This window comes from Halarchaeum acidiphilum MH1-52-1 (genome assembly GCF_000474235.1).
GTDB lineage: Archaea > Halobacteriota > Halobacteria > Halobacteriales > Halobacteriaceae > Halarchaeum > Halarchaeum acidiphilum.
In genome coordinates this window covers 1-52,808 of the sequence record NZ_BATA01000008.1, presented here as the reverse complement: position 1 = coordinate 52,808, position 52,808 = coordinate 1, and the positions used below count along the sequence as shown (strand labels likewise).

Genomic DNA, 52,808 nt, shown 5'->3' with positions numbered 1-52,808 from the left:
AACCGCTTCGACATGCTCGATCGCGCCATCCTGCGCCCGGGCCGCTTCGATCGCCTCATCGAGGTGCCCAAGCCCGACGAGGTGGGTCGCGCGAAGATCTTCCGGATCCACACCCGCGACATGAACGTCGCGGACGGCGTCGACTTCGAGGTCCTCGCCCGCGAGAGCGAGGAACTCTCCGGCGCGGACGTGAAGGCCGTCACCACCGAGGCCGGCATGTACGCCATCCGCGACGACCGCACGGAAGTGACGATGAGCGACTTCCGCAACGCCCTCGAAAAGCTCGACCACGACGACGAACCCGACGTCTCGCAGACGTTCGCCTAGGTCTCCCGGTCTCTCTCCCTCTTCGCGATTACTCCCGCGAGTCGTCGAGTCGCTCGCGACGCTCCTCGTACTCTTCCGTCGTGAGATCGCCGCGCGCGTACGCCTCGCGGAGTTCGCGGAGCGCGGCGTCCTCGCCGTCGCCCGCGCGAAGGAGCCGATAGCCGCCGTAGCAGAGCGCGAGGAGCACGACGAGCGGGACGGCGAGTCGGAGGAGGACGCTCCCGCCGTACGCGCCACCCATCGGACCGTACATTCCGCCGCCGTGCATCCCGCCCGTCGAACCGTACATTCCGCCGCCGTGCATCCCGCCCGTCGAACCGTACGTTCCGCCCAGCATCGGCGTGAGGAACAGCATCGCGAGGATCGGCGCCGCGACGAAGAGCACGCCGAGCGCGAGTACGGCCTTGAGCCAGTCGTCCATATCCTGACGATGGAGTGCCGCGGAGAAGAAAGGAACGGGCCTACTGCGCGTCCACGATGTCGCCGATCTGTCGGGCTTCCCCGGAGAGGGTCGGGTCCTCCTCGACCATCCGGAGGACCTCGTGATCGGTGACGTCGAAGTAGTCCTTCTGCGTGGCCTGCTCGACGAGGTCGCGTTCGAGGCGGAACTCCGTCCCCTCGTAGACGACGTCGACGCCGTCCTCGTCGAAGGAGAGCGTTGTCATACCGACGACTCGGTGCCGAGGGGATAAAAGGGGCGCGTCGGCGAGGCGTCCGACGAGTCCTTTATGGCGGTGGGGTGGCTCCGTACGGCCGTGTTCGGTTCGGACCCACTCGATCGGTTGCGGCTCCCCGACGGCACGACCGTCGAGGAGCACGACCTCGTGAACGACGGGGACGTCCTCGTGGGCGGGCAGAGCACCGTCGAGTTCGGTGTCCGCGGGCAGAACGTCGTCGCCGGCGAGCGCGCGCGCTTCGGCGGCGACATCGAGGCCGAGGCGGACGTCCGCCTCGACATGTGGAGCGACGTGGACGGTAACGTCCTCGCGAGCGGCGACGCCTACCTCGGCGAGCGCGCGCACATCGCGGGCCGTCTCGTCGTCGGCGGGGACCTCGACATCGGCGACGACGTCGACATCGAGGAGGGCTTCGAGGCGAACGGGTGGATCGTCATCCGCAATCCGATGCCGACGGTCGTCTTCTTCATGACCTACCTCGCCCAGCTGTTGCGCCTCGGCGAGGAGGCGGAAGCGCAGGAACTCATCGACGAACTCAGCGCGGAGACGGATGCCCCGCCCATCACGATCCCGCGCGGCGCGCACGTCAGCGACGACGCGTGGCGCGCCTCCGCGCCCGCGGAAATCGGCGACGCGTGTCGCCTCCACGGGAACGTCCGCGCGACGGAGATCGAGGTCGGTGCCGACTCCAATCTCTTCGGGAGCTGCGCGCGCAGGCCGACGTCGTCGTCGGCGTCGGCACGAAGGTCCACGGCGACGTGACGACGCGCGGCGGCGACGTCTACGTCCGCGAGGGCGCGCTGATCCTCGGCGACGTCTCCGGAGAGAACGTCGTCGTCCACCCGGACGCGGACATCGACGGCGGCATCCGGGCGCGCGGCGAGATGACGCTCGATCGGGAGCCACGCCGGGATCCGGAGTAGTCCACGCTACGCGCGGACGGACACGCGAACGGTGAGCGGAGCGCTCCGTGAGCAGACCGCAGGTGCGGATGAACGAACGAGCGGCGTGAGCGGACTGCACGGTGGGATATCGGTACCGCGACGCGAGTGAGACAGCTATTTGCGAGCGGCGACGCGAGAGGGCGATATGAGCGACGACGCGACACCAAGCGCGCACCACTTCGGTATCACCGTCTCCGATCTCGACGAGGCGCTCGCGTTCTACCGCGACGTCCTCGGTCTCGACGTCCTCGCGGAGTTCGAGGTGTCCGGCGAGGCGTTCGCGGAGGGCGTCGCCGTCGAGGGCGCGAGCGCGGACTTCGCGCACCTCGATGCGGACGGCGCGCGCGTCGAACTCGTCAGTTACGATCCCGCGGGCGACGACGTTCGCGGCGGAGCGGTGAACGACACGGGCGCGACGCATCTCGGTCTCTCCGTGCCGGATCTCGACGCCTTCCACGAGTCGCTGCCCGACGACGTGGAGACGCTGGCGGACGGCCCGCGGACGACGGCGAGCGGAACGACCATCCTCTTCGTGCGCGACCCGGACGGCAACCTGATCGAGGTCCTCGAAGGCTGAAGCGAAACGGCCTTTCGCGTCCTCCTGCTATCCCTTCCCATGCTCTCCCTCGCGCTGGCCGGCAAGCCGAACGCCGGCAAGTCCACCTTCTACACGGCGGCGACGATGGCCGAGGTCCAGATGGCGAACTACCCCTTCACGACGATCGACGCGAACCGCGGCGTCACGCACGTCCGGACGACCTGTCCCTGCACGGACCGCGAGGAGCGCTGCGATAGCGAGCATTGCCGCGACGGGACGCGCTACGTGCCCGTCGAGTTGCTCGACGTCGCGGGTCTCGTCCCGGGCGCGCACGAGGGACGCGGTCTCGGCAATCAGTTCCTCGACGAACTGACGAACGCGGACGCGATCCTGAACGTCGTGGACGCCTCCGGTGGGACGGGTCCCGAGGGCGAACCCGTGGAGGTGGGGACGCACGATCCCGTGGAGGACATCGACTTCGTGGAGGAGGAGATGGACCTCTGGCTGACCGGGATCGTGAACCGGAACTGGGAGTCCGTCGAGCGCCAGTCGCGCAGCCCCGGATTCGACATCGAGGAGGCCGTCACGGACCTCCTGACGGGCTTCGGCGCGACGGAATACGACGTGATGGCGACGCTCCGCACGCTCGACTACCCCGACGACCCGATCCAGTGGACCGACGACGATCGGGAGGCGCTCGCGCGCGACATCCGCGCGCGGACGAAACCGATCGTCGTCGTCGCGAACAAGATCGACGTCGCGCCCGACGAGTACGTCGAGCGCCTCCGCGATCTCGACAAGCCCGTGATTCCCGCGACCGCGCAGGGCGAACTCGCGCTCCGCCGCGGGGCGGACGCGGGCGTCCTCACCTACGATCCCGGCGACGAGACCTTCGAGGTGACGGGCGACCTCCCGGAGGAGCAGGCGTCTCTCCTCTCCGAGTTGCGCGAGACGATGGCCGCGTACGGCGGCACCGGAGTCCAGACGGCGCTGAACGACGCGGTGTACGACCTGCTCGATCACCTCACGGCCTACCCCGTGCAGGACGCCGCGAAGTGGACGGACGGGACGGGAACGATGCTCCCCGACGCCTTCCTCCTCCCGCGCGGGTCGACGCCGAAAGACCTCGCGTACGCCGTCCACTCCGACATCGGCGACGGGTATCTCCACGCCGTGAACGCCCGCACCTCGCGGGAGGTCGCGGAGGACTACGAACTCGAGGAGGGCGACGTCATCAAGATCGTCAGCACGGCGACGTGACGACTGGCGAAAAAACGACCCGGCGCTCACGTCCGACGGTGGGCCGTCCCGCTACGGCCCGCACGTCGGTGCGGGCGCACGTTCGCGCTCGTCGTTCCCGCGGATGATGCGCCCGACGAGGTCGTCGAGGTCGGGGGCACCACCGCGACGGTCCGGTTCGTCGCTCGGATACGTTGGAACTGGCATGGTGCGATCCCCAATGATATACTTTCTGGTAGCGGCTGTTAAATCTATCCCCGACGCGATCGGTCGCGTGCGGGACCGTCCGCCCCGATCACTCGGCCGGTGACTCGACGCGCTCCTCGAGGTCGGCGAGCGCCGCGGCGACCTCCTCGGGGTCCTCGCCGGTGACCTTCAGGCGATTCGGACCCTCGCCGGAGGGGTAGCTGCCGACGGCGACGTCGTAGGCGTCGCGGACGGCTTCGAGGTCGGGACCGATGGCCCCCTCGGGGGCGCTCGTGTAGGTGATCTCGGAGACGACGTCGCCGCCGAAGTCCCCGGCGACGAGGTCGAACATCGCGTGGACCTCGTCGGGGACGCCCGGGAAGACGTAGATCGCGCCGCCGTCGTCGATGGCGCCGACCTTCGCACCGGGGGAGAGACCGGGTTCGTTCGGGATGACGCGCGCGTCCTCGGGGACGGTGGCCCACGACTCGACGTCGAGGTCGAGTTCGAAGCGCTCGGCCTCCGCGGGGTTCGCGTCGCGATAGGCGCGCGCGGCGCGCTCGACGGCCTCCCGGGCCTCGTCGGGCACGTGGAGGTCGACGTCGGCGGCGTCCGCGACGGCGTCCATCGTCACGTCGTCGTGCGTCCCGCCGAGCCCACCGGTGACGATGACGGCGTCGTAGGCGTCGCGCCACTCGCGGACGTACTCGGCGATGGTCGCGCGCTCGTCCGGGACGACGAGGACGCGCTCGACTGACGCACCGCGCGCGGAGAGCTGTCGGCCGAGCCACGACGCGTTCGTGTTTTCGGTGTCGCCGGCGAGTAGCTCGTCACCGACGGTGAGGATCGCGACTTCCATGCGGGAGTGGAGGACGGCGCGACGATTAAAGCGTGTGGCAGCGGCGGGTGACGGGCCGAACGGTGAGCGGGGGGAGCCGTCGCGCGGCGACCGATCGCGGCCCGAAAGCACGACCCGCCGGCGCTCGTTCACACGGGCATGACGGCATTCGGCTACGCGCTGTCGAGCGAGGAGCACGACGGGAGCGAACTGGCGTCGCTGGCCGCCGAGGCGGAGGCGCGCGGCTTCGACTTCGCGCCGATCTCCGACCACTACCACCCGTGGATCCGCCAGCAGGGCGAGGCGCCCTACGTGTGGAGCACGCTCGGCGCCGTCTCCGAGACGACGGACGACATCGAGGTCGGGACGGGCGTCACCGCACCGATCATCCGCGAGCACCCCGCGAACCTCGCGCAGGCGACGGCGACGACCGCGTCGATGCTCGACGGGCGGTTCTTCTTCGGCGTCGGCACCGGCGAGCGCCTGAACGAGCACGTCACCGGCGCGAAGTGGCCGCCGCATCACGTCCGTCTGGAGATGCTGGAGGAGGCCATCGACGTAGTACGAGCGCTCTGGAGCGGCGAGATGGTGAGCCACGACGGGGAACACTACACCGTCGAGAACGCCCAGCTCTTCACGCTCCCCGAGGAGACGCCGCCGATCTACGTCTCGGCGTACGGCGAGCACAGCGCGCGGACGGCCGCGGCCGTCGGCGACGGAATCGTCTGCGTCGGCCCGAACGAGGGCGTCGTCGAGACGTACCGCGACGCGGGCGGCGACGGCCCGACGTACGGCCAGCTCGCGGTCTGCTACGCCGAGACCGAGGAGGAAGCCGTCGAGACGGTGTCCGACTGGTGGCCGACGGGCGAACTCGCGGGACCGCTGAGTTCGGAACTCCCGACGCCCGCCCACTTCGAGCACGCCTGCGAGGACGTGACCCGCGAGGACGTCCGCGAGGGCCACACGCTCACGGATCCCGATCCCGACGCACACATCGCCGCCCTGCAGGAGTTCGTGGACGCGGGCTACGACCACGTCTACGTCCACAACGTCGGGCCGAATCAGGAGGCCTTCTTCGACTTCTACGAGGAGGACGTCCTGTCGGCGTTCTGAGTGACGCCGTCGCTCGCGTCCCCGCAGTCGGCGTCGTCGAGCGCGTCGAGGTACGCCCCCTGCTCACGGACGAGTCGCTCGGCGGCCGTCGCGAGATCCACCCAATAGCAGGCGTAGACGAGGCCGTCGTCCTCGCCGCCGCCGGTGACCTCGTGGGACCACCGGTCCGGTACCGCGTCGACGCGAACGTGGTAGAAGTATCTGCGATAGGCCTTCGGCTTCGTGAGGTGGGACCACTCGTCCGTGGCGACGTGCGCGCACAGCGTCGCGTCTCCGAGTCCGGTCTCCTCGCGGAGTTCGCGCAATACGGCGTCAGCGGGATCTTCGTCCGGTTCGACGCCGCCCTTCGGGACCTGTGGTCCCTCGCCGTCCGGCGGCTCGAAGACGAGGAGGTCCGACCCGTCGCGCGTCACGTACGCGTAGGCCTTCTCCTCGATGCGACGGGGTTCGCTCGACATGCGCGAACGTTCGAGCGACGGTCGCTAAAACCCCGCGGACGGGTCAGCGGACCGCGGCGGTCGCCTCGCGCATCGCGTCGAGCGCGTCCTCGATGTTCGCCATGCTCGTCGCGTAGGAGATCCGGGCGGACCCCGCGCCGCGATCGCCGAACGCGCCGCCGGGGACGACGACGACGCCGCGATCGAGCACCGCGTCGACCCACCCGTCAGGCACCTCGGGCATCGCGTAGAACGCGCCCTTCGGCGTCGGCACGTCGAGTCCCATGTCTTCGAGACCGTCTAAGAGGACGTCCCGGCGCTCCTCGAACGCGGACACCATCTCCGCAACGGACTCCTGCGGTCCGGTGAGCGCCGCCTCCGCAGCGTACTGCGCGGGCGCGGACGCACAGGCCTGTGCGTACTGGTGGACGCGGAGCATCCGCTCGACGCGCTCCGTGGTGCCGGTCACCCAGCCGAGGCGCCAGCCAGTCATCGAGTAGGTCTTCGAGCAGGCGTTCACGACGACGACGTTCCCCGACTCGTCGTAGGCCATCGGCGAACGGTGTTCGCCCTCGAAGACGATGTGCTCGTAGACTTCGTCGCTGATGCAGAGCACGTCGTGCTCCTCGGCGATGCGCGCGAACTCGCGCATGTCCTCGGGGGGCGACACCGCACCCGTCGGATTCGCCGGGGAGTTCACGACGAACGCCGCGGTGTCCTCCGTGATGTGCTCCTCGACCGTCGCGGGATCGAGCGTCAGGTCATCGCGCAGCGGGAGACCGACGGGCGTGCCGCCCGCGAGCTTCGTCAGCGCGTCGTAGGAGACGAAGCCCGGATCGGGGAAGAGCACTTCCTCGCCGTCGTCGACGTGCGCTTCGATGGCGAGGTGGAGCGCCTCGCTCCCGCCCGACGTCGCGATGACGTCCTCCGGCGACACCGTGAACGCGTTGTCGCGGGCGTGCTTCTCCGCGATCGCCGCGCGGAGGCTCGCCGTCCCCTTGTTCGACGTGTAGCCGTCCGCCTTCCCGGCTTCGATGGCGTCGATGGCGCCCTGCCGGGCGTGCTCGGGCGTCGGGAAGTCGGGCTGGCCCAACCCGAGGTTGATCGCGTCCTCGCTCGCCGCCTCGAACACCTTCCGGATGCCGCTGATGTCGATGGCTTCCACGCGCTCGGAGAACTCGCTCATGTGTGCGAGGGCGGCGCGCACCCGATTAAATCCCGCGGGTTCGCGAGTCGGGCACTCGAAAGAACTTGTCGTGACTGTGACTGGTTGGCGTATGGACACCCGGACGCCCGCCTCGTCGTCGCCCCCCTCGCCGGCCTCGTGGCGCTCACGCTCGTCGGCGCTCCGTTCACGATGAACGACTGGGGCGAGCAGGCGACGCTCTCCGTCGAGAAAATCGACCAGTCGCAGGTGCGAAACGCGACGCCCGTGCTCCACGCCGACGACCTCTCCGCGGGCGGGCGCGCCGCCGTCGAGCGCGCCATCGAGTCGCCCGATGGTTACGACACCGTCTACGGCCGCGAGGACTGGCCCGCGGACTTCACGTACAGCGACAACATCGCCCCCGGCCGCGGCATCTGCGCCGTCGTCAACGAGGGCGACACCTACCGCCTCACCACGGACGCGGCCGGCGGCTTCCCGTTCGTCTACTGGCTCCGCGAACTGCCGTTCGTCGTCTACGGGCTCTCGCTCGCCGCCCTCGCCGTCGGGACGTACAGGGACACGCGCCCCCCGTATCTCCGGCGCCGCCGCGCTCGTCTGGCGGGCCGTGCGGGCGCGGCGAAGCCCCACAGAATAACGGCTACAGGCTGTTCTTGATCTTCTCGAAGAAGCCCTGCTCGACGTCGACCTCCTCGCCGCCCGCTTCCGCGAAGGCTTCGAGAGCCTCGCGTTGCTCCTCGTTGAGCGACTCGGGCGTGACGACCTGCACGGTGACGTAGAGGTCGCCCTGCCCGCGGCCGCGGAGGCGGGGCATGCCCTTCCGGCGGAGGCGGAAGCGCTCGCCGCTCTGTGTACCCGTTGGCACCTCGAACTCGACCTCGCCGTCGAGCGTCGGCACTTGGATCGTCGCGCCGAAGACGGCCTGCGGGAACGAGATGGGATGGCGGTGTTCGAGGTCGTCGCCGTCGCGTTCGAATTCGGGATGGCTCTCGACGGAGATCTCGATGAGGAGGTCGCCGTTCGGCCCCCGGTTCTCGCCGGGCGCGCCCTCGCGCTCCATGCGGAGGGTCTGCCCGTCGGCGATCCCCGCGGGGATCTCGACGGTGAGCGTCGCCTCGCGGCGGACGGTGCCCTGCCCGTTGCACTCGTCGCAGTTCTCGCTGTAGATCTGCCCCTCGCCGCCGCAGCGCCGACACGTCTGGCGCTGCTGGACGCGGCCGAGCGGCGTCTGTTGGACGGTCGTCGTCTGCCCCTGCCCGTCGCACTCGGGACAGGTGCGGACGTCCGCATCGGCGGGATGGCCGCTGCCGTCGCACTCCGGACAGGACTCGGGGCGCGTGACGGTGAGCTGCTTCGTCGCGCCGTCGTGGGCCTCCTGCAGGTCGATGTCCATTCGCGTCCGGAGGTCCTGCCCCTGCTGGGGTCGGTTCGGGTCCTGCGAGCGTCCGCCCCCGCCGAAGAACTGCTCGAAGATGTCGTTCATGCCGCCGGCACCGCCCATCCCGCCGGCGCCGCCCATACCGCCGGCACCGCCCATGCCTCCCATGCCGCCCATCCCGCCGGCGCCGCCCGCTCCGCCGGATCCGGGGTCCGCGCCGTGCTTCTCGGCCTCCTCGTAGCGCTCGTGGCCGAGGCGGTCGTAGGCCTCGCGCTTGTCCTCGTCGGTGAGCACGTCCTTCGCCTTCTGAATCGTCTTGAACTTCTCCTCGGCGTCGGGCTCGTCGCTCACGTCCGGGTGGTACTGCTTGACCTTCTTGCGGTACGCCTTCTTGATCTCGCTCTCGTCGGCGTCGCGATCGACCCCGAGCGCGTCGTAGAAGTCCTGACTCATCGGGTAGGTGGAGGGGGTAGTGGGTGCGTGCGGTTAGGCGTTGGCTTCAGTTCGCGTCCGTGTCGTCTGCGTCGTCTGCGTCGTCTGCGTCGTTGCCATCAACATCTTCGAAGTCGGCGTCGACGAAGTCCTCGGCATCGACGTCTTCGGGGTCCATGTCGCCCATGTCACCCATACTGCCCATGCCGCCCATGCCGGCACCGGCGCCCGCGCCGCCGGCCCCTGCCTGCTGGGCGCCCTCGTAGGCCTGTTTGCCGATCTCTTGGAGGTCCTCGCTGAGCGCCTCGGTGGCGTCCCGAATCGCCTCGGTCTCGGCGTCCTCGTCCTCGAGGAGCGCCTCGATGTCCTCGACGTCGCTCTCGATCGTCTCGCGCGTCTCCTCGTCGACCATCTCCTCGTTCTCCTCGAGGAGGGTCTCGGCGCGCTGAACGGCCGTCTCGGCCTCGTTGCGGGCCTCGATGCGCTCGCGGCGCTCCTCGTCCTCGGCGGCGTGTTCTTCCGCCTCCTCCTGCATGCGCTCGATCTCCTCATCGGAGAGGCCGGCGCCGCCCTCGATGGTGATGTCCTCGGAGTTGCCCGACCCCTGATCCTCCGCGGAGACGTGGACGATGCCGTCCGCGTCGATCTCGAACGACACCTCGATCTGCGGGGTGCCGGCGGGTGCCGGCGGAATGCCGGTCAGCTGGAACGCGCCCAGCAGCTCGTTCTCCTCGGCGATCTCGCGCTCGCCTTGGAAGACGCGGATCTGAACGGACTGCTGATTGTCCACGGCGGTCGTGAACACCTTCGAGGCCTCCGTCGGGATGGTGGTGTTCTTCTCGACGAGGCGCTCGAAGAGCCCGCCCTTCACCTCGATCCCGAGGCTGAGCGGGGTGACGTCGAGGAGGACGACGTCCTCGACGTCGCCGGAGAGCACGCCGCCCTGCACGGCCGCGCCGAGCGCGACGGCCTCGTCCGGATTGACGGACTTCCGGGGCGCCTGTCCGATGACCTCCTCGACCTTCTCCTGCACCTGCGGCATCCGCGTCGAGCCGCCCACGAGGACGACGTCATCGATGTCGCTCGTGTCGAAGCCGGCGTCCTCGAGGGCCTGTTTCGTCGGCCCGACCGTCCGTTCGAGGAGGTCGGACGTGATCTTCTCGAACGTCGCGCGCGTCACGTCCTGTTCGAGGTGGACGGGACCGTCGTCCGTCGCCGTGATGAACGGGAGGTTGACGGTCGTCTCCTTGCGCGAGGAGAGTTCGATCTTCGCCTCCTCCGCGGCGTCCTTCAGGCGCTGGAGGGCCTGTCGGTCCTCGCGGAGGTCGATGCCGTGCTCGTCCTCGAACTCGTCGGCGAGGTGGTCGATGAGGGCGTCGTCCCAGTCGTCCCCCCCGAGGTCGTTGTCCCCGTTCGTCGCGATGACGTCGTAGGCGCCCTCGGCGATTTCGAGGACGGAGACGTCGAACGTCCCGCCGCCGAGGTCGTAGACGAGCACCGTGTTCTCGCCCTCCTCGTCGAGACCGTACGCCATCGACGCGGCCGTCGGCTCGTTGACGATGCGCTCGACGTCGAAGCCCGCGATCTGGCCGGCGTTCTTCGTCGCCTGTCGCTGCTTGTCGTTGAAGTACGCGGGGACCGTGATGACGGCCTTCTCGACGTCGTCACCGAGGTAGTCCTCCGCGTCGCGCTTGATCTTCTGGAGGATGCGCGCGCTGATCTCCTCGGGCGTGTACTCCTCGTCACCGAGTTCGACCGCGTAGTCCTCCTCGCCCATGTGGCGCTTGATGGAGGCGACGGTCTGGTCGGGGTTCTGCACCGCTTGATTCTTCGCGGGCTTCCCGACGAGGAGTTCCCCGTCGTCGTACGAGACGACCGAGGGCGTCGTCCGCTCGCCCTCGCTGTTCGCGATGATCTCGGGCTCGCCGCCCTCCATCACCGCGAACGCGCTGTTCGTGGTACCGAGGTCGATACCGAGAATCTTCTGGCTGGCCATCTTGGGAGGGAATAAGCCGCTGTTTCGGTTTAAAGCTTGCTAGTGGGGACGACTAACACGACCGCCAGCGAACGCGAAAACGGGCGCCTCGGGCCGTGTCAGCGTCGCGGAGCGCTGGGTTTATGATGAACCGGTAATCGGGCGCTCGGCATGCCATCGTCGTCGCGATCGCCCCGTCACCGCCGACCGGCGTCGTCCCTCACTCGTCGTCCGCACCGGATCCGTCGCTGACCGTCACCTGCGCGGCGCGGAGGACCTTCCCGCCCATCTCGTAGCCCGGCCGGTACACCTCGGCGACCGTGCCCTCCGGCTCGTCGCTCGACACTTCCAGCATGACCTCGTGGCGGTGCGGGTCGGTTTCGGTGCCCGGTTCGGGCGCGATCTCCTCGACCCCCTCGTCCTCGAAGACCCGATCGAGTTCGCGCTTCGTCATCTCGACCCCCTCGCGCAGCGAGTCGGCATCGTTCGACTCCTCTGCGAGCGCGCGCGTCAAATTGTCCCGAACGTCGAGCAGGCGCGTCACGAGGTCCTCCGTCGCGCGCTCCTCCGTCTCCTCCTGCTTGCGCTTCGCGCGCTTCTTGTAGTTCTGGAAGTCCGCCTGCACGCGCTGGAGGCGCTCTTCGAGATCCTCGACCTCGGCTTCGAGGTCCTCGACGTCCTCCGCGAGCTCGTTGCGATCGCTCACGACGTCGGCAACTTCCTCCGCGAGGTCCTCGTCGTACTCCGCGACGCGCTCGGCGAGCGACTCGCCGACTGCGTCGGGTTCGGCCGCCTCGTCCGCGCCCGCCTCGGCGTCGCTCGCCGCAGGCTCCTCCACGTCGACCTCCACACCGTCGGCGTCGTCAGTCATGGACGGAGGAAGCGCCCGACGCGGGATAAGGGTTTCAGAACGGCGTTCGAGGGACCTAAACGGACACCCGCCCAACGGTGAAGCGATGCCGGTCACGCTCGACTACGCGGACGGTACGGTTCGGGTCGGCGGCGACGCCGACGCCTACGGGCGCCTCCCGTACGTCGAGCGCGACGACCGCACCGACACCGGGCGCGTGCCGGGGTATCGCTACGGTCCCCTCCGCGACCACCTGCGGACGCTCGGTACGACCGTCGAGGACTCGGTGCCGCGCTGGGAGGACCTCGACGTCGCCTCGACGTACGACCTGCGCGACTACCAGCGCGACGCGCTCGACGCGTGGGAGGGGAACGACGAGCGCGGCGTCGTCGAACTCCCGACGGGCGCGGGCAAGACCGTCCTCGCGCTGAAGGCCATCGAGGCGGTCGGCACGAGTGCGCTCGTCGTCGTCCCCACCATCGACCTCCTCAATCAGTGGCGCGAGGAACTCGAAACCGAATTCGACTGCGACGTCGGCCAGCTCGGCGGCGGCGAACAGGTGCTCGGCGACGTGACGGTCGCCACCTATGATTCCGCGTACCTCCGCGCGGACGAACTCGGCGATCGCTTCGGTCTCGTCGTCTTCGAGAGGTGCACCACCTCGGCGGCGAGGGGTACCGCGACATCGCGCGCCTGCTCGTCGCGCCCGCGCGCCTCGGTCTCACCGCGACGTTCGAGCGCCCGGACGGCGCTCACGAGATCCTCACCGATCTCGTCGGCGACGTCGTCTACCGACTCGACGTGGACGATCTCGCCGGGGAGCACCTCGCGCCCTACGACGTCCGGCGCGTCGAGGTGCCGCTCACCCCCGCGGAACGCGAGCGCTACGAGGACGCGCAGGGCACCTTCACGGACTACGTCCGGCAGGCGAACATCACGTTCACCTCCGGGAGCGATTATCAGGAGCTCGTCAAGCGCTCCGGGAACGACCCGCGGGCGCGCGAGGCGCTGCTCGCCAAACAGCGCGCGCGCACCATCGTGCAGGAGTCCGAGGCGAAGGTCGCCGAACTCGCGTCGATCCTCGACCGCCACCGCGGGGATCGCGTGATCGTCTTCACGGCCTCGACGGACCTCGTCTACCGGCTCTCCGAGCGCTTCCTCCTCCCGCCGATCACGCACGAGACCGGGGCGAGCGAGCGCCGCGAGATACTGCGAAAGTTCCGCGAGGGCACCTACTCGCGCGTCGTGACGGCGAACGTCCTCGACGAGGGCGTTGACGTCCCCGACGCGAACGTCGCCGTCGTCTTCGCGGGATCGGGCAGCGAGCGCGAGTTCACCCAACGCCTCGGACGCGTCCTCCGACCGAAGGAGGACGGCTCGCGCGCGACGCTCTACGAACTCGTGAGCGCGGACACGGCGGAGGAGCGCGTCGCGGATCGGCGGCGGTAGCCGCTCGGGACTCCATCGGTGCCGTCAGACGACGCGACGGGGAACGCTACGCGCGACGAACGTCGCGCAGCGAGACGTGCGGCGTGACGTCGGGCGCGCCGGCGCGTTTCACGCCGTCGTACGTTACGGTCACGACCCGCGTACTGTTCGCGTCGAGCGTCACGTCGACGGTGCGTTCGCGCGTCCGGCCGTCGATCTCGGGGCCGAAGACGACCGTCGCGGCGTACCGGCCGGTCTCGACGTTCGAGACGATTGCCTCGATGACGAGCGAGCCGTCGTCGGCGAAGTCGACATCCGTGCTCGCGACGAGGAGCGCCGCCGGGTCGGCCGACGCCCCGAGACAGCCGGCGAGGCCGAGGAGGCCGGCGGCGCCCGCGCCGCGCGCGAGGAACGTCCGGCGATCCATACTGTCCCCGTCGGTCCCGCGTGTCTTTTATCCGCCGGTCGCCAACGCCGGAACGTGCTCACGAAGGACCTCCTGCGGGTCTCGCGCGCCGGCGGCGGCTACCGGCCGCGCTTCGCCGACGACGGCGACGCGGCGATCGCCGGGCGCGTCCTCGACGCCCATCGCGACGCCGTCGGCGACGACCGGCGGACGCTGACGGCGGCGCTCACCGCGCTCGAACGCGAGGCCCCGGACTTCAAGCTCGTTCGCGGGTTCGCGAAGCTCGCCGAGCGCGACGGGACCTTCGCGGTCCGCGCGCCCCTCGACCCGCAGACGGCCCGCCGCGTCGCGTTCGCCGCCGCGGATGACGTCGGCGTCGTCACCGAGACCGAACGCGACGACGCGCTCGCCGACGCCGCCGCGCGCCTCGACGCGACGCCGGACGACGTGGCGACGAGCCTCCACGCGGATCGCGAGTCGCGCGAGGTCCTGACGAAGTTCGATCCGCGCTGGTCCCCCGAGGCGCTCGTCGCCCAGTACAACCTCTCGTTGGCGCAGACCGCGCTCTTCGACGCCACGGAGGTCCGCGTCCGCACGGACGATCCGCGCTCGCTCGTCCTCGCGATCAAGCGGCTCGGCCTCCTCTACGAGGTGCGCGAGATCGAGGGCGAACTCGGCCGCGAGGTCGTCCTCACCGGCCCGGACGCGCTCTTCCGCCGGACGCGACGGTACGGCACGCGCTTCGCGCGCGTCCTCCGCGCCGTCGTCGAGCGCGAGGACTGGCGCCTCGAAGCCACGATCGACGATCGGGGCACCGAGCGGACGCTGACCCTCAGCGACGCCGATCCGCTGCGCGTCCCCGACGCCGAACCCGTGACCGACGTCTCCTACGACAGCGGCGTCGAGCGCGAGTTCGCGACGCGCTTCGCCGCGCTCGATCTCGACTGGGACCTCGTCCGCGAACCCGACCTCCTCGCCGCCGGCGAGCACCTGATGGTCCCCGACTTCGCCTTCGATTACCGGTACGCCGACTTTCGGGTGTACTTCGAGATCATGGGCTTCTGGACGCCCGAGTACGTCGAGAAGAAGCTCGCACAGCTGGCGGAAACGGACGTCGAACTCCTCGTCGCGGTCGACGAGTCGCTCGGCGTCGGCGAGGAGATCGAGACGCGCGACCACCGCGCGATCCCCTACGCGGGCTCCGTGCGCGTGAAGGACGTCGTGGACGTCCTCCGCGAGTTCGAGGCGGACTTGGAGGCGGACGCGAGCGAGGGACTCCCCGCCGAACTCGTCCCCGACGCGGACGTCGTGGCGCTGGACGACCTCGCCGTGACGCACGGCGTATCGGTCGACGTCGTCGAGGAGCGCGCGTTCCCCGAGCACCGACTGGTGGGACGAACGCTCGTCCGACCCGCGGTGCTCGACGCCCTCCGAGACGAGATCGAGGCGGGGATGGCGCTCGACGACGCCGAGGCGAGAGTTGAAGAGCGCGGGCTGACGGAGACGAGCGCGGTGCTCGCCGAACTCGGATACCGCGTCGAGTGGGAGGGTCTCGGTGGCGGCGTGCTGCGGGAGAAAGCTTAAAACTCGCGGCGGCGGCCTTCGGGATCATCGAGCGGAGTTCGCCGTGGAGGTAGAGACCGACGCCGAGGGGTTCGCGCCGGTCTTCGAGTTCGTGCGCGGCGATCAGGTAGCCCCAGTCGCCGTCCCACTCGATCTCCCGATCCTCGCCGGCGACGAACGCCGCGGCCTCCTCGCGCGAGAGGTCGATCACGTTCTTCGTGGCGTGTCGGCCGAAGCGCTGGGCGGCGTTCGTCGTCGGCTTCCAGTGCTCCTGTCGCGTGCGGAGGAAGGTCATTCCGAGCGACTCGACTTCGAGACCGTCCGGGACGTCGCTCGCCGCGATCCAGAGCTTCCCCGCGCCCTTCTCCCAGAAGGTGTAGGGTTCGAGCACCGCGCGGGGGACGCCGAAACGCTCCTCCCAGTAGTCGAGGACGGCCTCGCGGGACGGACGGCCCTCGACGTCGCGTTCGGTCTCGGTCGCGGGCAGGCGCTCGAAGCGGTGGCTGACGTTCCCGCTCATCGCGCCACCTCCAGTTTCGCGCAGAAGAACCCCCCCGTGTCGTTCTGGTGGGGGTAGAAGCGCTTGGTCTTCGCGAGCGCGTCGTCGTACGTCTCGCCGTCCCACGCCGTGAGACCGGGCGAGGAGTCGAGGGCGACCTCGAACTCGCGGAGTTCGACGGGTTCGTCGTCGAGGACGCGATCGACGACGCCCTCGTTCTCCTCGGGGGCGAACGTGCACGTCGAGTAGACGACCGTCCCGCCGTCGCGAGTGAGGCTGATCGCGCGCCGGAGGATGTCCGCCTGCAGCGCCGCGATGTTCAGGCTGGCCTCGCGGCCGACGGTGTCGAGGGCGTCCGCGTTCTTCCGGATCGTCCCCTCGCAGGTGCAGGGGACGTCCGCGAGCACGGCGTCGAAGGCGTCGATACCGAATCCCTCCGTGGTGAAACGGCGGGCGTCGTCGTTCGTCACGGCGACGCACGTCGCGCCGAGGCGTTCGGCGTTCGAGCGCAGCGCCGAGAGGCGCCCGAGGTTGTCGTCGTTCGCCACGAGCAGGCCCGTATCGTCGAGGAGATCGGCGAGCTGCGTCGTCTTCGAGCCGGGCGCGGCGCAGGTGTCCCACACCGCGTCGCCCGGCTCCGGATCGAGGACGGCCGCCGGGATCGCCGAGACCTCCTCCTGTCCGTGGATCCAGCCGTGAAAGTACGGCCACGTGTTGCCCGGCTTGGCCGCGTCGACCTCGAGGACCGAGTCGTTCCACTCGCGGCGCGTCACGGCCACGCCCTCGGTCTCCAGCGCCGCGACCGCGCGCTCCGGTTCCGTCTTGATCCCGTTGACTCGGACGACGGAGGGGAGCGGGCGCGCGACGGCCTCGCGGAACGCGTCGTAGTCGTCGATGATCGGCTCGTAGCGTTCGAGCGCGTCCATTCGTGTCCGTCCACTCGCGTCCGCGGGGCTTGGGGGTTGCGTTCTCGGGGCCGCGGCGATCCCGCCCCCGCACTTATCCCCCTCGCGCGAGTCATCGGACCCATGGCATGCGTCAGAGAACGAGTCGAGTTCGACCTCGACGATCCCGTGCTCGTCGAGGGGCTGCCGGGCGTCGGTCTCGTCGGGAAGATCGCCACCGACCACCTCGTCGACCAGTTCGACATGACGTACGTCGGCAGCGTCGACTGCGAGGGGCTGCCCGAGGTCGCCGTCTACGACGAGGACGACTACACCGCGCGGCCGCCCGTCCGCATCTACGCCGACGAGGAGCGCGACCTGCTCGCCCTACAGGCCGACATCCCCGTCAACCGCGTCGCCGCCGCCGAGTTCGCCGAGTGCGTCACCGACTGGGTGACCGACGTCGGGGCGACGCCCCTCTACCTCAGCGGCTTCCCCACGCAGGAGGACGACCCGAGCCACGTCCCCGAGGTGTTCGGCGTCGCGACCGGGAGCGGCGCCGAGATCCTCACCGAACACGGGATCGACACGCCGCCCGAGCAGGGCGTCGTCGGCGGTCCCACCGGCGCGCTCGTCAATCGCGCCGACACCGGCGACCTCGACGGCGTCTGCGTCGTCGTCGAGTCCGACCCGCAGTTCCCCGATCCCGCCGCCTCGAAGCAGCTCCTCGATAAGGGCATCGGACCCATCGCCGACATCACCATCGACACCGACACCCTCGTCGAACAGGCCGAGGAGATCCGCGAGCAGAAAGAGCAGCTCGCAGAGCGGATGCAGCAGGCCAGCGAGGAGGAGTCGAGTCAGGCCCAGCCGATGCGGATGTTCGAGTGAACACGCCGTCGTAGGGGGCGGCGACTCGTCGGGGGCGCTCGCGATCGCCGCCCGCGCCCCGCGACGTCGCATCGGTCTCACCCGACCGCATTCCACGGCACCTCACCGGTCTCGTCCGGTCGCGTCCGCGCGGGCGAGCGCGTGGGAGAACTGGGTCGCGAAGCGCTCGCCCGCGCCGACGTCGAACGTGAGCGAGACGTCGAGCGCGTCGAAGTCGAGCCGCAGGACGACGTATTCGGCGCCGCCGATCTCGCGGACGTCGAAGTGCCACGTCACCGCATCGAGCCGGTGGCCGCCACGTATCTCACCCGTGCAGGCATCGACAGTCATCTCGCTGGATCGAGGGGGACGGGGATGTCATCGCACACTCCGCGGAGGCGTCGTTCGAGCACGGGCGAGCGTTGCGCCCCGATGGCACTTGTACCCGCGCGCCGGCGCGGGGCGGGCGTTCCTCGCCGCGATGACTCACCACTGCAACCCCCGCGACCTTTTGCAGCGCTCGGCGCGCTCCGCGCGCCGTCGCTTGCAAAAGCTCGACCAAAAGCCGTCGTCGGGGGCTTTGCCCCCTCCTCGGCCTCGCGCCCTCGGCGCGAGTGAACCGCGCGACCACCGGGCTCTTCGAGCCGCTCGTCGCGCGGACGGTAGCCGCGTCGTTTGGTTCGACAGCTATCGGCGTGGAACAGATGTTCAAAAGTCCTACCTATTTCGAGAAGTTCCGGTAGAGGGCGAGAACAACGGCGATCACAGCGATGAGCAGGCCAATTCCTGACGATATTCCTCCGTTACCCGAACTGAACCGCCAGCCAAACACGAAATAACCGAGAAAACCGATGATGGCAGCGGCGACGCCTATCGCCCAGCCGATTTTCGTCCCTGACCGGGGTCCCCTGACCATACGGAGCACGTTACCTTCTCATCGTTAAACCCCTTGTCTGACGCACACGATTCGGTCACTGACTGTACTGAACAATTCATGCGGGATCATTCGCGCGACGAGCGGTCCGTTAGGACCCGGTAGTCGCGCGGTTCACTCGCGCGAAGCGCGAGGCGCGAAGACCCCCGAAGGGGGTCTGATGCGCTTTTGGTCGAGCTTTTGCCAGCGCGCGAAGCGCGCGCAGCAAAAGGTCGGGTTACAGCGTCTCGTCGAGGATCAGCCGGGTCTTCGTCGTCGTTACGTCGTCGAGTTCGCGCGTTTTGGTGATGAGTTCGTTGACGCGACCGGTGTTCTTCGCGTCGACGACGACGACGATGTCGAGTTCCCCGGAGACCTGCCAGACGAAGTCGACTTCGGGCCACTCGGCGATCTGGTCGCCGACGGCGTGGGTGTCGACGTCGACTGCGACGTCGACTTCGATCATGGCCTTGACGTTGCCCGTGCTGGTGGAGACGGTGAATCGCTCGATGATCCCCTCCTCTTGCAGGCGCTCGACGCGGTTGCGGATGGTGCCCTCGCTGACGCCGAGTTCGTCGCCGATCTCGGTGTAGGGCGTTCTGGCGTCCCGTCGGAGGACGTCCAGAATCTGGCGGTCGAGGTCGTCCATACGCACGAGAGGGAGCGGCGAACGAAAGGGGTTACGAAATTCGTAATCACGCTACGAAAGCAAGGCTTATAGTCGGTAAGTCCGTTCGTTTCTCGTAATGTCGGACGCCTACCTCGCCCTCGAAACGGGGGACGTAGTCGAAGCGCGCGCACGCGCCCCGGGTGCGGCCCGGGGCGAACTCGTGTTCACGACCGCCTACACCGGGTACGAGGAGAGCCTCACCGACCCCTCCTACGAGGCGCAGGTGCTCACGTTCTCCTACCCGCTCATCGGCAACTACGGCGTCCGAGAGGAGCGCTTCGAGTCCGAGCGCGTCCACCCCTACGCCGTCGTCGCGCGCGAGATGACGGACGACGTCGCCGAGTGGCTCGACGCCGAGGGCGTCCCCGCCGTCGACCACGTCGACACCCGCGACCTCGTGACGGACATCCGCGACGGCGGCGCGATGAAGGTCGGGATCTCCGCCGGCGATGAGGCCTCGCCCGAGGAGGCGAAAGCCCAACTCGACTCCTGCCCGCACATGAGCGATCTCACGGACATCGGCGCGGACGTCAGCGTCGAGGAGCCGATCCACTACGAGGGGTCGGGCGCGCGTGTCGCGCTCATCGACTGTGGTGCGAAGGGATCGATCGTCGAGTCGCTCACCGCGCGCAACGCCGACGTCCACGTCCTCCCGTACGACGCCACGGCCGACGACGTCGAGGCGCTCGACCCGGACGTCCTCTTCATCTCGAACGGTCCCGGCGACCCCGCGAACTTCGAGGCCGCCCAAGCGCTCGTCGAGCACTTCACGGGCGAGCTCCCGATCGCCGGCATCTGTCTCGGCCAGCAGGTCGTCGCGCGCGCCCTCGGCGGCACCACGGAGAAGATGGACTTCGGCCACCGCGGCGTCAATCAGCCCGTCCTCGACCACGACACCGGCCGCGTCGTCATGACGACGCAGAACCACGGCTACACCGTCGACGAGCCCGGCGACCTCACCGTCACGCAGGTGAACGTCAACGACGACACCCCCGAGGGTCTCGACAGCGCGGAGTACGGCATCCTGACGCGCCAGTACCACCCCGAGGCGAACCCCGGCCCGCACGACACCCTCGACTTCTTCGACGAGGTCCTCGAACTCGCCGAGGGCCGCACGGTCACGGCGTAAGTCGGATCATCGACGCCCGGTCTCTCGCTCGTTCTCCCTATCGATCTCGCTCCTCCTCGCGTTCGTTCTCTCGGCCCCGCCCTCACTACACGTCTCGCAGGTCGTCCACCGCCTCCGCCCGGATCGCCGCGGCCGCGGCCTCGTCCGCGCGCTTCACGATCTCGGCTTCGAGGAACGCCGGGTCGACGGGCGTCCGGTCGGTGTGGCTCAGGACGACGTGCGCGTACGCGGCGGGGAGACCGGCGGTCGCGACCGCGTGGACGCCGTAGTACGGGTGCCCGAGGAGGTCGCCGATCGGCGTCTCCGCGTGGCCGTCGAACTCGTAGAGCTTGCTGACGTCGTGGACGAGCGCCGCGGCGACGACGAGGTCGCGGTCGACGTCGGCGTCACGCGTCGCGGCGAGCGAGTCCGCGAGCGCGAGCGCGCCGCGCGTGACGTCGCGGACGTGCCCGACGAGGTACTCGTCCTCGATGTCGTGCTCGCGCTGCGCGGGCGGGAACCACGGGACTGCGTCGAGATCGTCCATTCCCGTCTCCTCCATCGCGGTCGCCCACGCGGCGACGACGCGCGCGCGGAGGTCGTCGTCGGCGATCTCGGAGAGTTCCGGAAACGCGTCCGTGACGGCGGCGGTCGTGTCCATACCGCCCCCGAGGTGGGGGAGGAAGGTGTAGCTACTGCCCGCTCCTCACTCGCCGCCCCACGTCGCGTTCGTGATGGGGCGCGAGCTGACGGAGGCGACGTCGAGGTCCTCGTCGCGGTGCGCGAGGGCTTCGAGGCTCGCCTCGGCGCTCGCGAGCGTCGAGACGTAGGAGAGGTCCTCCTCGATGGCGGTCTGGAGCGCGTCGACGTCGGCGCCGACGTAGAGGTCGATCTCGTTCTCGCGGATGGCCGCCGGCACGTCGTCGAACGACTGGACGTCGTAGTAGTCGGCGAAGCCTCGACGTCGAAGTCGACGACGGCGACGCCGCCCTCGGGGAGCGGGTTGCCGGCGGCGGACTGGGCCTTCTCGTAGGCCTTCCCGAAGGTCCGCGCGGTCCCCATGACCTCGCCCGTGGACTTCATCTCGGGACCGAGACGGGGGTCGGCACCCTCGAAGCGGTCGAACGGCAGGACGACCTCTTTGACGCTGAACTGCTCGGGGACGCCCTCCTCGACGCCGAGGTCGGCGAGCGACTCGCCGGCCATGACCTTCGCGGCGAGCTTCGCGATCGGCACGCCCGTCGCCTTCGAGACGAACGGCACGGTGCGCGAGGAACGCGGGTTCGCTTCGAGGACGTAGACCTCGCCGTCCTTCACGGCGAGCTGGACGTTGAGCAGGCCGACGGTTTCGAGCGCGGTCGCGATCTCCTCGACGACCTCGCGGACGCGGGCGAGCGTGTCGTCGTCGAGATTGCGCGGCGGGATGACGCAGGCGGAGTCACCCGAGTGAACGCCGGCGGCCTCGACGTGCTCCATCACGCCGCCGATGAGAGCGTCCTCGCCGTCCGAGACGGCGTCGACGTCGAGTTCGACGGCGTCGGCGAGGAACTCGTCGACGAGGATCGGTTTGTCGGGGGCGACCCGGACGGCCTCCTCGATGTACTCCGCGAGCTCGTCGTCGTCGTGGACGACGTCCATCGCGCGCCCACCGAGGACGTAGGACGGCCGGACGAGCACGGGATACCCGAGATCGTGCGCGAGGTCGAGCGCCTCCGCCTTGCTCGTCGCCGTGCCCCCGTCGGGCTGGCTGATCCCGAGGTCGTCCATCAGGACGTTGAACCGATCGCGGTCCTCCGCGAGGTCCATCGCCTCGACGCTCGTGCCGAGGATTTTTGCACTTAGTCCGCGGCGATCGATCTCGGCTTCGAGCTCGTCCGCGACGTTCACGGACGTCTGGCCGCCGAACTGGACCATCACGCCGTCGGCGCCCGTGGCCTCGACGACGTCCGCGACCTCCTCGGCCGTGATCGGCTCGAAGAAGAGGCCGTCAGAGGTGTCGTAGTCCGTCGAGACGGTCTCGGGGTTGTTGTTGACGACGTGGGCCTCGATTCCCTCCTCGCGGAGGGCGCGCACGGCGTGAACGGAGCAGTAGTCGAACTCGACGCCCTGCCCGATGCGGATGGGACCGCCGCCGACGACGACGACGGAATCGGTGTCGTGATCGACGCGGAGTTCGCCGCCCGCGGCCTCGCCCTCGAAGGGCCCGCTGAACCACTCGGGAGCGCGCGCGGAGTAGTAGTACGGCGTCTGGGCTTCGAACTCGCCCGCGCAGGTGTCGACCTGCTTGTAGGTGCGCCCGGGGACGTCGTCTTCGACCTCGGCGACGCTCACGCCCGCGCCGTCGGGGCGCGCCTCGGGTTCGTCCGCGGACGCCTCGGCGTCGACGTCCGACGGCAGCCACGACGGGTGCGTGTCGTCGAACGCGCCGCCCGCGAGCGCCGTGATCTCGTGGTTCGTGAAGCCCTCGATGGCGGCGTCGGTGAACTCGCCGTCCTTCGCGCCGTCGGCGGCGTCGGCGATCCGTGCGAAGCGCTCGACGTACCACTCCTCGATGCCGGTCAGATCGACGACCTCCTCGACCGTGAAGCCGCGATCGAACGCCTCGAAGATCGCGTAGGGGCGATCGGGACTCGGGCGCGCGACGTACGTCTCGGCGAGTTCGTCGTCGGAGAGCGCCGCCCACTCGACGTCGGGGTCGTACTCGCTGGAGCGCATCGCCTTCAGCAGCGACTCCTCGAAGGTGCGCCCGATCGCCATCGCCTCGCCCGTCGACTTCATCGCGGTGCCGAGCGTGAAGTCGACGTTGTCGAACTTGTCCTTGGGCCAGCGCGGCACCTTCGTGACGACGTAGTCGATCGCCGGCTCGAACGCGGCGGTCGTCTCGCCCGTGATCTCGTTCGTGATCTCGTGGAGGCGCTTGCCGAGCGCGACCTTCGCCGTGACGCGCGCGATCGGATAGCCGGTCGCCTTCGAGGCGAGCGCGGAGGAGCGAGAGACGCGGGGGTTCACCTCGACGACGCGGTATTCGCCGCCGGGCGTGCCGTCGTCGCGCCACGCGAACTGGATGTTACACCCGCCTTCGATCCCGAGGTCGCGGATGACCTCCAGCGCGGCGTCGCGCATCTCCTGATGGCCGTCGTCCGGGATGACCTGCGACGGCGTGACGACCGTGGACTCCCCGGTGTGGATGCCCATCGGGTCGATGTTCTCCATGTTGCAGATGATGACGGTGGAGTCGCCGGCGTCGCGCATCACCTCGTATTCGAGTTCGACCCAGCCGGCGATGGACTCGGTGATGAGCACCTCATCGTTGCGAGAGAGGCGCAGACCCTTGCGGACGCGCTCTTTGAGGACCTCCATGTCCTCGACGACGCCGGAGCCGGAGCCACCGAGGGTGTAGGTCGTCCGCATGATGACCGGAAGCCCGCCGACCTCCGCGACGGCGTCCTCGACGCGTTCGCCGAGCGCGTCGGCGTCGAGTTCCTGCACGCTCTCGCCCTCGTCGAGCGAGATGGTTGTCGAGCGCGCGACGGGCTGGTCGAGTTCGTGCATCCGCTGGCGGAAGAGTTCGCGGTCCTCCGTCGCGTAGATGGTGTCGAGCGGCGTGCCCATGATGTCGACGTCGTACTCGTCGAGCACGCCCTCCTCGGCGAGTTCGGCGGTAACGTTCAGCCCCGTCTGGCCGCCGAGACCGGCGATCACGCCGTCGGGATTCTCCGCCGCGATGACCTCCGCGATGGCGTCGGTGGTGATGGGTTCGATGTAGACCTCGTCCGCCATCTCGGGGTCCGTCATGATGGTGGCGGGGTTGGAGTTGACGAGGACGACTCGGGCGCCCTCCTCCTGCAGGGCGCGACACGCCTGCGCGCCGGAGTAGTCGAACTCTGCCGCCTGTCCGATCTGTATCGGGCCGCTCCCGATGAGGAGGACGGTCCGGTCGTCACTCATGTGTGGGTGACACGAGTGCGTACATCGTAATAAGCGAAACGAAACGGTTCAAATCTCGTAACCGGATTACGAAAATCGTAATCAGGGGCAGCCCGTGCGACGCGAAGGGCAGCGACGTCGTTTCACGCCTTCGTGCGCGTCACGCGGGCGAGTCGTACTCGTCGCGCCAGTCGCGCTCGCGTCTGTACAGGTCGACGAACTCGCTCACGTCGAAGTCGAGCATCTGCTCTTCGAAGGCGCCCTGCGCGCCGTCGTCGCGCGCGTGACTCACCGCGTGCTCCATCAACTCGACGACGAGTTCGACGACGTGCTCGTGGAGCGTCCGGGCGTCGAAGCTCGACACCCACAGCATCGCGTAGCCGACGCGGCCGTCGTCAGTCGCGTCGACGGCGACGATCTCGTCCGGGAACTCCTCCATGACGCTCCCCATCAGGTGCGGGGTGCCGAACTCCTCGAAGGCGTCGTCTTCCCCCACGGACACCGTCTCGCGGAGGACCTCGACGACGCCCTCCGGGACGAAGCGCGACGGCGGATGCATGTCCATCACGATAGCGTGGCGCTCGCCGCACGCGCACTCGTACTCGCGCATCCCGAGGTCGAACGCGGAGCGGTGGACGGTCTCGCCGCAGGGGAGCGCGACGGTGCCGTCGTCCGCCTCCGCGTCCGCCTCATCGCCGCCACCGCCGCCACCGGCGTCGGGCACGCGCGGTCCCGTGTCCGTCATGCTACGGCCAGTCGTCGCGCTCGGGTTCGCCGGCCGCCGCGGTGCTCTCCTCGGGATCGCCGAGTTCCCACCCGGCCGCGTCGGCGGCGTCCTCGACGTGGAGGAACTCCCACCCCGTCTCGGCGGCGAGCGCCTCGTCGTCCGAATCAGTGCCGACGAAGACGTGCCGGTCCGTGTCGAACTGGCTCTTGACGTTCTCCAGACTCTCGTCTTTGTCCTTCGGCCCGGAGAAGAAGTCCTGTCTGATGCGGCGCTTGCGGGTGAAGTTCGTGACGACGTACGTCGGTTCGTCGCTCACGACGCCGACGTACTCCGTCCACTGCCGGGCGTCCGCGAACGCCGTTCCGGGCTTCGCGAGTCGCTTGAGCGCGGACAGCTCGAAGGCGAGCGTCATGTCCGTGCTCCCGCCGCTCATGCTCATGGGTACACAGTGGGCCGCTCGCGTGGAAAACGGCTTCGGTCGGAGCGATTCCGGGGCGCAACACAGCGGGGGCGATACGATTCTGAGGGCGGAGTGGCCGCTGCTGGTCGTGACGCCCGGTCCCACCGTACGCTACTCGGCGGTCGGTTCGGCGGCGATGAGAAGAGCGAGTCGACCGGTGTCTGTGGCGCGGCGCGTCGCGGAGCCGAACCGGGAAATCGGCGTTCGGTGCCGCTATCCGATCACAGGTCGGCGTCGAGCTCGTCGAGTTCGAAGTTCTGCTGGAGGAGGACGTCGGACTGATCGGCGACGTCGGTCTCGGCGCGGATGAGCTGCTTGTACTTCGACTGCGGGGCGAGATCGCCGATGAGGACGCCGCCGATGAGCTTCCCGTCCTCGAAGGCGAGACGCCGCCACTCCGTCTCCGAATACGTCCGCTCGACGTGCTCGTCCCCGTCCGTCGGGAACCCGAAGGAGAGGAACGGGAAGTCGAAGTGGGTGATGGAGTACGAGGAGACCCAGCGGAACGCATCGACGTCGGAGTCGACGTCGTCCGCGGCCATCGCGTGGCCGGCGACGGAGCCTTGCTGTTTCGCGGACCCCCACGAGCCGTTCTGGGCGTGCGTGCCGCGGATGGTGTCGTAGAAGCGCGTGATATCGCCCGCCGCGTAGACGTCCTCGGCGTCGGTCCGCATGTACTCGTCGACGACGATGCCGTCGTCGATCTCGACGTCGGTGTCTTGGAGGAACTCGGCGTTGAAGTTCAGGCCGATCGCGATGCCGACGAAATCCGACTCGTAGCGCTCGCCGTCGCCGCCGATCGTGGCGACGACGCGTCCCTCGTCGTCCGTCTCGAAGCCCGACGCGCCGGACTCGAAGACCGGCTCGACGCCCTTCTCCGCGAGCGCGTCGTGGATGATCTCGGCGCCCGCCTCGCTGAGCGCGTAGCGCCACCAGCGGTTGCCGCGCATCAGGTACTTCGCGTCGATCCCCTGCCCGGCGCAGATGGCCGCGAGGTCGATCCCGAGCAGGCCCGCGCCGACGATGACGCCGGAGCCGGCACCCTCCGCGTGCTCGCGGATCCGGCGGGCGTCCTCGAACGTCCAGAAGTGGTGGATGCCGTCCGCGTCGGAGTTCTCGACGGGCAACTGGGTCGGCGTCCCGCCCGTCGCGACGAGCAGTTTGTCGTAGTCGAGGTCGTCGCCCTCGTGGGTGTGGACGACGTGCGCGTCCGTATCGACGCCCGTGACGAGCGTGTTCAACTGGAGCGTGATGTCGCGCTCGGCGTACCACTCCTCGTCGTGGATCGAGATGGGCGCCTCCGGGAGCTTCCCCTTCGCGAACTCCTTGATCAGAATGCGATTGTAGAGGGCTTCACCCTCGTCGGTGACGACGGTGACGTCGGCGTCGGGCGCGCGCTCGCGGATCGTCTCCGCCGCGGAACTCCCCGCGACCCCGTCGCCGATGATCACGAACGACTCGCTCATATTCGGCACTGTGCGTTCCGGGTTAAAGTCGATTGCTATCCGTCCACGCTTCCGGCACACATTGCCGAAGTGCAACACGGCAGCGCGAAACAGGGGTGAATCTTTGTACGTCGCACCCCATGCGTTGGACATGAAGCTCCGACAGAACGTCAGCCACTTCGCGGCCCGCAAGGCGCTGGAGCTACCGGGGGTCGGCGATCTCGTCCACGAGAAGCTCGTCGACATTCACGTCTCCGTCTTCAGCGGATGGGCGGACCCGGAGTACCGCGAGGAGCGCATCCCACACCTCGAGGCGTTCTTCGACGCCAGCACCGAGATGTACCTCACCGCCCTACAAGAGGGGTGCGACGAGGCGACGGCGCGCGAGATCACGCACATCGTCGGCACGTTCGACTTCTACGATCACGGCTGGGCGGAGATGATGGAGTTCCCGCCCGCGGAGGTCGACGCCCACTACGAGCGCCACCGCGACTTCTTCGAGCGCCACGGGATCACCGTCGAGGACCCGCTCGGCGAGTTCGCACCCGCGGACGGTCTCCCCGCCGCCACCGCGACGCCCGAGCGTCTCGAAGACGGCGACTTCCCGCACGCGACCGGCGGCTTCGCGGACGACGTCTACGTCGAGGACGGTGACGGCGAGACGACGCGCGGGAGTCAGGACGCGCCGAACGACGTCGACGTCAACGACGCTCCCGGCGCGAAATAGCCGTCAGCGATCCTCGACGATCCGGTCCGCGACCTCGTAGCCCGCGACGATCCCGCCGTTCAGCGACCGCTCGGGGTACTGCGCCTCGCTCGCCATCCCCGCGTAGTAGACGCCGGGCGCGACGTCGTCCGCGAGGTCGTACGGCACCACCAAGTCGAGATAGCCGCGCTCGTAGATCGGCGCTGTCCGGGGGTTGCGCGCCGTCTTCACCCAGTTCACCGACTCGCGGTCGAACTCGGGGAACAGCGATTCGATCCCCTCGATCCACGTCTCTGCCACCGCCCCGTCGTCCATCCCCCAGACCGGATCGTCCGGGCTTTGGACGTACTTCGGAACGTAGAGGAGGTGTTCGCCGCCGTAGTGCGACTCGTCGATGAAGTTCGTGTGCTCGATCAGCGCCCCGAACGGCGCCTCGTCGGCGACGTTCAGCCAGTAGGTGTCCGTCAGCGACTCGTCCATCGAGATCACCGAGCAGACCGTCCCCTGAAACTCGACGTCGCACGCGTAGCCCGTGAGGTCTTCGAGGACGTTCGGCATCGCCGCGACGACGACCGAATCGACGTCGTGCGTCTCCACCACGCCGTCCGCGTCCTCCGTCGTCAGCGTCCGCACCCCGCTCTCGTCGTACGCGACGTCCGTCACGCGCGTGTTCGTCCGGACGGTGTCGCTCCCGACGTCGGCCAACAGTTCGTCGAGTAGCCGGCCGAAGCCGCCGCGCAGATAGCCGAGCGGCTCGCCCTTCAGCAGGTCGCGCTCGCCGCGGAACTTGATGCGCCCGAGGAGCCACGCCGCCGAGACGTCCTCCGCGCGCTCGCCGAACTTCGCCTCCAAGAGTGGCTCGAAGAACGTCTCGTAGACGTTCCGCGTCGTGTGCTCGATGCAGAACTCCCTGACGGGCACGTCCTCGAAGTCCCGGAGGTCCTCGTACGTGTCGAACGACGGGATCCCACCGCGCACGTCGACGTCGAGGACGAGCATCCCCAGCCGGAAGGTGTCGTAGAGGTTCCAGTAGGGGAACGCGAGGATCTCCCACGGCTTGTCCATCGGGTGGACCGTCCCGTCGATGTAGTAGGCGTTCTTCCCGATCGGCCACGTCAAGTCGTCGCCGAGACCGAGTTCCTCGATCAACGCGACGATCGTCTCCTCGGAACCCGAGAGGTGGTGGTAGAACTTCTCCAATCGATCGCCCGCCGTCTCGTACGTCGCCGCGAGACCGCCAACCTGCTCCGACGCCTCGAACACCGTCACCTCGCGGCCCGCGGCCTGCAACCGCCGCGCCGCCGCCAGCCCCGCGATACCGCCGCCGACGATTCCGATCATGGCACAGGATGCGACGGCGCGGCGGGTTAGTGTTGCGAAACGGCCTTTTGCAGCGCTCGCTTCGCTCGCTGGCAAAAGCTCGACCAAAAGCCGTCGTCGAGTGCTACGCACCCCCCTCGGCCTCGCCTCCGGCGAGGGAACCGGCGACCTACCGACCTCTTCGAGCCTCTCGGTCGCCGGACGCTAGCTCCGTGATTTGATCACCTCTCGGTCTCTATCGAACGTCAGCGGGACGGTCGGTGGGGGCAGCGCAGTCGCGCCGGTGGCGTGAGTGACACCGAGCGCGTCGCGTTCGGCCGTTCCCTCTCGCGGGACGCGTCACTCGCGTGGACCGTGTTTTTGCGCGGTGAGGGATACCGTAGGCGCCCCCTCCGTGGAAAAACATGGTTCGCTAGCCTTTTCCACCCCCGCATGGTACGAGCGCGCATGCTTACGGTCCGCGCCCCCGCGACGAGTGCGAACCTCGGGAGCGGGTTCGACGTGTTCGGCGTCGCGCTCGACCGGCCCGCCGACGTCGTCAGCGTCGAACGGGCCGACGAGACCACGATCGAGGTGTCGGGCGCGGGCGCGCAGTACATCCCGGAGGACCCCGCGAAGAACACGGCGGGCGTCGTCGCCGCCGAACTCGACGCCCCGGCACGCATCCGGATCGACAAGGGCGTCCGTCCCTCCTCAGGACTCGGCTCCAGCGCCGCGTCCGCGGCCGCGGCCGCCGTCGCGCTCGACGCGCTCTACGAGCGCGGGCTGACGGGCGAGGAACTCGTCCGCGTCGCCGCGGAGGGCGAGGCCGCGGTCTCCGGCGAGGCGCACGCGGACAACGTCGCGCCGTCGATCCTCGGGGGGTTCACGGTCGTCCGCGACGACGGCGTGCTCAGCATCGATGCGGAGGTGCCGCTCGTCGCCTGCCTCCCGGAGATCGTCGTCTCGACGCGCGACGCGCGCGGCGTCGTCCCCGACTCCACGAGCATGGACGACGTCGTCCACACCGTCGGGAGCGCCGCGACGCTCACCGCGGGGATGCAGCGCGACGACCCGACGCTCGTCGGGCGCGGGATGGACGAGCACGTCGTGACGCCGGCCCGCGCGGCGCTCATCGACGGCTACGACGACGTCGTCGCGGCCGCCGAGGCCGCGGGCGCGACGGGCGTGACGGTCAGCGGCGCCGGGCCGGCGATCCTCGCCGCCTGCTACCCCGCCCGTCAGCGCGCCGTCGCGTCCGCGATGGTCGAGGCCTTCGAGAACGCCGGCGTCGACGCGCGAGCGTACCGCTCGTCAGTCGGGAGCGGCGCGGTGATCGTCGAAAAATAACGTCGCGGGCGGGGCGTTAGAGCCGTTCGACGATGGCGCCCGTCACGTCTTCGGTGCCGGCGTCGCCACCGAGGTCCGGCGTCCGCGGGCCGTGCGCGAGGACGCCCTCGACGGCGTCCCGAACGGTCTGCGCTTCTTCGTCGTAATCGAGGTAGTCGAGCAGCATCGCGGCCGAGAGGACGGTCGCGCAGGGGTTCGCGACGCCCTGCCCGGCGATGTCCGGCGCGGTGCCGTGGACCGGCTCGAAGAGCGCGCGCTCCTCGCCGATGTTCGCGGACGGCAGGAGTCCGAGACCACCCACGAGGCCGGCGGCGAGGTCGGAGAGCACGTCGCCCGCGAGGTTCGGGCAGACGACGACCTCGTACTCCTCGGGGCGCAGACAGAGATGCATCGCGAGCGCGTCCATCAGCGCCGTCTCCGTCTCGACGCCGCGCTCCTCGGCGACCGCCTGCACCGTATCGCGGAAGAGACCGTCCGATTCGCGCATCACGTTCGCTTTGTGCGCGACGGTGAAGCCCTCGGGGGCGAACTCGCAGGCGTACTCGGCGAGGCGCGCGCTCGCGGACTTCGAGACGACGCGCGTCAGCGTCGTGACGTCGTCAGTGAGCCGCGACTCGTGACCGGCGTAGACGCCCTCGGTGTTCTCCCGGAGGAAGACGACGTCCATGTCGGGCTTGAGCGCGTCCACGCCCGGGTAGGTGCGCGCGGGCCGAACGTTGACGAAGGAGTCCACGGCATCCCGAAGCGGGAGGATGACGTCCGCGGCGCTCTCGCCGGCCGCGCCGAACAGCGTCGCGTCGGCGCTCGCGGCGAGGCCGCGCGTCTCCTCCGGGAGCGGGTCACCGCCCTCCGCGGCGACGTGATCGCCCGCGGGGGCCTCGACGAACTCGAAGTCGACGCCCGTGGCTTGCAGGACGTCCACCGCGGCGGGGACGACCTCCTGCCCGATGCCGTCGCCGGGGATGACGACGATCTCCTCAGTCATCGGTCTCGGTCCGGGGGAGCGATTCCGACTCGACGTACGGGAGCGATTCCGCGACGTCGCGCGTCGCGTCCGCGTTCGCCTCCATGAGCGCCGTCGTGTCCCAGACGCCCTCGACGAGCGCCTTGTGCTGGGCCTTATCGACGTTCGCGCTCATCTCCGTGTCGTCGTACTCGACGACCTCGCGCACGATGTCGACGTGGAGGTCCTCGTCGGGGTGGTCGTCCACCCACTGCTGTAAGGCGTTGATGGACTCGTGGTCGGCGGTGAGCGTCGGGATCCCGAGCGCGAGGCAGTTCCCCGCGAAGATCTCGGCGAACGACTCCCCGATGATGGCGTCGATCCCCCACCGCATCAGCGCCTGCGGGGCGTGCTCGCGCGAGGAGCCACAGCCGAAGTTCGAGTTCACCACGAGGACGTTCGCGCTCTGGTACCGATCCTCGTTGAACGGGTGGTCCTTCTCGTTGTCCTCGTCGTCGAAGCGCTGATCGAAGAAGGCGTACTCGCCGAGACCGTCGAAGGTGACGACCTTCATGAAGCGCGCGGGGATGATCTGGTCGGTGTCGATGTCGTTCCCGCGGATCGGGATCCCCGTCCCGGTCACCTCCTCGACGGTTTCGGCCGGTCCGTCAGCGAGGTCGCTCACGCGAGGTTCACCTCCTTCAGGTCGCGCACGTCAGTCACTTCCCCGGTGACGGCGGCGGCGGCGACCATCCGCGGGTTCATCAGGACGGTCCGGCCGTCCTTCGAACCCTGCCGCCCGATGAAGTTCCGATTCGAGGACGAGGCACACGCCTCGTCGCCCTCCAGTTGGTCGTCGTTCATCCCGAGACACATCGAACAGCCGGCGTCGCGCCAGTCGAAGCCGGCCTCGGTGAAGATCTGATCGAGACCTTCCTCCTCCGCGGCGGCCTTCACGCGCTGGCTGCCGGGGACGACGAACGCGCGCACGTCGTCGGCGACCTCGCGGCCCTCGACGACGCGTGCGGCGGCGCGCAGGTCGGGCAGCCGGGCGTTCGTACAGGAGCCGAGGAAGGCGACGTCGATCTCGTAGCCCGCCATCGTCTCACCGGGTTCGACGCGCATGTGGTCCTGTGCGCGCCGGGCGACGTCCGCGTCGCCCGACTCCATCTCCTCGGGGTCCGGAATCGGGTCCGTGATGCCGATGCCCTGCCCCGGCGTGGTGCCCCACGTGACGACCGGTTCGAGCTCGGAGCCGTCGATCGTGACGACGTCGTCGTACTCCGCATCGTCGTCCGTCTTGATGGACTCCCAGTACTCCTTGTGGCGCTCGAATTTTTCGGGGTCGTCCGCGTACGCGTCCGTCTCCGCGAGCCACTCGTACGTGGTCTCGTCGGGGTTGACGTAGCCGGCGCGCGCGCCGCCCTCGATGGACATGTTGCAGATGGACATTCTCCCCTCCATGCCGAGGTTCTCGATCGCCTCGCCGCCGTACTCGTAGACGTAGCCGACGCCGCCGTCCGTGCCGAGTCGGCGAATGATCTCGAGGATGACGTCCTTGGCCTCGACGCCGGGCCCGAGTTCGCCCTCGACCTCGATGCGCCGGACCTTCTGCTTCTCCATGGCGATACACTGCGTCGCGAGGACGTCGCGAATCTGCGAGGTGCCGATACCGAACGCGACGGCGCCGAACGCGCCGTGCGTCGCCGTGTGCGAATCGCCGCAGACGATGGTCTTGCCGGGCGTCGTGATGCCCTGCTCCGGCCCGATGACGTGGACGATACCCTGATCGCCCGTCGTCGGGTCGTCGAACTCGATGCCGGCCTCGCGGACGTTGTCCTCGAGTTCCTCCATCATCCGCTCGGCCGCGTCGTTCCCGAACGGTCGGGAGCGATCGCCCGTCGGGACGATGTGGTCGACGGTCGCGTGCGTCAGCTCCGGGTACGCGACGTCGATGTCGCGCTCCTGAAGCATCCCGAACGCCTGCGGACTCGTCACCTCGTGGATGAGGTGGAGACCGACGAACAGCTGGGTCTGGCCCGTCGGGAGCGTCGTGACGGTGTGTTCGTCCCAGACCGCATCGTAGAGCGTGCCCTCGCTCATTGACGTACCTCTGCGCGCTCCTGTTCGTCCTCGGTCTCCTCTTCGGCCCACTCGAAGAGTTCGCGGAGGCGCTCGCCGACCTCCTCGATCTCGTGGTTGCGCTCGCGCTCGTGGAGCTGATTGAACCGCGGCCGGTTGGCCTGATTCTCGGTGATCCACTCCTGCGCGAACTCGCCGTTCTGGACCTGCTCTAAGACCTCCTCCATGTTCTCGCGGGCGCCCTCGTCGACGACGACGTCACCGCGCGTGAGACCGCCGAACTCGGCCGTATCGGACACCGAGTCCCACATCTCGCCGAGTCCGCCCTCGTACATCAGATCGACGATGAGCTTCAGCTCGTTGAGGACCTCGAAGTACGCCATCTCGGGGCTGTAACCCGCATCGACCAGCACCTCGTACCCCTGCTTGACGAGGCTCGTGACGCCCCCGCAGAGGACGGCCTGCTCGCCGAAGAGGTCGGTCTCCGTCTCCTCCTTGAACGAGGTCTGAATGACGCCGGCGCGCGCGCAGCCGATGGCGCTCGCGTACGCGAGCGCCTCCTCCTTCGCCTCGCCCGTCTCGTCCTGATAGACGGCGACGAGACCGGGAGTGCCCTCTCCGGACTCGTACGTGCGGCGGACGATGTGGCCCGGGGACTTCGGCGCGACCATCGTCACGTCGATGCCGTCCTTCGGCTCGATCTGCCCGTAGTGGATGTTGAATCCGTGGGCGAACTGGAGCGTGTTGCCCGCTTCGAGTTCGTCCTCGATAGCGGCGTAGACGGCCGGCTGGACGGTGTCCGGAACGAGGACGCTCACGACGTCCGCCTCGGCGGCCGCCTCGACGGGCGTCGCGACGCGCAGTCCGTCCTCTTTCGCGGCCGCCCGGGACGCGGAGTCCTCGCGCAGGCCGACGACGACGTCGACGCCCGACTCGTGGAGGTTCTGGGCGTGCGCGTGGCCCTGACTCCCGTAGCCGAGCACCGCGACCGTCTTGTCCGCGATGTAGTCGGGGTTCGTGTCTTCTTCGTGATACACCGGTTGCGTGAATTCGTCGTCACTCATTGTTGTGGGTTTCGTGTGCCGTGAACTCCGTGCCGCCGGCGAGCGCGGCGGTGCCCGTGCGGGCGACCTCGCGCACGCCGAACCGTTCGAACGCCTCGACCGCGGCGTCGATCTCCGCTTCCGTGCCGGTCAGCTCGACCGTCACGACCTCCGGGCCGGCCTCGACGGCCTCGCCGCCGTACATCTCGGCGACGGCCGCGACGCCCGCGGGGTCGTCGTCGCCGACCTTGATGAGCGCGAGTTCGCGCTCTGTCGCGGCCTCGAGTTCGCGGACCGCGTGGACGGGGACGAGCTTGCGCAGTTGGCGCTTGGCCTGCTCGACGCCGGGATCCGTCTCCTCGACGACGATCGTCATGCGCGCCAGCCCGCCAGTCATCGTCGGGCCGACGGTCAAGCTCTCGATGTTGAACTGCCGGCGCGCGAACAGCCCCGAGACCTCGGCGAGAACGCCGGGCTCGTGGTCGACGAGCGCCGACAGCACCTCGCGGCGGACCTCGGGTTCGGCCTCCGCCTCGGGATCGATGCGGATGCCCTGCTCGTTCCGGCGCCCGCTCGGATGCGGGCGCTCCTCGGGCGCGGGTCCGGGGAGTTCGCCCGTCATCGTCGGTCACCTCGGGCGGTCGTGGCCGCGCGACTCGCGACGCTGGCCGCTCGCTCGTTCCGCGACGCCGTCCGTGTCGCGTGTTCGTGTCCGTTCATAGGTGCTCCTCCTGCAGTGCGAACAGTCCGTTCGCGCCGCCCGATGCGACCATCGGGTAGACGTCCTCGCGGGGATCGATGTGGCAGTCGATGACGCTCGGGCCGTCGTAGTCGCGAGCCGCCGCGATCGTATCGGCGACGTCGTCGTACGCGTCGAGGGTGAAGCCCTTCGCACCGAACGCGTCGGCGAGCGTCGCGAAGTCCGGACCCCACGGGTACTCGGAGGCCATCCGGCGGCCCTCGAAGAAGGCGTCCTGCCACTGTCGGACCATGCCGACGGCCTCGTTGTTCAGGATGCAGACCGTGATATCGAGGTCCTCGCGGACCGCGACCGAGAGACCCTGCGAGGTCATCAGGAAGGAGCCGTCGCCGTCGAAGCAGACGACCTCCTTCTCGGGGGCGGCGACCTTCGCGCCGATGGCGGCTGGGAGACCGTACCCCATCGTTCCGAGACCGTGACTGGAGATCCACGTCCGCGGCTCGGTGAACGTCCAGTACTGGACCGCCCACATCTGGTGTTGGCCGACGCCCGTCGTGACGATGGTGTCCGCGTCGGTCGCCTCGTCGAACGCCTCGACGACGAACTGCGGCTTGAGGGGTTCGTCCTCGGGCGCGTCGTAGTCCATCGGATACTCCGTCTCCCAGTGGGTGCACTGGTCGCGCCACGCGTCGGTGTCCGGCGAGCGGGCCAGCGCCTCGTCGAGCTGGCGCAGCACCGTGCTCGCGTCGCCGACGAGGGGGTAGTCCGCGTGGACGTTCTTCGAGATCTCCGAGGCGTCGATGTCGACGTGCGCGATTTCGGCCTCGGGCGCGAACGTGTCCACGCCGCCCGTGAGCCGGTCGTCGAAGCGCGTGCCGACCGCGAGCATCACGTCGCAGTGCGTGACGGCCATGTTCGCGTAGCCGGTGCCGTGCATGCCCGCCATCTCCATGGCGAGTTCGTGCGTCTCGTCGAAGGCGCCGACGCCCGGCATCGTCGTGACCACGGGGACGCCGTGATCGATGGCGAACTGCCGGAGTTCCTCCGAGGCGTTCCCCTTGATGACGCCGCCGCCCGCGAGGATGACGGGCCGCTCGGCGTTCGCGAGCGCCGTCGCGGCGCGGGTGACCGCTTCGGGATCGGCCTCGTCCGGGACGACCTGCGTCTCGGGTCCCGCCGCGGGACCGGGACGCGCGACGTCCTCGGCGTTCGAGACGTCCTTCGGTAGATCGACGAGCGTCGGTCCCTGCCGGCCCTTCCGGGCGAGTTCGAAGGCCTCGCCGACGGTGTCACCGACGGTGTCCGGGTCGCTCGCGAAGTAGCTCGCCTTCGTCACGGGGCGCGTGATACCTGTCGTATCGGCCTCCTGAAACGCGTCGTTGCCGACCATGTCGGTTGCCACCTGCCCGGTGAGGGCCAACAGCGGCTCCGAGTCCATGTCGCGTCGGCGATGCCGGTGACGAGGTTGGTCGCGCCGGGACCGGACGTCGCCAGACAGACGCCCGGTTTGCCGGTGACGGCGCCGTAGGCGTCCGCGGCGTGCGCGGCGCCCTGTTCGTGCGCCATCGTGACGTGCTCGATGTCGCTCTGGTAGAGCGCGTCGTAGATGGGCATGATGGCGCCGCCCTGCACGCCGAAAGCGGCCTCGACGCCGGCGTTCTCCAGTGCGGCCACGACGGACGACGCGCCTGTCGGCAGCGTCTCCTCCGCGTCGCGTTCGGTCGATCGTTCGGGTTCGCTCTCGCTCATTGTGTGGTGTGTGTGGTGCGGTCGCTAGTGGATTCGACGGACGGTGCAAACGGCCGGTGAGGATGAGGAGAGAGGGGGCTTACGCCCCTACGATGAACGTCGGGACCGCGGCGATGACACTCACGCGGGGTCGCGTCGCCTGCGTGGGCGCTCGTCGCATCGGTACCGGCGGTAGGCGTCGCTCCTATTTCAACCTTCCCGGCCGCGCAAACGTTGCCGAACGAGGGCATGACAGCTCAGGCCCTCACTTCGGTGGACACGCGCTCGACGCCGACGTCGGCCGCGAACTCGTGGAGGTCCTCGGTCGTGACGCGGCGCTTCCCGGCGGCGTGCTCCTTCACGCGCTTCGTGACCGCCACCACCTCGTCGTCGGTCGGCTCGTAGCCGGCCTCCTCCAAGTGCTGGCGAACCGCGTTCGTCCCCGTGTGCTTCCCGAGGACGATAGAGCGCTCCGCGCCGATCATCTCCGGGGTCATGCGCCCGGCTCGAACGTCTCGGCGTTCTCGATGACGCCGGCCGCGTGGATGCCCGACTCGTGGCTGAAGGCGTTCTTGCCCACGACGGGCTTGTTGTCCGGGATCGGCACCCCGGACTTCTCCGCGACCACGTGCGAGAGCTCGGCGATACCGGTCGTGTCGATACCGGTATCGACGCCGTAGAGGCTCTCGATGGCCATCACGACCTCCTCTAAGGCGGCGTTGCCGGCGCGCTCGCCGATGCCGTTGACGCTCACCTGCGCCTGCTCGGCGCCGGCGACGATCCCCTCGACCGCGTTCGCGGTCGCCATTCCGAAGTCGTCGTGGCAGTGCACGTCGACTCGGGCGTCCGTGTGCTCGCGCACGTACCGGACGAGGTCGGCGAACCGACTCGGCGTCGCGATGCCGACGGTGTCGGGGAGGTTCACCCAATCGAGGCCGGCCGAATCGACCGCCTCCAGCACCTCTGCGAGGTAGTCGGGATCCGTCCGGGTGACGTCCATCGGGGAGTACATGACTTCGACGCCGGCGTCCGCGACCTGCTCGACCGCCGCGACCGACCGGTCGAGCACCTCCTCGCGCGTGGCGTGCATCGAGTCCTCGATCTGGATGTCGCTGGTGGACGCGAAGACGTGCACCATGTCGACATCCGCGTCGATCGCGGCCTCGACGTCCGACTCGACCACGCGCGCCAGCCCGCATGTCGTGGCGTCCGTCGCCTCGGCGACGTCCCGAACGGCCTCGAACTCCGCCTCGGAGTTCGCGGGGAAGCCGGCCTCGATGACGTGGACGCCCATACCGTCGAGCAGCGCGGCTATCTCGCGCTTGTCGTCGTAGTCGAACGACGTGCGTGGCGTCTGCTCGCCGTCGCGGAGCGTCGTGTCGAAAATTCGTGCGTCGTCGATCTCGTCGTTATTGTGGGCTAATGTGCCCTGGAAGAACCCGTTCCCCCGGACTCGCACCGGGAATGTCGTTAGATGACATCGTGTACATTCGTACAGAACGGCCTCCCACATAAGAGTGTCTCTCTCGAACAGTTCGTCAGACGCCTGATCGACCGCGGATCGCGGCGGCGACCGAAAACCGCCGGACGCCAACGCCAAAAAGGAGATATTAGGACTCCATGTGGCACAGTATCGCACGACCGACGGTCTCGCGACTCCCCGTCGCGCGTCGCGGGCGGGTGGACGAACGTGGAGTCGGGCGGATCGGAGCCGGGCGTCTCAGACGACGCCGAGCGCGACGCTCGCGACGAGGACGCAGCAGCCACCGACGACGGTGCTGGCGACGGCGTGCGTCCGAAGTCGGTCGAGGAGCGCGTGATCGTGGCCGTCGCCGCCGGCGTCGCGGGTGACGGCCGCGTGGATCTCCCCGCCGATCTCGCAGTCGGGGAGGAAATCCATGGCGACGTGCAGGAAGACGCCCGCGGCGAACCCGAACACGACGGCGTCGACGGCCGGGTTCGGCGGGACGCGAAGGAGGGTGACGGCGACGGCGACGACCCCGAGGGCGGCCGCCGGGACGAGCAGCGGCGTCACCGGGCGGTCGTCGATGCGGAGGCGGCGCGCGGCGGCGTACCCCGCGGGTCCCTTGTGCGAGACGATGGCGAGACCGAGGACGACGCCGAGATCCGGCATCGTCGCGTAGACGGCGCCGATGATGGCGCCCGCGGCGAGCGCGTGCGCGGTGAGCTGCGCGGCCGTCCGATCGATCGGGAGGTCGCGGTGCGAGAGGCGGTGGCCGACGGTGTGCGCGCCGAACCCCGCGATGACGCCGGTGGCGAGACCGAATCCGGCGAGGCGGGGATCGTAGCCGACGGCCTGCGGAACGAGGAAGACGGCGGCGCTCGTCACCATCGCGCCGCTCGCGAGACCGTACCCCCAGACGAGTCCGCGCGCGCTGCCGGCGTCCGCGCGCGCGCCGAGGACCGCGCCGAGCGCCATCGCCCCGAACGCCACCCACCCGATCCCGACGACCTTCCCGGCGCGGCCGGCCGCGAGCGCGGCGCCGGAGAGACAGCACAGGAGAACGAGGAGGCCCGCGCCGAGCGCGATCGAGCGACCGCGGGCGGGATCGGCGGAGATCGTGTCTGACACTATTACTAATTCCAGCCCAGATATTATTAACGGTGTCGGTGACCGCGGCGACGGCCGGCACGTCGAAGGGACGGCCGCGAGAAACACGCGTATGCACGTCCTCTCGATGGACTGGCGCGACGTCTGCTTCGCCTCGTGGCCGGTCGAGCCGGCCGCCGTCGCGCGGACCCTCCCCGACGGTCTCGCCGTCGACACCTACGAGGGCGACGCCTACCTCTCCGTCGTCCCGTTCGTCATGGGCGACGTCCGCCCGCCCGGATGGCCGCGCGCGCTCGCGCCCACCTTCGGCGAGCTGAACCTCCGGACCTACGTCACCGCCGAGAGCGGTGATCGGGCGATCTACTTCTACAATCTCGACGCGAGCGGCGCGATCGGGATCCCCCTCGCCCGGACGTTCTTCCGGATCCCCTACTATCACGCCGATATCGACGTTTCGCGCGTCTCAGACAGCGGCCTGCACTTCCGGAGCACCCGGACACACGAGGGCGTGCCGTCGTGCGAGTTCGACGCCACGATCACCCCCGGAGCGGAGCGCGTCACGCCCGAGTCTGGGAGCCTCGAATCGTTCCTCGTCGAGCGCTATCGCTTCTACACGCGCGGGCTCGGAGGGCTGTGGTACGGCGACATCGAGCACGACCCGTGGACGCTGACGGACGCGACGCTCGACGTCCGGCGGAACGATCTCTTCGACGCGAACGGGTTCGACGATCCCGACTCGACGCCGCACGTCGCCCACTCGCGCGGCGTCGAGGTCGACGCCCATCACCTCCGCCGGCTCTAGACGTGTGCTCGAGGAGCGCGGCGTGCGCGCGCCGGAAGCGCTCGGAGAGCGACTGATCCGGGATCCCGAGGTCGGCCGCGAGATCGAAGCGCTCGACGCCGGTGACGGACGGGTCGAGACCGTCGTCCCGGCGGGCATCGTGGAACCCCGAGAGGGCGTCCCACACCGGGAGCCGAGCGGTACACGTCAGGACGGCGCTCATCTCGGGGGGATCGTCACGGAGCCAGAACCCCCACCCGCCACGGATCAGCGATCGAGACCGGCGTCGAGGAGGTCGGAGGGCGTCGCGTCGCGCAGTTCGAGATCGTAGTGCGCCCGCACGACTGGCGCGTCGACGTCCACGAGGTCGTCGAGGTCCACCGGCGTCCCCGCGACGACGACGTCCGGGTCCGCGGCGTCGATCGTCGCCGCCAGATCGGCGAGTTGGTCGTCGCTGTACCCCATCGCGGGGAGGACGCGATCGAGGTGGTCGTACTCGTCGAGGACGTCGGCGATCTCGCCGACCGCGTACGGCTCGGGATCGACGAGCGACGCCGCGCCCCCGTCCGCAGCGGCGACGTATCCCGCGCCGTGGGACGCCCCGCCGTGCGTGAGCGTCGGGCCGTCCTCGACGACGAGCGCGTCGCGATCCGCGATTCGCTCGGGGTCGTCCGCGTGCACGACGGAGTCGCTGTGGTGGATCGGTGCGTCCGCCGGTGCGAGGCGCGCGGCGACGTCGCTCGCCGTCTCGACCGCCTCGTCGCTCGCGGCGTTCTCCTTCGTCACGAGGACGGCGTCCGCGCGCCGGAGGTTCGCCTCGCCGGGGTGGTAGCGCTCGCCGTGGTCGGGCCGCAGGGCGTCGACGAGCACGACGTGGTAGTCCGGGACCGCGAACGCGAACTCGTTGTTCCCGCCGTCCCAGACGATCGCGTCCGCCTCCTCGCTCGCCCGATCGAACACCGCGCGGTAGTCGACGCCCGCGTAGACGACGTGCCCCGCCGCGACGTGGTCCTCGTACTCCTCGCGTTCCTCGACGGTGAGACCGTCGAGATCCGCCTCGGTCGCGAAGCGCTCGACGCGCTTCGCCGTGAGGTCGCCGTACGGCATCGGCTCGCGAACGACCGCGACGTCGCGTCCCCGAGAGTCGAGTTCGTCCGCGAACGCCTGCGAGAGCGCCGACTTCCCGCAGCCCGTGCGCACGGCGTTCACGGCGACGACCGGGACGTCGACGTCCAACTGGATTGTGTCGGGACCGAGGATCCCGAAGTCCGCGCCCGCGGCGAGCGCGCGCGAGGCCGCGTGCATCACGTCCTCGTGCGCGACGTCCGAGTAGGCGAACAGCACGAGGTCGGCGTCGCGCTCGGTGACCGTCGCCGCCAGATCGGCTCGGGAACGATCGGGATCGATCCCGTCCCCTCGGGAGTCAACTCGGCGGGGAAGTCGGCGAAGCCCTCCGCCGCCGTCTCGCCGAGGTTCTGGCCCGGTGCGCGCGTGAACGCGACCACCTCGCGCTCGGGGTCGTCGCGCAGTTCGACGAAGTAGTCGTGGAAGTCCCGTCCGGCGGCGCCCATCACGACGACGCGTTCGGTCATGTCCGGGTTCACGGACGCGCGTCCGAAAAGCGTGTCCGCCGGACGCCCCGCGCAAGCGGCGGCGATGCCGACGGGCTAGACGAGGAGGAACGTCGGGAGGTAGAGCGCGGCGACGACGAGACCGGTTCGGCGTCCCATCGTGGGACGGAGGGCGAAGACGGCGACGACGAGGGCCGAGACGGCGAGCATGTAGCCGCCGGCGAGAGGATACGGTGGACGTGGGCGACGTGGAGACCGCCGACGGCGGCGCCGAAGCCGAGGCTGAACAGGGGGTCGGTGACGTTCGAGCCGAGGAGCGTGCCGACGGCGATGCCGGATTCGCCCTCGCGGACGGCCTGAAGCGCGACGACGATCTCGGGGATCGTCGTCCCGAGACCGGTGATCGCGCCGACGAAGTAGGAGGGGAGACCGACGGCGAGCGCGAACGCACGTCCCTCGGTGACGAGGAGGTGGCCCCCGACGAGGACGAGCGCGAGACCGCAGGCGAGCCACGCGACGGCGCGGCGGGGTTCGTGGATGCCGTCGTGGTCGGTCGCGTGATCGGCGAAGTCGGTGCGATCGACCACGACGGCGAGGAACCCGAGGTAGCACGCGCACATCACGACCCCCTCGACGCGCGTGACGACGCCGGAGACGGTGACGGCGAGCATGACTGCCATCGCGCCGAGCATCCCGCCGCCGTAGACGGCGAGGCGGTTTCGGGGGACGGTGAGCGGCGAGACGACGGCGACGAGACCGATACCGAGCGTTATCTGGGCGGTCGCGGAGCCGACGATGTGGCCGACCGCGAGCGTGCCGGCCCCGTAGAGCGCGGCGTACGCGGCGGTCGCGATCTCGGGGACGCTGGAGCCGACGGCGACGACGGTGACGCCGACGAAGAGCGCGCTGACACCGGCGTGTTCGGCGAGCCCCGCGGCCGCGGCGACGACGCGGTCGGCGCCGTAGACGAGCGCGAGGAGGCCGGCCGAGAGGAGCGCGAGCGAGGTGAGCACGGACTACTCGTCGAAGTCGAGGTCGGCCTCGACGGTCGAGAGGTCGTCCTCGGCGAGGCCGCGCTGGATGGCGCGCACGAGGTTCTCGACGTCGTCCGGATCGACGTCGATGGTGAGTTCGAGACCGACGGCGACCGAACTCTGCGAGGCGGCCTCGACGCGGCCGGGGAGGTACGCGCCCCGGTCGGTGCGGTCGAGGACGCCCGCCCACGTCCAGAGATCGAGGAGCGTGCGGAGACCGACGCGGACGCGCTCGCGATCGGGGTCGTGGCCGGCGAGACCGGCGAGAACCGGGAGGAGGTCGGTGGCGCTCATCGGCTCGCCGTCGAGGAGCGCGCGGACGCGTCGCGTCGGCGCCCACTCCGCGAGGAGGTCGCGGAAGGCCGCGCGGGCGTCGGCCTGCCGGTCGTTCGCGAGCGCGGCGGCGAGGTCGGCCCCGCGCTCTGTGAGGCGGTGGTCGCGGCCGTCCACGTCCAGCACGCCGACGTCGGCGAGGAACGCCGTCTGTCTGCTCACGGCGTCGCTGATACCGGTCGCGTCCTCGACGGCGCTCGTCTGCGTCGCCCCCTCGCTCGCGCCAGCGGCGTACCAGCCGGCGACGACGGTGCACAGCGTCTCCCGGCTCACGCCCTTCGGTATCGGGTGATCGCTCACGAGGGAAGGAGGACCGTGGACGGCAAAAAGCCCGCGGGCCGGGGCGGCTCGCACGTCACTCGGAGGCGGTGGTCGTCGCGGATCGCTCGACGCCCTCGCCGGCGATCGGGTAGCCGCTTCGACGCCACGGCTGAAACCCGCCGTCGACGGCGTACACCTCGTCGTAGTCGTTCGCGAGGAGGGCCGCGGCCGCCGGGGACCGAGGTGGCGCTCGCCCCCGCCGTAGCAGACGATCCGATCGCCCCCCGGCCAGTAGGGGGCGGGGTCGCAGTCGGTCGATCCGGAGGCGGGGCTGTTCACGGCACCGTAGACGTGCGCGCGGTCGTACGCGTCGCGCCCGCGGGCGTCGGCGAACCGGGCGGCGCCGCGGCGCCACCAGTAGTGCGCCACGTCGACGGGGGCGAGCCGGACGTCGGTGCCGTCGACGGTCGCGACGGGGAAGGAGCCGGGATCGACGTCGCGGGCGGGCGGCGTCTCGCTCACCGCGGGCGGGATGCCGTCGGTCGGGTCGTCGTCGGCCGGCAGGTCGCCGCGGTTCGCGGCGAAAGAGGCGGGGACGCCGCATCCCTCCGGGGGATCGTCACCGATACCGCTGTGGTCGGAGAGCGCGCTACAGCCGGTGAGTCCGGCGAGACCGGCGACGCTCAGGGCAGCGAGGTAGTCGCGTCGGTCCATACGTCGGCTCAGGAAGGACGGAAGGGAAACGGTTTCGGGACGGCGGCGAATATCGTGCTACTGAGTGGCACGCTACCGGTCTTCAGAAGACCATTTAGGCCGCGACGGCCTTCGACACCGCAATGGGTTACAAGATCGGTCTCGTGGGGAAGCCCTCCGTCGGCAAGTCCTCCTTCTTCAACGCGGCGACGATGAACGACGTCCCCGAGGGCGCCTACCCCTTCACGACCATCGATCCCGCGGTCGGCGAGGCGTACGTTCGCACGGACTGCGCGGCCCCCGAGTTCGACGAGGAGTGCGCGCCGAACGCGGGCTACTGCGAGGACGGCAAGCGCTTCGTGCCGACGAAGCTCGTCGACGTCGCCGGTCTCATCCCCGGCGCGCACGAGGGGAAGGGACTCGGCAATCAGTTCCTCACCGACCTCAACGAGGCGGACGTCCTCGTCCACATCGTGGACTTCTCCGGGAAGACGGACGCGGAGGGCGAACCCACCGAGGGCCACGATCCCCGCGACGACATCGACTTCCTCGAGGAGGAACTCGATCAGTGGTATCTGGGCATCCTCCGGAAGGGCATCGAGCGCTTCGAGACCGCGCACACCACCGAGACCGAACTCGAAGTCGAACTCGCCGAGCAGATGAGCGCGTTCGGCACGAACAAGGACGAGATCAAGCAGATCATCCTCGGGGAGGGTCTCGCTCTCGATCCCGGGACGTGGGACGAGGACGACGAACTCGCACTCGCGCGCGCCATCCGCGAGCGCACGAAGCCGATGGTCGTCGCCGCGAACAAGCTCGACACGCCCGAGGGACAGGCGAACTACGAGGAGATCACGAACGATCCCGACTACGAGGACGTCACCATCGTCCCCGTGAGCGTCCACGCGGAGAAGGCGCTGAAGAACGCGGCCGAGCAGGGCGTCGTCGACTACACGCCCGGCGACGACGACTTCGAGATCGTCGCGGACGTCTCGGCGGAGCAAGAGCAGGGCCTCGAGGAGATCCGCGAGTTCGTGACGTCGTTCGGCGGAACGGGCGTCCAGCGGGCCTTGGAGACCGCTCTCTTCGAGGAACTCGGGCTGAAGGCGATCTTCACGGGCGACGCGAGCCTCAACTGGACGCAGGGTCCGTTCCCGGACGTCTTCCTCCTCCCACAGGACGCGACGGCCGAGGACTTCGCCTACGCCATCCACTCGGACATCGGCGAGGGGTTCCTCCACGGGATCGACTGTCGCTCGAAGCGCCAGCTCGGCAAGGACACCGTCCTCGACCACAACGCCGTCGTCGAGGTCGTCACGACGAACTAGTCGTCAGCGGACACGGCCGCCGCGGTCGCGTCCGATCCGACTGGGAGCGTGTCGAAGTCGACAAGGTCGAGCGCGAAGGTCTCGTCGGCCGCCGTCCGGAGGTCGAACCATCGGAGGTCGAACTCGACGCCGCTTCGCGCCCCCGCCAGTGACGGTGACGGTGACGGTGTGCGTCCACGCGTCGCGCGGTGACTCGCCGAGTTCGACGGTCCCCTTCGGAATCTGGCCGTCGTCGTGTCCCGGTCCCTCGAACGCGGGGCGTTCGTCGCCGTTTCGGGAGACGTACGCGCAGGCTTTCCCGACGACGTCAGATCTGTGCTAGTCGCACCCACCTGTGGTGGAGAATACACGTAGTTCTACCGCTGACCGGAACAGGAGGGCGGACGCCGGCGTCGCGGCAGGCCGGCGGCAACTCGCCGTAGGGCCGGCGACTCAGACGAGGCGCGCGAACGCGAGGTCGCCGCTCGTGTTCTTGATGTACGCGCGGACGGTCTGGCCCTCACGGCGCCCGGGACGAAGACGGTGTAGCGGCCGCGTTCGGCGACGCCGTCGCCCTTCCGGCCCGTGCCGGTGATCTCCAGTTCGTAGGTCTTGCCGGACTCGACGGTCTCGCGGACGGTGCGCGTCGCGTTCGTCTTCTTCTGGACGGGACGGAACGCCCCGCAGGCCGTACAGCGCAGCATGTCGACGCCGTCCTCGGTCGTGAGGCGGGTGTCGGGGCGGCCGCACTCGGAGCAGGTGACGAACTCCGCGACGTAGGCGTCGATGGCGTCGTCGAAGTCCGCGACGGAGAACGAGCCGTTGTAGCGGGCGCGCTGGCCGTCGAACTGGCCGTTCGTCCCGAGTTCGCGCTGGACGTTCCGGAAGAGGTGGTCGGGTTCGCGCGACACCGCGTTCGCGATGGCGCGAACGTTCGTGAGGCGGGTGAACGCGCCGTCCGTCTCGCCCTCAGGGTCGGGGATGGTCAGGCGGGCGTCGGCCTCGGCGGGGCGCTCGGGGAGGGCGTCGAACGCCCGGTCCAGCGCGATCTGGTAGTCCATACGTCACTGAGGCGACGGGCGCGTAAAGCACCTCCGAGTGCTGTGGTAGCAAGTGAGTCGGACACTCACTCCGCGTCGAACAGCGGGCTGTCCTCGCCGGGGACGAGGGTGTTGAGCACCAGCGCGGTGAGCGCGGTGACGATGACGGGTTCGGTGAGGAACGTCCGCGCGGCGCGCGGGAGACCGCCGAGCGCCTCGGGGGTGGTCGCGACGCCGAGACCGAGACCGAGCGAGACGGCGAGTACGACCATGTTCCGCCGATCGAGCGTGACGTCGAGCGTGATGAGGCGCGCGCCGCTCGCGGCGACCATGCCGGCCATCAGGAGGACCGCGCCGCCGAAGACGGCGCTCGGGATGGTGGTGACGAGCGCGCCGATCTTCGGGCTGAGGCCGAGCACGGCGAGGATGACGCCGGCGACGCCGACGACGTGGCGACTCATGACTCCGGTGAAGTTGATGATGCCGGCGTTCTGCGAGAAGGAGGTGACGGGAAATGCGCCGAAGATTCCGCCTACCGAACTCATCAGGCCGTCGGTGAAGAGGCCGCCGCGGAACTCCTCGTCCGTGGGCGTGCGGCCCTCGGCGGCGGTGACGCTCGACATGTCGCCGACGGTCTCCATCGCGGAGACGAGGAAGAGGAAGGCGAAAGTGACGATCGGAACGGGGTGGAAGGAGAAGCCGAAGCGTCCGACGCGCGGGATCGCGAGCCACGGTTGGGCGGCGACGGCGTCGAAGGTGAGGAGGCCGGGGGCGACGCCGGTGACGGTGAGCGCGAACGCGGCGACGTAGCCGACGGCGATGGCGACGAGTGTGCTGAGGAGGCGCGTGATACCGCGCGTGAAGAGGTTGAGGACGACGGCGACGAGGAGGACGAGCGCCGCGAGCGCGAGGTTGTACGGGGCGCCGTAGTGCGCGCTCCCCGCGCCGCCGGCGGCGTCGTTCATCGCCGAGGGGACGAGGTAGAGCCCGATGATGACGACGACGAGACCGGTGACGAGCGGCGGGAAGTAGGGCTTGATGCGCTCGAACTGCCAGCCGATGAGACCCTCGACGAGCCAGCCGGTGACGAGGATGGCGCCGAAGACGGCGCCGAGGCCGTAGTTCACGCCGACCGTGGAGGCCGCGCCGACGAAGGTGAAGCTCGTCCCCATGACGACGGGGAGTTTCGCGCCGACGGAACCGACCGTGTAGGCCTGCACGACCGTCGCGAGGCCGGAGAACAGCAGCACCATCTGGACGATGTACGCGGTCGCGTCGCCCAGCCCCACCGCACCGCCGACGATGTACGCGACGGCGGTCGCTGGCACGATCATCACGGCGACGTGCTGGAGGGCGAGCAGGAGCGAGCGCGGCCACGGCGGCCGGTCGTCGAGACCGTACTCGATGTCGATTTCGGGGTCCGTCTCGGACGCCATGTATCTCGTCCGTGCCCGCTCGATCCGATAAGCGTTGCGTGTTCGACCCTACTTCACCGACCTATTTCTCCAATTGTATGCATGTACGTGCTCACTCGTGGACGGTGACGCCGGTCTCGTCCACGGTGATGTCGAGGAGGCTCGTCGCCTCGTAGTCGGTGTCGTCGAGCGCGGAGGGCCCGACCTTCCGGAGCGCGACGACGATGTCCGTGATCTCCGCGCCGATGTCGTCGAGCGCGTCCGTGATGGCGGCGAGCGTGCCGCCCGTCGAGAGCAGGTCGTCGAGGATCAGGACGCGATCCCCCTCCTCCACGTCGTTGATGAACATCTCGGACTCCGAGTAGCCCGTCTCCTGATGGAGCGCGACCTCGCCCTCCAAGCCGTACTCGCGCTTGCGGATGACGACGAGCGGCACGTCCGTCTGGAGCGAGACGGCGGTCGCGATGTGGATACCCATGGCCTCGGGGGCGACGATCTTGTCCACGTCGAGGTCGGCGGCGCGCGTCACGCCGACGACGACCTCGCGGAGCAGCGCGGGTTCGAGCATCGGCACGCCGTTGCTGATCGGGTGGACGAGGTAGTGGTAGCCGTCCTTGTCGATGATCGGGGCCTCGTGGAGCGACTCGCGCAGGCGTTCCATGTCGCCCGTTCGGCGAAAGGCGGGAAAAACCGTTCGCTCCGCGCGTCCGGCGTCGTTCGATCCCCATCGCGGAACGCCGACGCGACCGAGTTCCGCGACGAGGCCCGGATCGAGATCCCCATCGCGATCCGTACAGCCGGGACTAGCCGAGCGACCGTCGGAGCGTCCGCCAGCGGTTTGTACCTCGCGGCGGTAGCGGCCCGCGTGAGCCTCCTCGGGACGGGCGACTACTGGCTGACTCGCTTCCTCTTCCAGCGCGGTCTCGCGATTCTCTACCTCCTCGCCTTCCTCGTCGCCGCGCGCCAGTTCCGCCCGCTCGTCGGCGAGGACGGTCTCCTCCCGCTCTCCGAGTACGCCGAGCGCGCCGCGTTCGCCGAGCGTCCGAGCCTCTTTCACCTGTATCCCGACGACCGCGTCGTCGGCGTCGCCGCGTGGACCGGCGTCGGTCTCGCCGCGCTCGCCGTCACCGGCGTCCCGAACGTCCTCGGCGCGTACGCCGTGCCGGCGTCGATGGCGCTCTGGGCCGCGATGTGGGTCCTCTACCTCTCCTTCGTCAACGCCGGCCGCGTCTTTTATGGGTACGGCTGGGAGTCGATGCTCCTCGAAACCGGCTTCCTCGCGATCTTCCTCGGCGCGGGCGCGAGCGCGCCACCCGAGATCATCGTCTGGCTCCTGCGCTGGCTGCTCTTTCGCAACATGTTCGGCGCCGGTCTCATCAAGCTGCGCGGCGACGACTGCTGGCGCGACCTGACGGCGATGGACGACCACTACGAGACCCAGCCGATGCCGAACCCCGGCAGTTGGTTCGCCCACCACCTCCCCGCGCGGTTCCACCGCGTCGAGGTGCTCGGCAACCACGTCGTCGAGCTCGCGGTGCCGTTCCTCTACTTCGCGCCGCAGCCGTACGCGGCGCTCGGCGGCGCGCTCACGATCGGCTTCCAGCTCTGGCTCATGGGCACCGGGAACTTCGCGTGGCTGAACGCCCTGACGATCGTGCAGGCCGTCGCGACACTCGACGACGGCGTCCTCGCGCCCGTCCTCCCGGTCGGCGTCCCGACGGCCGCGCCGACGCCCGCGTACCAGACCTACGCCGCGTTCGTCGTCGCCGCCGCGATCCTCGTCCTCAGCGTCCGCCCCGCGCGGAACCTCCTCTCCGAGTCCCAGACGATGAATCGGGGATTCGACCCGCTGCACCTCGTCAACACCTACGGCGCGTTCGGCTCGATCACGAGCACCCGATACCAGCTCGTCGTCGAGGGCACGCGCGAGGCCGACCCCGACGAGGGCGACTGGACGGCCTACGGGTGGAAGGGGCAACCGGACGCGGTCGGGGAGCGCCCGATGCAGTGGGCGCCCTATCACCTCCGCCTCGACTGGCAGCTCTGGTTCGCGGCGATGCGTCCCCGACCGGGCCGGCGCCAGCGCTGGCTCTATCGCCTCTTGGACCGCCTCTTGGAGGGCGACCCGGCGACGCGCTCGCTCCTCGGCGACGACCCGTTCGGCGACGACCCGCCGGAGCGCGTGCGCGTGGTGCGCTATCGCTACCGATACACGACGCCGGCGGAGCGCGCGGAGACGAGCGACTGGTGGCGCCGCGAGCGCGTCGGGACGTACGTGTCCGCCAGCGACGCCGGCGACCTCGCGTCGCGACGGGACCGCCGGCGGATCGATCGCTACTGAGGGGCGACAGACACAACCGGCGGGGCGCCGTCGCCCCCGACGTGGAACGCTTCGTCCGCCTCGTCGTCGCCGGCGGCATCGCGCTCGTCGTCGGACTCTGGGGATCACACGCGCTCGCGTGGCCTGCCGCGGCACTCGGCGCCCTCGTCGCGCTCTGCGGTCTCTGCGCGCTCGGCGCCGGAATCGCGAGCGAGATCGAGCGGTAGCGGCGCTCGACGCGTCCCGAACGCCGTCCGGAAGTCGGATCGGGACCGCGATCCCCGTCCTCAGCGGCCGTCCCGCCTCACACCGCGTCGGACTCGCGCGCGGCGACGTCGACGCTCGCGAACTCGAAGCGGGCACCGCCGTCCTCGCTCTCGACGAGCGAGACCGACCAGCCGTGCGCGTCGGCGATCTCCCGGACGATGTTAAGCCCGAATCCGGTGCCTCCCTCGGCGGTCGTGTAGCCGACGTCGAACACCCGCTCGCGCTCGGACTCGGGGATTCCGGGACCGTCGTCGGCGACGTAGAAGCCGTCGGCCGTCGGCCCGACCGTAACGGTGACGTCGTCGGCGCCGTGTTCGATCGCGTTCCGAAAGAGGTTCTCGAGGAGCTGGCGCAACCGACTGCGATCGCAGGAGACGAGACCGAGATCGCCGTCGATCCGGAGCGACGCCGCGGACGTACCGGCCGTCGACCACGCGCGCTCGACGACGTCGCGGAAGACGACGCGCTCGAACTCGTCGACGGCATCGCCCTGTCTGGCGAGCGTGAGGATGTCGTCGATGAGGTCGTTCATTCGAGCCAGAGCCGACTCGACGCGATCGAAGTGCTCGTCGTCGCCGGTCTCGCGCGCGAGATCGAGGAACCCCTCGGCGACGTTCAACGGGCTTCGGAGGTCGTGGGAGACGACGGCCGCGAACTCCTCCAAGCGCTCGTTCTGTCGCGCGAGCTCGCGCTCACGCTCCGCGAGACGGTCGCGCGCCTCGATGGACGTGACGGCGTGGCCGATGGAGTCACCGAGTTCGGAGAGCACCTCGCACTCGCGCTCGTCGAAGACCTCCGGCCGGTCGGCGTAGATGCTGAAGAAGCCGTAGACGGTGTCGTCGTGCGCGATCGGGACGACGGCGAGCGACTCGACGCCGAGGCGCTCGAACATGTCCCACCACGGCTTCATCGATGGATCGGCGTAGACGTCCTCGACGCGCTGGATCTCACCGGTCTTGATCGCGCGTCCGCCGGCACCCCGCCCGGTCGGCGCGTCGTCGGTGGTGACGTCGATCGACTCGACGTACGCCTCGGAAAGCCCCGCCGACGCGACCGGATTGACGGCTCCGTCGTCGGGATCGTACTGCCCGATCCAGACGCCGTCGTAGAGATCGGAGCTGACGAGGCGCTCGCAGACCGCGCGGGCGAGGACGTCGCGGTCGGTCACGTTCACGATCTCCTGCGTCGCGATCCGCAGCGTCTCGTTGATCCGATTGAGTCGCCGGATGGAACGCTGCTGATCGAGGCGTCGCGCGTCGTAGATGCCGACGAGCACCCCGAGGAGGACGCCGAACGGGATGACGCTGAAGAGCTCTCCGGTCGGATCGAACGCCGGCGACCACGGAACGTGGAGGAGGACGCCCGCCATGATCCACGCGTTCAACGACGCGACGGCGATGATGCCCGCGACCATCCACAGGAGCACGCGATCGACGAACCGCGGCGGTACGAACTGCCCCCGCGCGATCCCGATACCGGTCAGCCCCACCCCGATCGAGGCGACGAACGGGACGACGGACAGCACGGCGTACACCGGATCACCGGCGAGCGTGTACACGTCGTGGAGATGGATCGCGGCGAGTGTGAACCCGACGGCCGTCGAGACTGCCCCGCCAGTCCGCGTCGAGAACCCGGTCATCCAGCGGGAGCTACGCCCTCCACAGTTATGAAAGCTTCAAGCCGGAGTCCCCGACGACAGATATCAACCGCCTCGGGGGCAAGTGGTTCGAGACGCCGACGGCGTCTCGTCATGGCGGGAAATCGAAGAGTTCCCGCTTGCAGCCAGAAACCATCGGTTTCTGGCGACATCACGAGGGGGCGAATCCCTCTCGGACGACCCCGTGACATCCGCCTCGTACCGCCCGTGAAACGTCGTTCGGCACGGCCGGGGTTCATCCGCCCGATCGGACCGTGGGGCGTTTCGAACGAAGCGAACCGAGCGAACCGCCCCGTCGCGAACCGCGACGGCTCGACGCTCGGGATCCCGCGTTCGTCAGCGCGAGGCGTGTGTCGACGGACTCCGCATCGGATTCGCGGAGATCGGCGGCCTCGGCACTCACGACTCACAATCTATCCATAGCGACTGTGCTTAGCGGCTCTATCGAAGCCGCTCGTTCCGTTACTGCTCGTCCAACGTCCGGATACCGCGCTCCACGACCGCCTCGGTCACGAAGAGACTCGTCTCCCGCTGGAGCGCCCGCATACGCGATGCCGCTTCGTCTCCGTCGAGCAACCCGCGTAGCCGAGCACGATGACGCCGATAGAACCGTGTACTTCGACGCCCGCGTCGGATGCCGCCTCTCGGGCGGCGAGGTCGTCGGTCAGGAGAACGACTCCCCGCTCTATGACATCCTCCCCGGCGTG

Annotated in this window: 45 protein-coding genes and 10 pseudogenes; 16 read left to right on the top strand and 39 right to left on the bottom strand. The window is 69.4% G+C overall.

The window, feature by feature from the left end:
* Window positions 1-327 (top strand): annotated as a pseudogene (locus AOZ13_RS02735) (peptidase); the annotation flags it as partial.
* Between the two features lie 28 nt (window positions 328-355).
* Here the strand turns inward: AOZ13_RS02735 and AOZ13_RS02730 are convergent.
* Window positions 356-748, bottom strand: coding sequence for an SHOCT domain-containing protein (locus AOZ13_RS02730; RefSeq protein WP_020220871.1), 393 nt, complete (start codon window positions 746-748; stop codon window positions 356-358).
* 40 nt (window positions 749-788) lie between these two features.
* Window positions 789-992, bottom strand: a complete 204-nt coding sequence (locus AOZ13_RS02725; protein ID WP_020220870.1) for a DUF5800 family protein — start codon at window positions 990-992, stop codon at window positions 789-791.
* A 63-nt stretch (window positions 993-1,055) separates the two neighbouring features.
* Between AOZ13_RS02725 and AOZ13_RS02720 the strand changes: the two are divergent.
* From AOZ13_RS02720 to AOZ13_RS02710, 3 genes and pseudogenes are all read left to right on the top strand, one after another.
* A pseudogene (locus AOZ13_RS02720) lies at window positions 1,056-1,927 on the top strand (acyltransferase).
* A gap of 166 nt (window positions 1,928-2,093) precedes the next feature.
* Window positions 2,094-2,525 carry a VOC family protein gene (locus AOZ13_RS02715; RefSeq protein WP_020220868.1) on the top strand — a complete coding sequence of 144 codons (432 nt, stop codon included), beginning with the start codon at window positions 2,094-2,096 and terminating at the stop codon, window positions 2,523-2,525.
* A gap of 39 nt (window positions 2,526-2,564) precedes the next feature.
* Complete coding sequence (locus tag AOZ13_RS02710) at window positions 2,565-3,746, top strand: redox-regulated ATPase YchF (protein WP_020220867.1); 1,182 nt, start codon at window positions 2,565-2,567, stop codon at window positions 3,744-3,746.
* Window positions 3,747-3,797: 51 nt separating this feature from the next.
* Here the strand turns inward: AOZ13_RS02710 and AOZ13_RS15200 are convergent, their stop codons facing one another.
* Both AOZ13_RS15200 and AOZ13_RS02705 read right to left on the bottom strand, forming a co-directional pair.
* On the bottom strand, window positions 3,798-3,932 hold the full coding sequence (locus tag AOZ13_RS15200; RefSeq protein ID WP_020220866.1) for a hypothetical protein: 135 nt from the start codon (window positions 3,930-3,932) through the stop codon (window positions 3,798-3,800).
* Window positions 3,933-4,020: 88 nt separating this feature from the next.
* A complete protein-coding gene (locus AOZ13_RS02705; protein WP_020220865.1) occupies window positions 4,021-4,770 on the bottom strand; it encodes a competence/damage-inducible protein A in 750 nt (249 codons plus the stop codon).
* Between the two features lie 138 nt (window positions 4,771-4,908).
* Here AOZ13_RS02705 and AOZ13_RS02700 point away from each other — a divergent pair, with 138 nt between their 5' ends.
* On the top strand, window positions 4,909-5,862 hold the full coding sequence (locus tag AOZ13_RS02700) for a TIGR03557 family F420-dependent LLM class oxidoreductase (protein WP_020220864.1): 954 nt from the start codon (window positions 4,909-4,911) through the stop codon (window positions 5,860-5,862).
* On the opposite strand, the gene AOZ13_RS02695 is transcribed toward AOZ13_RS02700, so the two are convergent.
* Together AOZ13_RS02695 and AOZ13_RS02690 are read right to left on the bottom strand one after the other, a co-directional pair.
* On the bottom strand, window positions 5,832-6,320 hold the full coding sequence (locus AOZ13_RS02695; RefSeq protein ID WP_020220863.1) for an NUDIX hydrolase: 489 nt from the start codon (window positions 6,318-6,320) through the stop codon (window positions 5,832-5,834). The two genes, AOZ13_RS02700 and AOZ13_RS02695, sit on opposite strands and share 31 nt — an antisense overlap.
* A gap of 43 nt (window positions 6,321-6,363) precedes the next feature.
* Window positions 6,364-7,485 carry a pyridoxal phosphate-dependent aminotransferase gene (locus AOZ13_RS02690; protein WP_020220862.1) on the bottom strand — a complete coding sequence of 374 codons (1,122 nt, stop codon included), beginning with the start codon at window positions 7,483-7,485 and terminating at the stop codon, window positions 6,364-6,366.
* A gap of 84 nt (window positions 7,486-7,569) precedes the next feature.
* On the opposite strand from AOZ13_RS02690, the gene AOZ13_RS02685 reads away from it, so the two are divergent.
* Window positions 7,570-8,121 carry a hypothetical protein gene (locus AOZ13_RS02685; RefSeq protein ID WP_020220861.1) on the top strand — a complete coding sequence of 184 codons (552 nt, stop codon included), beginning with the start codon at window positions 7,570-7,572 and terminating at the stop codon, window positions 8,119-8,121.
* On the opposite strand, the gene dnaJ is transcribed toward AOZ13_RS02685, so the two are convergent.
* The 3 genes from dnaJ to grpE form a co-directional block, all read right to left on the bottom strand.
* The gene (gene dnaJ, locus AOZ13_RS02680) at window positions 8,105-9,295 is read right to left on the bottom strand and encodes a molecular chaperone DnaJ (protein ID WP_020220860.1); all 1,191 of its coding nucleotides are present in this window, start codon (window positions 9,293-9,295) and stop codon (window positions 8,105-8,107) included. The two genes, AOZ13_RS02685 and dnaJ, sit on opposite strands and share 17 nt — an antisense overlap.
* Before the next feature lie 46 nt (window positions 9,296-9,341).
* Window positions 9,342-11,270: a molecular chaperone DnaK gene (gene dnaK / locus AOZ13_RS02675; protein WP_021779745.1), complete on the bottom strand. Its 1,929-nt coding sequence runs from the start codon at window positions 11,268-11,270 to the stop codon at window positions 9,342-9,344.
* A gap of 199 nt (window positions 11,271-11,469) precedes the next feature.
* Entirely contained in the window at window positions 11,470-12,120 is a 651-nt protein-coding gene (gene grpE, locus AOZ13_RS02670) for a nucleotide exchange factor GrpE (protein ID WP_020222558.1), read from the bottom strand.
* Between the two features lie 85 nt (window positions 12,121-12,205).
* Here grpE and AOZ13_RS02665 point away from each other — a divergent pair.
* Window positions 12,206-13,548: pseudogene (locus AOZ13_RS02665) on the top strand (DEAD/DEAH box helicase family protein).
* 46 nt (window positions 13,549-13,594) lie between these two features.
* On the opposite strand, the gene AOZ13_RS02660 reads toward AOZ13_RS02665, so the two are convergent.
* Window positions 13,595-13,954, bottom strand: a complete 360-nt coding sequence (locus AOZ13_RS02660) for a hypothetical protein (RefSeq protein ID WP_021779742.1) — start codon at window positions 13,952-13,954, stop codon at window positions 13,595-13,597.
* A 54-nt stretch (window positions 13,955-14,008) separates the two neighbouring features.
* On the opposite strand from AOZ13_RS02660, the gene AOZ13_RS02655 reads away from it, so the two are divergent.
* Window positions 14,009-15,517 (top strand): DUF790 family protein, encoded by a 1,509-nt coding sequence (locus tag AOZ13_RS02655; RefSeq protein WP_021779741.1) that lies wholly within the window; start codon window positions 14,009-14,011, stop codon window positions 15,515-15,517.
* A 334-nt stretch (window positions 15,518-15,851) separates the two neighbouring features.
* Here the strand turns inward: AOZ13_RS02655 and AOZ13_RS15850 are convergent.
* Together AOZ13_RS15850 and AOZ13_RS02645 are read right to left on the bottom strand one after the other, a co-directional pair.
* Window positions 15,852-16,016 (bottom strand): annotated as a pseudogene (locus AOZ13_RS15850) (DUF7122 family protein); the annotation flags it as partial.
* Window positions 16,013-16,921 carry an RsmB/NOP family class I SAM-dependent RNA methyltransferase gene (locus AOZ13_RS02645; protein WP_021779740.1) on the bottom strand — a complete coding sequence of 303 codons (909 nt, stop codon included), beginning with the start codon at window positions 16,919-16,921 and terminating at the stop codon, window positions 16,013-16,015. The gene AOZ13_RS02645 and the pseudogene AOZ13_RS15850, both read right to left, overlap by 4 nt.
* A gap of 102 nt (window positions 16,922-17,023) precedes the next feature.
* On the opposite strand from AOZ13_RS02645, the gene AOZ13_RS02640 reads away from it, so the two are divergent.
* On the top strand, window positions 17,024-17,770 hold the full coding sequence (locus AOZ13_RS02640; protein WP_021779739.1) for a proteasome assembly chaperone family protein: 747 nt from the start codon (window positions 17,024-17,026) through the stop codon (window positions 17,768-17,770).
* Between the two features lie 102 nt (window positions 17,771-17,872).
* On the opposite strand, the gene AOZ13_RS13770 is transcribed toward AOZ13_RS02640, so the two are convergent.
* From AOZ13_RS13770 to AOZ13_RS02635, 3 genes are all read right to left on the bottom strand, one after another.
* The gene (locus AOZ13_RS13770) at window positions 17,873-18,100 is read right to left on the bottom strand and encodes a hypothetical protein (protein WP_021779738.1); all 228 of its coding nucleotides are present in this window, start codon (window positions 18,098-18,100) and stop codon (window positions 17,873-17,875) included.
* Between the two features lie 370 nt (window positions 18,101-18,470).
* Window positions 18,471-18,665 carry a hypothetical protein gene (locus AOZ13_RS13765; protein WP_148294553.1) on the bottom strand — a complete coding sequence of 65 codons (195 nt, stop codon included), beginning with the start codon at window positions 18,663-18,665 and terminating at the stop codon, window positions 18,471-18,473.
* Between the two features lie 235 nt (window positions 18,666-18,900).
* Window positions 18,901-19,311 carry an Lrp/AsnC family transcriptional regulator gene (locus AOZ13_RS02635; RefSeq protein ID WP_020221985.1) on the bottom strand — a complete coding sequence of 137 codons (411 nt, stop codon included), beginning with the start codon at window positions 19,309-19,311 and terminating at the stop codon, window positions 18,901-18,903.
* 97 nt (window positions 19,312-19,408) lie between these two features.
* On the opposite strand from AOZ13_RS02635, the gene carA reads away from it, so the two are divergent.
* On the top strand, window positions 19,409-20,461 hold the full coding sequence (gene carA / locus AOZ13_RS02630; protein ID WP_020221984.1) for a glutamine-hydrolyzing carbamoyl-phosphate synthase small subunit: 1,053 nt from the start codon (window positions 19,409-19,411) through the stop codon (window positions 20,459-20,461).
* An 85-nt stretch (window positions 20,462-20,546) separates the two neighbouring features.
* Here the strand turns inward: carA and AOZ13_RS02625 are convergent, their stop codons facing one another.
* The 5 genes and pseudogenes from AOZ13_RS02625 to AOZ13_RS02605 all read right to left on the bottom strand — a co-directional run bounded on the left by AOZ13_RS02625 (window position 20,547) and on the right by AOZ13_RS02605 (window position 27,020).
* Window positions 20,547-20,987 carry an HD domain-containing protein gene (locus tag AOZ13_RS02625; protein ID WP_234402813.1) on the bottom strand — a complete coding sequence of 147 codons (441 nt, stop codon included), beginning with the start codon at window positions 20,985-20,987 and terminating at the stop codon, window positions 20,547-20,549.
* Between the two features lie 159 nt (window positions 20,988-21,146).
* A pseudogene (gene carB, locus AOZ13_RS02620) lies at window positions 21,147-24,388 on the bottom strand (carbamoyl-phosphate synthase large subunit).
* Between the two features lie 139 nt (window positions 24,389-24,527).
* Window positions 24,528-25,112 carry a DUF5815 family protein gene (locus AOZ13_RS02615; protein ID WP_021779736.1) on the bottom strand — a complete coding sequence of 195 codons (585 nt, stop codon included), beginning with the start codon at window positions 25,110-25,112 and terminating at the stop codon, window positions 24,528-24,530.
* Window position 25,113: 1 nt separating this feature from the next.
* Complete coding sequence (locus AOZ13_RS02610) at window positions 25,114-25,527, bottom strand: DUF7124 domain-containing protein (protein WP_044958581.1); 414 nt, start codon at window positions 25,525-25,527, stop codon at window positions 25,114-25,116.
* 248 nt (window positions 25,528-25,775) lie between these two features.
* A complete protein-coding gene (locus AOZ13_RS02605; protein ID WP_049933743.1) occupies window positions 25,776-27,020 on the bottom strand; it encodes an NAD(P)/FAD-dependent oxidoreductase in 1,245 nt (414 codons plus the stop codon).
* Window positions 27,021-27,150: 130 nt separating this feature from the next.
* Here AOZ13_RS02605 and AOZ13_RS02600 point away from each other — a divergent pair, with 130 nt between their 5' ends.
* Window positions 27,151-27,726 carry a DUF6149 family protein gene (locus AOZ13_RS02600; RefSeq protein WP_020222691.1) on the top strand — a complete coding sequence of 192 codons (576 nt, stop codon included), beginning with the start codon at window positions 27,151-27,153 and terminating at the stop codon, window positions 27,724-27,726.
* Window positions 27,727-27,729: 3 nt separating this feature from the next.
* Here AOZ13_RS02600 and AOZ13_RS02595 read toward each other — a convergent pair whose 3' ends face one another.
* Window positions 27,730-29,046: an NAD(P)/FAD-dependent oxidoreductase gene (locus AOZ13_RS02595; protein WP_020222690.1), complete on the bottom strand. Its 1,317-nt coding sequence runs from the start codon at window positions 29,044-29,046 to the stop codon at window positions 27,730-27,732.
* Between the two features lie 426 nt (window positions 29,047-29,472).
* Here AOZ13_RS02595 and AOZ13_RS02590 point away from each other — a divergent pair, with 426 nt between their 5' ends.
* The gene (locus AOZ13_RS02590) at window positions 29,473-30,354 is read left to right on the top strand and encodes a homoserine kinase (RefSeq protein ID WP_021779734.1); all 882 of its coding nucleotides are present in this window, start codon (window positions 29,473-29,475) and stop codon (window positions 30,352-30,354) included.
* Between the two features lie 16 nt (window positions 30,355-30,370).
* On the opposite strand, the gene AOZ13_RS02585 is transcribed toward AOZ13_RS02590, so the two are convergent.
* The 8 genes and pseudogenes from AOZ13_RS02585 to AOZ13_RS02550 form a co-directional block, all read right to left on the bottom strand.
* The gene (locus AOZ13_RS02585; protein WP_020221476.1) at window positions 30,371-31,339 is read right to left on the bottom strand and encodes an isocitrate/isopropylmalate dehydrogenase family protein; all 969 of its coding nucleotides are present in this window, start codon (window positions 31,337-31,339) and stop codon (window positions 30,371-30,373) included.
* Complete coding sequence (leuD, locus tag AOZ13_RS02580) at window positions 31,332-31,982, bottom strand: 3-isopropylmalate dehydratase small subunit (RefSeq protein WP_020221475.1); 651 nt, start codon at window positions 31,980-31,982, stop codon at window positions 31,332-31,334. The genes AOZ13_RS02585 and leuD overlap by 8 nt, the downstream gene beginning before the upstream one ends.
* Window positions 31,979-33,400 (bottom strand): 3-isopropylmalate dehydratase large subunit, encoded by a 1,422-nt coding sequence (gene leuC, locus AOZ13_RS02575; RefSeq protein ID WP_020221474.1) that lies wholly within the window; start codon window positions 33,398-33,400, stop codon window positions 31,979-31,981. The genes leuD and leuC overlap by 4 nt, the downstream gene beginning before the upstream one ends.
* On the bottom strand, window positions 33,397-34,443 hold the full coding sequence (ilvC, locus tag AOZ13_RS02570) for a ketol-acid reductoisomerase (protein ID WP_020221473.1): 1,047 nt from the start codon (window positions 34,441-34,443) through the stop codon (window positions 33,397-33,399). The genes leuC and ilvC overlap by 4 nt, the downstream gene beginning before the upstream one ends.
* Window positions 34,436-35,044, bottom strand: a complete 609-nt coding sequence (gene ilvN / locus AOZ13_RS02565) for an acetolactate synthase small subunit (RefSeq protein ID WP_020221472.1) — start codon at window positions 35,042-35,044, stop codon at window positions 34,436-34,438. Before ilvN ends, ilvC begins: the two co-directional genes overlap by 8 nt.
* A 94-nt stretch (window positions 35,045-35,138) precedes the next feature.
* A pseudogene (gene ilvB / locus AOZ13_RS02560) lies at window positions 35,139-36,871 on the bottom strand (biosynthetic-type acetolactate synthase large subunit).
* 236 nt (window positions 36,872-37,107) lie between these two features.
* A pseudogene (locus tag AOZ13_RS02555) lies at window positions 37,108-38,363 on the bottom strand (LeuA family protein).
* Window positions 38,364-38,570: 207 nt separating this feature from the next.
* Entirely contained in the window at window positions 38,571-39,443 is an 873-nt protein-coding gene (locus AOZ13_RS02550; RefSeq protein WP_394324671.1) for a ZIP family metal transporter, read from the bottom strand.
* Window positions 39,444-39,534: 91 nt separating this feature from the next.
* Between AOZ13_RS02550 and AOZ13_RS02545 the strand changes: the two genes are divergently transcribed.
* Window positions 39,535-40,224, top strand: coding sequence for a YqjF family protein (locus AOZ13_RS02545; protein ID WP_020222322.1), 690 nt, complete (start codon window positions 39,535-39,537; stop codon window positions 40,222-40,224).
* 246 nt (window positions 40,225-40,470) lie between these two features.
* Here the strand turns inward: AOZ13_RS02545 and AOZ13_RS02540 are convergent, their stop codons facing one another.
* Genes AOZ13_RS02540 through AOZ13_RS02530 form a run of 4 tightly spaced genes read right to left on the bottom strand, consistent with a single transcriptional unit; the run spans window position 40,471 to window position 44,116 of the window.
* Complete coding sequence (locus tag AOZ13_RS02540; protein ID WP_199897059.1) at window positions 40,471-41,547, bottom strand: GTPase; 1,077 nt, start codon at window positions 41,545-41,547, stop codon at window positions 40,471-40,473.
* Complete coding sequence (locus AOZ13_RS14360; RefSeq protein ID WP_021779729.1) at window positions 41,508-41,795, bottom strand: hypothetical protein; 288 nt, start codon at window positions 41,793-41,795, stop codon at window positions 41,508-41,510. The genes AOZ13_RS02540 and AOZ13_RS14360 overlap by 40 nt, the downstream gene beginning before the upstream one ends.
* Window positions 41,796-41,803: 8 nt before the next feature.
* A complete protein-coding gene (locus AOZ13_RS02535; protein ID WP_234402811.1) occupies window positions 41,804-42,787 on the bottom strand; it encodes a sodium:calcium antiporter in 984 nt (327 codons plus the stop codon).
* Between the two features lie 3 nt (window positions 42,788-42,790).
* Entirely contained in the window at window positions 42,791-44,116 is a 1,326-nt protein-coding gene (locus AOZ13_RS02530) for a hypothetical protein (protein ID WP_021779727.1), read from the bottom strand.
* A gap of 122 nt (window positions 44,117-44,238) precedes the next feature.
* Here AOZ13_RS02530 and AOZ13_RS02525 point away from each other — a divergent pair, with 122 nt between their 5' ends.
* Window positions 44,239-45,423 (top strand): redox-regulated ATPase YchF, encoded by a 1,185-nt coding sequence (locus tag AOZ13_RS02525; protein ID WP_020222389.1) that lies wholly within the window; start codon window positions 44,239-44,241, stop codon window positions 45,421-45,423.
* Here the strand turns inward: AOZ13_RS02525 and AOZ13_RS15590 are convergent.
* The 4 genes and pseudogenes from AOZ13_RS15590 to hpt form a co-directional block, all read right to left on the bottom strand.
* Window positions 45,420-45,735 (bottom strand): annotated as a pseudogene (locus tag AOZ13_RS15590) (hypothetical protein); the annotation flags it as partial. The gene AOZ13_RS02525 and the pseudogene AOZ13_RS15590 overlap by 4 nt on opposite strands.
* A 120-nt stretch (window positions 45,736-45,855) precedes the next feature.
* A pseudogene (locus AOZ13_RS02515) lies at window positions 45,856-46,463 on the bottom strand (translation initiation factor IF-2 subunit beta).
* A 65-nt stretch (window positions 46,464-46,528) separates the two neighbouring features.
* Entirely contained in the window at window positions 46,529-47,878 is a 1,350-nt protein-coding gene (locus AOZ13_RS02510) for a uracil-xanthine permease family protein (RefSeq protein WP_021779725.1), read from the bottom strand.
* 91 nt (window positions 47,879-47,969) lie between these two features.
* Window positions 47,970-48,518 (bottom strand): hypoxanthine/guanine phosphoribosyltransferase, encoded by a 549-nt coding sequence (hpt, locus tag AOZ13_RS02505; RefSeq protein ID WP_020222436.1) that lies wholly within the window; start codon window positions 48,516-48,518, stop codon window positions 47,970-47,972.
* A 204-nt stretch (window positions 48,519-48,722) separates the two neighbouring features.
* Here hpt and AOZ13_RS02500 point away from each other — a divergent pair, with 204 nt between their 5' ends.
* Complete coding sequence (locus AOZ13_RS02500; RefSeq protein ID WP_044958210.1) at window positions 48,723-50,198, top strand: lipase maturation factor family protein; 1,476 nt, start codon at window positions 48,723-48,725, stop codon at window positions 50,196-50,198.
* A gap of 41 nt (window positions 50,199-50,239) precedes the next feature.
* Complete coding sequence (locus AOZ13_RS14145) at window positions 50,240-50,404, top strand: hypothetical protein (RefSeq protein WP_020222438.1); 165 nt, start codon at window positions 50,240-50,242, stop codon at window positions 50,402-50,404.
* Between the two features lie 77 nt (window positions 50,405-50,481).
* Here AOZ13_RS14145 and AOZ13_RS02495 read toward each other — a convergent pair whose 3' ends face one another.
* Together AOZ13_RS02495 and AOZ13_RS15585 are read right to left on the bottom strand one after the other, a co-directional pair.
* Complete coding sequence (locus AOZ13_RS02495) at window positions 50,482-52,083, bottom strand: receiver/sensor box histidine kinase (protein ID WP_049933740.1); 1,602 nt, start codon at window positions 52,081-52,083, stop codon at window positions 50,482-50,484.
* A gap of 480 nt (window positions 52,084-52,563) precedes the next feature.
* Window positions 52,564-52,808, bottom strand: a pseudogene (locus tag AOZ13_RS15585) (nucleic acid-binding protein); the annotation flags it as partial.

What these genes read in the sequence shown, in the direction of transcription:
- AOZ13_RS02730 (WP_020220871.1), bottom strand. Translation starts at nt 748, where the DNA reads ATGGACGACTGGCTCAAGGCCGTACTCGCGCTCGGCGTGCTCTTCGTC.
- AOZ13_RS02725 (WP_020220870.1), bottom strand. Translation starts at nt 992, where the DNA reads ATGACAACGCTCTCCTTCGACGAGGACGGCGTCGACGTCGTCTACGAG.
- AOZ13_RS02715 (WP_020220868.1), top strand. Translation starts at nt 2,094, where the DNA reads ATGAGCGACGACGCGACACCAAGCGCGCACCACTTCGGTATCACCGTC.
- AOZ13_RS02710 (WP_020220867.1), top strand. Translation starts at nt 2,565, where the DNA reads ATGCTCTCCCTCGCGCTGGCCGGCAAGCCGAACGCCGGCAAGTCCACC.
- AOZ13_RS15200 (WP_020220866.1), bottom strand. Translation starts at nt 3,932, where the DNA reads ATGCCAGTTCCAACGTATCCGAGCGACGAACCGGACCGTCGCGGTGGT.
- AOZ13_RS02705 (WP_020220865.1), bottom strand. Translation starts at nt 4,770, where the DNA reads ATGGAAGTCGCGATCCTCACCGTCGGTGACGAGCTACTCGCCGGCGAC.
- AOZ13_RS02700 (WP_020220864.1), top strand. Translation starts at nt 4,909, where the DNA reads ATGACGGCATTCGGCTACGCGCTGTCGAGCGAGGAGCACGACGGGAGC.
- AOZ13_RS02695 (WP_020220863.1), bottom strand. Translation starts at nt 6,320, where the DNA reads ATGTCGAGCGAACCCCGTCGCATCGAGGAGAAGGCCTACGCGTACGTG.
- AOZ13_RS02690 (WP_020220862.1), bottom strand. Translation starts at nt 7,485, where the DNA reads ATGAGCGAGTTCTCCGAGCGCGTGGAAGCCATCGACATCAGCGGCATC.
- dnaJ (WP_020220860.1), bottom strand. Translation starts at nt 9,295, where the DNA reads ATGAGTCAGGACTTCTACGACGCGCTCGGGGTCGATCGCGACGCCGAC.
- dnaK (WP_021779745.1), bottom strand. Translation starts at nt 11,270, where the DNA reads ATGGCCAGCCAGAAGATTCTCGGTATCGACCTCGGTACCACGAACAGC.
- grpE (WP_020222558.1), bottom strand. Translation starts at nt 12,120, where the DNA reads ATGACTGACGACGCCGACGGTGTGGAGGTCGACGTGGAGGAGCCTGCG.
- AOZ13_RS02660 (WP_021779742.1), bottom strand. Translation starts at nt 13,954, where the DNA reads ATGGATCGCCGGACGTTCCTCGCGCGCGGCGCGGGCGCCGCCGGCCTC.
- AOZ13_RS02645 (WP_021779740.1), bottom strand. Translation starts at nt 16,921, where the DNA reads ATGGACGCGCTCGAACGCTACGAGCCGATCATCGACGACTACGACGCG.
- AOZ13_RS02640 (WP_021779739.1), top strand. Translation starts at nt 17,024, where the DNA reads ATGGCATGCGTCAGAGAACGAGTCGAGTTCGACCTCGACGATCCCGTG.
- AOZ13_RS13770 (WP_021779738.1), bottom strand. Translation starts at nt 18,100, where the DNA reads ATGACTGTCGATGCCTGCACGGGTGAGATACGTGGCGGCCACCGGCTC.
- AOZ13_RS13765 (WP_148294553.1), bottom strand. Translation starts at nt 18,665, where the DNA reads ATGGTCAGGGGACCCCGGTCAGGGACGAAAATCGGCTGGGCGATAGGC.
- AOZ13_RS02635 (WP_020221985.1), bottom strand. Translation starts at nt 19,311, where the DNA reads ATGGACGACCTCGACCGCCAGATTCTGGACGTCCTCCGACGGGACGCC.
- carA (WP_020221984.1), top strand. Translation starts at nt 19,409, where the DNA reads ATGTCGGACGCCTACCTCGCCCTCGAAACGGGGGACGTAGTCGAAGCG.
- AOZ13_RS02625 (WP_234402813.1), bottom strand. Translation starts at nt 20,987, where the DNA reads ATGGACGATCTCGACGCAGTCCCGTGGTTCCCGCCCGCGCAGCGCGAG.
- AOZ13_RS02615 (WP_021779736.1), bottom strand. Translation starts at nt 25,112, where the DNA reads ATGACGGACACGGGACCGCGCGTGCCCGACGCCGGTGGCGGCGGTGGC.
- AOZ13_RS02610 (WP_044958581.1), bottom strand. Translation starts at nt 25,527, where the DNA reads ATGAGCGGCGGGAGCACGGACATGACGCTCGCCTTCGAGCTGTCCGCG.
- AOZ13_RS02605 (WP_049933743.1), bottom strand. Translation starts at nt 27,020, where the DNA reads ATGAGCGAGTCGTTCGTGATCATCGGCGACGGGGTCGCGGGGAGTTCC.
- AOZ13_RS02600 (WP_020222691.1), top strand. Translation starts at nt 27,151, where the DNA reads ATGAAGCTCCGACAGAACGTCAGCCACTTCGCGGCCCGCAAGGCGCTG.
- AOZ13_RS02595 (WP_020222690.1), bottom strand. Translation starts at nt 29,046, where the DNA reads ATGATCGGAATCGTCGGCGGCGGTATCGCGGGGCTGGCGGCGGCGCGG.
- AOZ13_RS02590 (WP_021779734.1), top strand. Translation starts at nt 29,473, where the DNA reads ATGCTTACGGTCCGCGCCCCCGCGACGAGTGCGAACCTCGGGAGCGGG.
- AOZ13_RS02585 (WP_020221476.1), bottom strand. Translation starts at nt 31,339, where the DNA reads ATGACTGAGGAGATCGTCGTCATCCCCGGCGACGGCATCGGGCAGGAG.
- leuC (WP_020221474.1), bottom strand. Translation starts at nt 33,400, where the DNA reads ATGAGCGAGGGCACGCTCTACGATGCGGTCTGGGACGAACACACCGTC.
- ilvC (WP_020221473.1), bottom strand. Translation starts at nt 34,443, where the DNA reads ATGAGTGACGACGAATTCACGCAACCGGTGTATCACGAAGAAGACACG.
- ilvN (WP_020221472.1), bottom strand. Translation starts at nt 35,044, where the DNA reads ATGACGGGCGAACTCCCCGGACCCGCGCCCGAGGAGCGCCCGCATCCG.
- AOZ13_RS02545 (WP_020222322.1), top strand. Translation starts at nt 39,535, where the DNA reads ATGCACGTCCTCTCGATGGACTGGCGCGACGTCTGCTTCGCCTCGTGG.
- AOZ13_RS14360 (WP_021779729.1), bottom strand. Translation starts at nt 41,795, where the DNA reads ATGACCGAACGCGTCGTCGTGATGGGCGCCGCCGGACGGGACTTCCAC.
- AOZ13_RS02530 (WP_021779727.1), bottom strand. Translation starts at nt 44,116, where the DNA reads ATGGACCGACGCGACTACCTCGCTGCCCTGAGCGTCGCCGGTCTCGCC.
- AOZ13_RS02525 (WP_020222389.1), top strand. Translation starts at nt 44,239, where the DNA reads ATGGGTTACAAGATCGGTCTCGTGGGGAAGCCCTCCGTCGGCAAGTCC.
- AOZ13_RS02510 (WP_021779725.1), bottom strand. Translation starts at nt 47,878, where the DNA reads ATGGCGTCCGAGACGGACCCCGAAATCGACATCGAGTACGGTCTCGAC.
- hpt (WP_020222436.1), bottom strand. Translation starts at nt 48,518, where the DNA reads ATGGAACGCCTGCGCGAGTCGCTCCACGAGGCCCCGATCATCGACAAG.
- AOZ13_RS02495 (WP_049933740.1), bottom strand. Translation starts at nt 52,083, where the DNA reads ATGACCGGGTTCTCGACGCGGACTGGCGGGGCAGTCTCGACGGCCGTC.